The following is a 42,963-nucleotide window of genomic DNA, read 5'->3' as shown; positions in this document are numbered from 1 at the left end:
GAAAGCGCACCTCACGGAAGTCACTGGAGAGCCCGTTGCGGTTAACGTCGCACGACGGGTTCGGGAGGAGGCCGCTGGGAAAAGGACCAGCCCACGGGCTGGCACCTCGCCCGGCGGCCCACCTCACACTTCCCCTTCGTGGCACCGATAAGTAGCCAATCGGCTTACGAGCCGGAGTTCCAAGTCGCTACTTACCTGCGCACACCCTGCTGCACCGTTCCGTCCCCTTGAACCGCCCGAATGAAGTTCCATCGCACAGGCGCCGGTGTCGTCCACCTGCTCCTTGACGTCATCCTCAGCGGTGTTCGGGGTTCTCGAAGTCGAAGCGGCAGCCCGCGTCCCACTCGGAGCGCTGGTTGCCGTACGCCGGGATGCCGCCGGCGTCCTTGAGCATGCGGGCCAGGTGGAGCTGGTTCCAGGTCATGAAGGTGGCGTTGCGGTTGGTGAAGTCGTTCTCCGGCCCGCCCGATCCCGGGTCCAGGTACGACGGCCCCGGGCCCGCCTCCCCCACCCAACCCGCGTCGGCCTGAGGCGGGATGGTGTACCCCAGGTGCTGGAGGCTGTAGAGGACGTTCATCGCGCAATGCTTGGCGCCGTCCTCGTTCCCGGTGATCAGACAGCCGCCGACCCGTCCGTAGTACGCGTACTGGCCCTGGGAGTTGAGGATCGACGAGCAGGCGTACAGCCGCTCGATCACCTTCTTCATCACCGACGAGTTGTCTCCCAGCCACACCGGTCCGGCCAGCGTGAGGATGTCGGCGGCCATGACCTGCGAGTAGATCACCGGCCACTCGTCGGTCTCCCACCCGTGCTCGGTCATGTCCGGCCACACGCCCGTCGCGATGTGGAGGTCCACCGCCCGCAGGACATCGACCGCGACGCCCTGCCGCTCCAGGATGCGGGTGCTGACGTCGATCAGGCCCTGGGTGTGGCTGCGCTCCGGGGAGCGCTTCAGCGTGCAGTTGATCACCAGGGCGCGCAGGTCCGCGTACGAGGTCGTCGGGTCCGGCACGGGTTCCTCCTCCAGGAGCGGTGGAAGACCGGTCCAGCCGCGGGCTCCCAGCACAGCTCACCAGCCCGGCGTGGTGGGCGCCCGCGGGGCTGAGCCGGTTGCCTGACCGCCTCCGCCCGGGTGTGCCGTCTGGTGGTGGTCCCCCGGCCGGGCGAGGATGGCGGCATGGGTGTCGACGGCTCCGCCGGCGGGCTGCTGGTGACGAACGTGCGTGTCTTCGACGGGATCGGCGCGGAGCCGGTGCCGGGGCACGTCCGGATCGAGCGGGACAGGATCGCCGAGGTGGTGCGGGGCGCCCAGCCCCCGCGAAGTACCCCGGGGGCGACGGTGCTCGACGGCGGCGGCCGCACGCTCATCCCGGGGCTCACGGACGCGCACGTCCATCTGTTCGCGATCGGCGGCACCATGGCGGAGCTGCGGCTGGGAGCGACCGGCGCCGTCTACTACCAGGCGCTGGCCTCGGCCCGCGACATGCTGATGCGCGGCTTCACCACCGTCCGGGACATGGCGGGTGACACCGAGCCGCTTCGGCGGGTCCTCGACCGCGGGCTGTTCCCGGGCCCGCGGATCTACCCGAGCCAGGCGGCGGTGTCCCAGACCTCCGGCCACGGTGACTTCGGGGCCGTCCACGACACCCCGACGGCGTTCGGCGGTCCGCAGGCCCGCACCGAACAGCTCGGGTTCACGCGGGTGGCCGACGGGCCGGAGCGGGTGCTCGCCGCGGTGCGCGAGCAGCTGAGGAAGGGCGCGGCGCAGATCAAGCTGATGGCCGGCGGCGGTGTCGTCTCCGAGTTCGACCCGCTGGACGTGCTGCAGTTCACCACCGCGGAACTCGAGGCGGCGGTGGCCGCGGCCGCCGACTGGGGCACCTACGTGGCCGCGCACGTCTACACCTCCGAGGGCGTGCGCCGCGCGGTGGACGCCGGGGTGCGCTGCATCGAGCACGGGCACCTCGTCGACGAGGACACCGTCCGCCACCTCGCGCAGAAGAACGTGTGGCTGAGCACCCAGCCGTTCGAGGTCGACGACCACCACTACGCCTCCCCCGACAGCGACCGCAAGAACCGCGAGGTGTGCGAGGGCGTCGCCCGCACCTTCGGCTGGGCACTGCGCCACGGCGTCCGGCTGGCCTTCGGCACCGACCTGGTGTTCGATCCCGGGAAGGCCCACCGGCAGAACGAGATGCTCGTCCGGCTCGGCAACCACCTCGGCCCCGTCGAGGCCCTGAAGCTGGCCACCTCCGGCAACGCGGAACTGTTCCGCATGGCCGGCCGCCGTGACCCCTACCGGGCGGCGCCGCTCGGAGTCATCGCACCGGGGGCGTGGGCCGACTTCCTGGTCGTCGACGGCGACCCGACCACCGACCTGTCCGTCCTCGCCGCCCCCGAACGCAACCTGCGCCTCATCGTCAAGGGCGGCGTCGTCCACAGGAACGAACTCGGCTGACCTCCCCACCGCACGGCGGAACACCGAGGGCCCGTCACCACGGGTGATGCCCCTGCTCGGCGCACCGGGATTGCCGGGCCCCGCCGGTCCCAGGAGGCTGGGAGCCCGGGGGGAGACGCCCGAGCACCAGGAGCCCCTCGCATGTCCCCGAAGACCATAGCCGTCGCCGTCGCCGCCCTCGCCGGCACCGTCGCCCTCGCGCACCTCGCCTACGCCGGCGCGCCCGTCACCCTGAACATGGCCACCGGCAGCGCCGACTGCACGGTCTCCTGGACGAAGAACGGCGTCACCTTCAAGCCCCTCACCCCCGGCAGCAACGCCTCGGCCTTCCTGGACAAGGACGCGACCGGGACGGTCACCATCGACCTCACCGCCGTCGGCAACCCCGTCACCCTGGCCGACTCCGTCTACATCCGCACGGCGGCCAAGGGCGGCTTCACCCTGACCGACACCGCCGGCCACTACGTGCAGGCCACCAACCTCGAGGGCAGCCTCTCCGGCGACAGCACCTTCGTCGTGCAGACCGACAGCGACCCCGCGGGCACCCGCATCCCCGTGTACAACATCCCCACCCGGCCCCAGATCACCCCCTTCGTCCAGTCCGTGGTCCCGCCCCGGGTCGACCTCGCGCTCTCCGACATCCGGATGAGCGTCCTGCCCGAGTTCGCCACCGTCATGAACCAGACCTTCGGCGACGGCAGCATCCAGCCCGGCGACCGGTTCGGCACCTGCACCGCCCAGACCAGTTCCTGACCCGACTGCCCCGGCCTCAGCGGGCGGAACGCCGGCACAACGGACACGACGGCCGCTCGGGTTCAGCATCCCGGGCAGGAATGTTCCCGAATGGGAAGTTCGCAGGTCAAAGGAGTGCACTGAAGCCGGAGTTGTGAAATGTGCACGCCCTTTCACGGGCTTCTCCCTTGGCGCCGATGCCGCCAATTCACGGAAAGATTCCATTACTTACTCGATCGATGCGAATCCCTTCCGATCGCCGACCGAATCTGACAGCATCGTCCGCTATCCGGCGACCGAAGGCCGGTGATCACTGCGCCTGCATGCCCGTGGGGAGCGGCAGCAGGACGAGGGGGAGATGTGACCACCCAGGCCGGCACCACCGCGCCCAGCCCCGCGCCCACCCCCGACTCCGCCCACGCCCACGCCCGCGACCCCGCCCCCTGGGTGCGCACCAGACTGCGGGCCAACCCGCTGGCCGCGCTGCTCATGGCGGCCCTCGCGTTCGTCACCGTCTTCCTGGCGGCGGCCTTCCCCCGCGTCACGGACCGGGGCGCGGACACGGCCCTCCAGGACTTCGTCCGGCAGAAGGGCCTCCACCCGACCAGCCTGCAGACCACCTCCAGGACGCGGGACGACGACACCGCCGCCACACTCGACCGGGTGCAGCAGCAACTCGTCGAGCAGGTCGGCGGGCAGCTGACGCCGGCCCAACGGAACCAGGCCTACGGCGCCCGCGCCCTCAGCGAGCACTCCATGGCCAATCCGGGGTACGCCCACATCTCCGACAAGGAGCCCTACCCGGCCCTCGGCCTGCTCTACCTGCACGACCTGGCCTCCCGGGCCACCCTCACCGACGGCACCTGGCCGACCCCCGGCACCGTCGGCGGCCCGCTGCCGATCGTGGTCAGCAAGCAGGCCGCGGAGACCATCCACATCAAACTCGGTGACGTCATCGACAACGGCGCCGCGGGCTCGGGCGCCAGGCGGACCACCGTGGTGGTCGGCCTCTACCGGGTCAACGACCCCCAGGACCCGTTCTGGGACGAACTCGGCTGCCCGGCCCGCGCCTGCCTGAACACCAAGGCCGACTACGAACACTGGTCGACCAGCGGGTTCGTCGACGGCGGCAGCCTGCCCGCGATGGTCCGCTGGGGGTCGAACGCCGAGAACTTCTGGCGGCTGCCCGTCGACCCCGCCTCGCTGCGCACCGACCGGATCGACGAAACCCGCGGCGTCGTCACGTCCTTCCTGACCGGGCGCGACGCCACCGCCCTGGTCGACCGGACCAGGCGCGCCGACCTGCACACCGTCTCGGGCCTGCCCGAGATCCTCACCGAGGCGGACCGGCGCTACCGGGCCACGCTGCCGCTCAGCGCGATCGGCCCGGCCGGTGTCGCGGGCGTCGCCACCGTGGTGCTGTTCCTGGCCGCCGCGCTCACCACCGACCGGCGCGCCGCCGAGATCCGGCTGCTCCAGGCCCGCGGCGGCTCCCGCGCCGGGGTGCTGCGACGGCTGGTCGCCGAGGGCGCGGTCACCGTGCTGCCCGCCGCCGTGCTCGGCACGGCCCTCGCCCTGGTGCTGCTGCCCACCCCCCGGTGGGAACGCGCGGTGCTGGCGGCGCTGGTCGCGACCCTGATCGCGCTGCTGGCCTTTCCGGTCCGCGCGGCCCTGCTGTGGTCCCGGCGGAGGCCGGCCGGCGGCCGGCGCCGACTGGTCGGCGAACTCGCCGTCCTGGCGGTCACCGTCGCGGCCGTGGCGGAGGTCCGCCGCCGGGGCGTCGGCCACTCGGGGGCCGCGGTGGACCCGCTGCTGGTCGCCGCGCCGCTCCTGCTCGCCGTCACCGGCGGACTGGTGCTGGCCCGCGTCGAGCCGGTGGCGGTCGGCCGGCTGGCCGCCCTCCTCGGCCGGGGCCGCGGCCTGATCGGCTTCCTCGGCCTCGCCCGGGCCGCCCGCGACGGCTCGGGCCGCCGCAAGCCCTCCGTGCTGCCGCTGCTCGCCCTGCTGATCGCCGTCACCACCACCGGCTTCGGCGCCACCGTGCTCGACACCGTCGACCACGCGCGGACCCGGGCGGCGCGCATCGCCACGGGCGGGGACATCGGCGTCTCCCTCCCGGACTACGCCGCCCTGACCGGGCCGTTCGCCGAGGCCGCCGCCGCCCTGCCGGGCGTCCGGGCCTCGACCGCGGTCCAGATCCAGCCCAAGGTCCGCGTCGTCGACGACGACCGGAGTGCCACCGAGGCCTACCTGGTGATGGTGGCCGATCCGGCGGCGTACGCGGAGATCGCCCGGACCCTCGGGGTCGACGGGTTCGACGCGGCGAAGCTGGCGGGGACGCCCGGCGGCCGGGACACCCCGGTGCCCGCGCTGGTCAGCCGCGACCTGGCCGAGCGCCTGGCCGCAGGGCCGTCCCAGATCCGCACGCCCAACGGCAACGACCTGCGCCTCAGCGTCGCCGGGATCGTCGCCGCCACCCCCGCGCTGCCCGACCCGGGCAAGCCGTTCGCCGTCGTCTCGGCCGGCTCCGCCTGGGAGCGGCTGCCGGACGCCCGGCGGCCGAACCAGTGGTTCGCCGTCGGCGACATCGACCCCGAAGGGGTCAGGACGGCCCTGCGGAACAACGGCGGCGCCCAGCCCGTCGGTCTGGCCAAGCTGATCGCGGACAGCGCCACGGCCGTCGGCAAGGACACCCACGGCCTGCCCGCCGGATTCACGGTGCACAGCAGCCGGGAGACCGCCGCCGCGCTCGGCGACGACCCGCTGCAGCACGCCGCCGAGCGGCTGTTCTGGTACGCGGCGGCGGCCGGCGCCGGGTACGCCCTGCTCGCCGTGCTGCTGACCCTGGTCCGGGCCGCGGCCGACCGCACGGCCCTGCTCGCCCGGCTGCGCACCATGGGCCTGCGGCCCCGCCAGGGGCTGGCGCTGATCGTCACCGAGGCGCTGCCGCGGACGCTGGCCACGGCCGTGGGCGGCGGCCTGGTCGCGGCCGCGGCGGTCGCTCTGCTGGGCGGCGCGTTCGACATCTCGACGCTGGTCGGCGTCAGGGTCGGGGAGGTCGTCACCCCCACGCTGCTGCCGGTGCTGCTGCCCACCGTGGGCCTAGCCCTGCTGGTCGGGCTCGGGGTGGTGGCGGAGGCACTGGTCGCCGGCCGGCGTCAGCTCACCACCGAACTGCGGGCCGGGGAGCAGCCCTGACCGTCCCGCCGGACCGGCCCTACCCCGGCAGGCGCCGCCCCGCCCCCGCACTTCCCGGCACCCCGCTCAGGCCGCGCGGCCGTGCCCGCCGACCGGCACGCCCGCCGGGAGCGGAGCCGGCGGCCCGGCCGGTCGCGCTCCCCGCCCCGGGCACCCCGCGCCAGGCCCGGGCGGCCAGCGCACCGGAGGCGAGGGCGACACCGCCGAGGGCGACGGAGGCCGCGCCGAGGCCCAGGGTGGCGCCGAGCCAGCCGGCCAGCGGGTAGGTGAGCAGCCAGCAGCCGTGGGAGAGCGAGAACTGGGCGGCGAAGACGGCGGGGAGGTCCTCCCCGGCCACCGAGTCGCGCAGGACGCGGCCGGTGGGGGTGAGGATCAGTGAGCCGGCCGCGCCGAAGGCGGCCCAGACGGCGAGCAGGACGGGCCAGCGCCAGGCGCCAGGCCCAGCGGCCGTGAGCGCGGCGAGCAGGGCGAAGAGCCCGACGATGCCGAAGGCCGCCGGGAGCATGACGATCCGGTCCGGCACCCGGTCCAGCACCCGGGGCAGCAGCAGCGCCACGGCCATCGACCCGGCGCCGTAGGCACCGAGCGCGATCGGGACGTCGGCGGCCGGGCGGCCGAGCTGGCCGCGGACGTAGACGACGGTGTTGACGATCACCATCGCACCGGCGGCGGCCGCCGCGAGGTCCAGGGCGAGCATCGCGCGCAGCCGGGGTACGGCGAGGAACAGCCGGGTGCCGCGTCCGGACCTCGCGAGGACGCCCCCGCCGGGCCCGGCCCGCCCCGAGCGACAAGCTTCCGAGTGGACGGCCTCCGGGCGACCCGGCTTGGGCAGGATGGCGGAGAGCACCAGCGCCGCGGAGGCGAGGAACCCGGCCGCGGTGCCCCAGAACAGCCAGTTGTAGCTGATCAGGGCGAGCAGCGCGGCCGCGAGCACCGGGCTGACCAGGCTCTCGGTGTCGTAGGCGAGCCGGGACAGCGACAGGGCGCGGGTGTACTCACGCTCCTCGGGCAGCACCTCGGGGATCACCGACTGGAAGGCCGGGGTGAAGGCCGCCGAGGCGGACTGCAGGACGAAGATCAGGACGTAGACCTGCCACACCTCGGTGACGAACGGCAGGGTGAGGGCCACCGCGGCCCGGGTGAGGTCGGAGGCGGCCATCAGCCGCCGCCGCGGGATGCGGTGGGCCAGCGCGGAGATCACCGGGGCGATGCCGACGTACGCGAGCATCTTGATCGCCAGCGCGGTGCCGAGCACCGATCCGGCGTCCGCTCCGGCGAGGTCGTACGCCAGGAGGCCGAGCGCCACCGTGGCGAGGCCGGTGCCCACCAGGGCGACGATCTGGGCGGCGAACAGGTGCAGATAGGTGCGGTTGCGCAGCACGGACAGCATGGCGGACCCCGCTCGACTGGGCGCGGCAGGACGACACGACCAGGATAGGTCAACATGTGCATGCATGTGCACATGTTGACCGGAAAGCGGCCCGCACCCCGGAGGGCACGGGCCGCGGAGCCGGGTCGAGCGGGGGGGGTCAGTCGTGCGGCGGGAGCCCGCCGATCTGGTGGTCGGCGACGCTCAGCGCCTCGTCGACCAGCCGCCGCAGATGGCCGTGGCGCAGCGCGTACACGACGCGCCGGCCGTCCTTGCGGGTCGTGACCAGCCCCGCCAGCCGGAGCTTGCCGAGGTGCTGGCTGACCGACGTCCGCGGGGCTCCGGTCGCCTCGGTGAGGGTGGTCACGTCCGCCTCACCGGCGCTCAGCCGCTGGAGCAGGGCGAGCCGGGTGCGGTCCGCGAGCAGCGCCAGGATGCCGGCCGCGGCGTCCAGCCGCTCGTCGTCCCGATGCTCCTGCGCATGGTGTGCACCTGATATCCGAAGGCTCCCGCTCATGGCGACATCGTAGGGCCCCGGACGCCACCCGCCGAAGCACCCTGGCACCGGCCCGGCACGACGAGGCCGGAGGAGCCGCTCGCGACTCCTCCGGCCGGTTGGTCACCTCAGGCGTTCTTCGCCCAGAGGAAGCCCGGTACGGGGGTGTACCGCGCGACCGCACGCCAGTCGTCGTCCGGCGGGCAGGGGGTGGGCGGACACGGAGGCGGCGGGCACTCCTTGCTGTCCTTGACCGTGATCTCCACGCACGGGCAGTCCTCGGTCAGCTCGACCGTGGCCACCGCGGGCTGCGGAAGCTCGTAGCCGGGAGGCGCCGCCGTCTCCTGCCAGTAGTACGTGCCCAGCGGCAGGTCGTGGGCGGAGCAGACACCCGACGCGGGGGTCACACACGGAGCGCCCACGGGGGTGTCCGGGTTGGTCCCTTCGGTCTGCAGGCCCGCGAAGCCGTTGGTCTCGCGCCACAGCTGGAAGGTCGCCCCCGCCAGCGGCTTCCCGGTGTCGGCGTCCACCTTCGTGACGGAGGTTGACCCGTTCGGGGCGGACGACTTCACGTCCTTGACGGTGACCGGGACGTCCGGCCTGGCCGCGTCCAGCACGACCGTCGTCACCGCGGGCCGCGGCAACTCGTAGCCGGGAGGAGCGAAGGTCTCCTGCCAGTAGTACGTACCCAGTTCCAGGCCGGTCGACGAGCAGACACCCGACGCGGGCGTCACGCACGGAGCGCCCACGGCCGTGTCCGGGTTCGCCCCGCCGGTCTGCAGACCGGGCACGCCGTTGGTCTCGTGCCACAGCTGGAAGACCGCACCCGCCAGCGGCCGCGACGTGACCGAGTCGACCTTGGTGACGGACGTGGACCCGGTCGCCACGACCGTCTTCACGTCACGGACGGTCACCTGGACATCCGGCCGGGCCGCGTCCAGCACCACCGTCGTCACCGCGGGCTGCGGCAGCTCGTAGCCGGGAGGCGCAACGGTCTCCTGCCAGTAGTACGTACCCAGCGCCAGGTCGTCCGCCGAGCAGACACCCGTGGCCGGGGTGACACACGGGGAGCCGACGGCGGTGTCCGGGTTGGTCCCGTTGGTCTGCAGACCGGGCACGCCGTTGGTCTCGTGCCACAGCTGGAAGACCGCGCCCGCCAGGGGGTGGCCCGTCTCGGCGTCCACCTTGGTGACGGTGGTGGACCCGGTCGGCACGACCGACTTCACGTCCTTCACCGTGACCGGGATGTTCTGCCCGTCGGTGTCCAGCACCACCGTCGTCACCGCGGGCTGCGGCAGGTCGTAGCCGGGAGGCGCCGCCGTCTCCTGCCAGTAGTAGGTGCCCAGCGGCAGGCCGTCCGCGACGCAGACGCCCGACGCGGGCGTCACGCACGCCGAGCCCACGGCCGTGTCCGGGTTCGCCCCGGAGGTCTGGAGGCCGGCCACGCCGTTGCTCTCGCGCCACAGCTGGAAGGAGGCTCCGGCGAGCGGCTGTCCGGTGACGGAGTCGACCTTGGTGACGCTGGTGGCACCGGTCGGAGCGACGGTCTGGGTGTCGGCGACGGTGACCGCCACGTTCTGCCCGTTCGCGTCCAGTTCCACGGTGGTCACGTTGAGATCGGGCAGCTCGTACCCGTCGGGGGCCGAGACCTCCTGCCAGTAGTAGGTGCCCAGCGGCAGGTCGGTCGCCGAGCAGACGCCCGACGCGGGGGTCACGCACGGGGAGCCCACGGCGGTGTCGGGGTTCGTCCCGGTGGTCTGCAGGCCCGCGACACCGTTGGTCTCACGCCACAGCTGGAAGGTCGCCCCCGCCAGCGGCAGCGAGGTCGCCGAGTCCACCTTGGTCACGCTGGTGGACGCCGTCGGGGCGGCCGTCTCGGTGTCGGCGACGGTGACCGGGACGTTCTGCCCGTTGGTGTTCAGCACGACCGTGGTCACGTTGAGCTCGGGCAGGTCGTACCCGGGAGGCGCCGCCGTCTCCTGCCAGTAGTAGGTGCCCAGCGGCAGGTCGGTCGCGGAGCAGACGCCCGACGCCGGGGTCACACACGGAGCGCCCACAGGGGTGTCCGGGGTCGCCCCGGTGGTCTGCAGGCCCGCGACACCGTTGGTCTCACGCCACAGCTGGAAGGTCGCCCCCGCCAGCGGCAGCGAGGTCGCCGAGTCCACCTTGGTCACGCTGGTGGACCCGGTCTCCTCGACCGGGCTCAGGGTGTCGCCGACGGTGACCGGGACGTTCTGCCCGGCCGTGTCGAGGACCACCGTCGTCACCGCGGGCTGCGGCAGGTCGTAGCCCGGAGGCGCCTGGGTCTCCTCCCAGTAGTAGGTGCCCAGCGGCAGGTCGGCGGCGGAGCAGAGGCCGTTGCGCGCGGTGGTGCAGGGGGCGCCCACCTTGGTGTCCGGAGTGGTCCCCGAGGTCTGCAGGCCCGCGACGCCGTTGGTCTCCCGCCACAGCTGGAAGGTGGCGCTCGCCAGGGTCTGGCCCGTGACGGAGTCGACCTTCGTCACGCTGGTCGAGCCGGTCGGGGCCGGCGGGTTGCAGTCCGGGAGGTCGCCGTCGAAGGGGTAGGCGTGGAACTCGGTCCCGGTCATGCGGCCGCCGGAGTTGTGCAGCAGCGTGCCGGTGGTGAAGAACCGTCCGTTCAGACCGGGCAGGCTCATCGAAGCGGTGCTGGCCGGGTTGCCGACGAGCACGCTGCCCTGGAACTGCCCCGAGCCCGTGAGGGTGACCGTCGTCGCGGTGGGGAAGTTCCACAGCAGACGCTCGCGCAGCTGGTTCCAGGGGTCGGTGTCCTCGAGGCTGCCGCTGTACGTGTTGATGGTGCGGGCGGCGCCCACCAGGTTGACCAGCACGGTCGCGTTCGCGGGGATACCGGCGAACGCGATGCCCTGGGTGGCACCGCCGCGCCCGACGAGGTCGAAGTCGACGTTGAAGACCTGGAGTGCGGAGGTGCCGTCACCGGTGAACAGGGTCTGGAACCCCTGGTTGACGGCGGTTCCGGTGGCGGGGCGGGGCGCGCTGACCCCGGCGTAGCACTGGCTCGCGGTCTGCAGCTCCCCGCGCAGCGGCGTGTAGGCGGCCACGGCCTGGGCGTCCTGGATCTTCGTGCCCGTGATGGTGCCGGTGGCCGTGCCCGCGTAGCGGACGACACCGCCCTCGGCCAGCAGCGACTGTCCCGGGGCGATGGTGACGTTGCCCCCGGTGGTGAGGAAGTCGGCCCCGTCCGGCGGGGGGACGCGTGAGCCGACGCCGACGATGCCGATGTTGTAGACGGAGCTGACTCCGGCGGCCTTGTTCACGTCGAAGTCGCCGAGGGTCACCACGTGTCCCTCGGCCTCCGCGGCCGATTCGCTGACGTGGAAGTCGCCGCCGACGAAGATGTTCACGCCGGCGTCGCGGCCCGCGAAGGGCCCGTTGTTGACCGGCGGGAAGGTCGCCGGGCAGTCGGCGCCCAGGCACGGCCCGAGGCCGCCCGGGAGGCCGGCCGCGTGCGCCGCCGTCGGTGAGACGAGGGACATTCCGAAGGGGACGAGTGTCAGGGCCAGGGCGGTGCCCACCGCCCTGCCGAATCGGCGTCTCCAGGTGAGCGTCGTCACCGGATCCTGACTGGGCTTCACCTCGGTCCTTTCATCGTTCGAGCACAATGTGGCCCTCGGAGTGTGATCAGTCGGCGCGCCGGACACGTGCGACGCGCGCGCGGTGTCCGCTGAACGCGGCGCCCGTTGCACCCGATCGGGTGCGCACGATAGCGAGCAGGCCCTCCCGCCGGGCGCGCGCGAGCGCGGCGAGGTGCTGCTCTGCCGCACCTTCCCGTGCGGGCCGCTGACGGCCGTGCTGCCGTACGAGCAGTCCCGCATCCTGTACGGCGGCATCCCGGTCCGCGAGGCCGTCGTCTCGGTGCTGGACCGGGTGACCCAGGACACCGTGCGGCTGGAGCTGCACCTCGACGACCCGGACTGCCAGTTCGACCCGGGCCGGTTCATGGAGCTCCAGGCCCCCGGCGACGAGGCCGGGCGCGCGTACTCGCTCGCCGACACCGGCAACTGGGAGGGCCGGCTGGAGTTCTACGTCCGGCTGCGGGAGGGCGGGCACTTCTCGTCCTACCTCGCGGACCGGGCCCGCCCGGGCGACCGGCTCACCGTGCACGGCCCACAGGGCGCCTTCGGCCTGCACGAGACCGGCCTGCGTCCGCGCTGGTTCGTGGCCGGCGGCACCGGCCTGGCCCCGCTGCTGGCGATGGTCCGCCGGATGGCCGAGTGGCAGGATCCGCAGCCGGCCCGGCTGTTCCTCGGCGTCAACGAGCCGCAGGACGTCTACGGGTTGGACGAACTCGCCGCGGTGGCAGTCGAGTTGCCCGGCTTCCGGTACGAGGTCTGCGTGTGGAAGCCGGGCCCCGGCTGGTTCGGGCCGACCGGCACCCCGGCCGACCTGCTGGCCGCCGCCCTGCCCGAACCCGGCGGCGCCGCACCGGACCTGTACGTCTGCGGGCCGCCGGCCATGGTGGACGCGGTGCTGCGCGCCGCCGCCTCGGCCGGGGTGCCGCCCGAGCAGGTGCACCGGGAGCGCTTCCTGGCGACCTGACCGGCCGCACCGCGCTGCCCCGGCCTCACCGGCCCTGGCCGTCGCCGACCTGCTCGGCGGCGGCCCGGTCCGTCTCCGGGCTCCCGTCCGCGCTGCCGGCGGAGTCGTACTCGGCGAGGGCCTCGCGGGTGAAGCCGAAGAAGTAGGTGGCCAGGAAGCCCACCAGGTAGCCCGTCAGCAGCCCGCCACCGTAGACGGCGGCGGCCGCGAGGAGTCCGTGCGGACCGGCCAGCAGCGGGAAGAGGGCCCAGCCGGACGGGCCGATCGCGGTGGATCCGACGGCGCCGCCGAGCTGGCCGGCCACCCCGACGAAGGCGCCGCCGGCCGCGCCGCCGACGCAGGCGGTGACGAAGGGGCGCCCCAGCGGCAGGGTGACGCCGTAGACCAGGGGCTCGCCGACGCCGAGCAGGCCCGCCGGGAGCGCGGACCTGATGGTGGCCCGCAGCGAGGCGTTGCGGCGCAGCCTCAGGTAGACGGCCACGGCGCAGCCGACCTGCCCGGCGCCGGCCATGGCGAGGATCGGCAGCAGGACGGTGGAGCCCTGCTGCTGGATCAGGGTGGTGTGGATCGGGATCAGCGCCTGGTGCAGGCCGAGCATGACCAGCGGCAGGAAGAGGCCGCCGAGCACGAGTCCGGCGAGCAGCCCGCCGTGGGCGAGCAGCCAGGTGGCGCCGTGACCGATGGCGGTGGAGATCTCCCCGGCGACGAACATCAGGCCGAACAGCGCGGCCAGCCCGCCGAGCAGGACGGTGACGGTGGGGGTGACCAGGACGTCCAGGGCGGCGGGCACCAGCCGACGGGTCCAGCGCTCCAGGTACACCGCGAGCAGCGCGGCGCCGAGCGCGCCGACCACACCGCCCTGCCCGGGGGTGAGGTGGTGGCCGAAGGCCTCCACCTTGGCGACCCCGGCGTAGACGATCACGGCGGCCACGGCTCCGCCGAGCACGGGTGTGCCGCCGAACTCCTTCGCCGTGTTGTAGCCGACGAAGACGGCGATCAGGGACATGAATCCGGCGGAGACCGGTCCCAGGGCGGTGACCAGCGCCGGCGCCCAGCCGAGGTTGGCGAGGGCACCGGAGAGGCCGGCGACGATCCCGCATCCGATCAGGGCGGGGATCAGCGGGACGAAGATGTTCGCGATCCGGCGCAGCGCCAGCTTCACCGGGGTCGCGTTGCGCACCCGGGCCCGGGTCCGGATGCGTTCGCCGCGCGCGGCGAGCTCCTCGGCGGTGGGGGCGGGCCCCGGCTCCTCCCGTCCGCCCGCCCGGGCCGCTCCGGCCGCTCCGCCCGCCGCGGCCGGTGCGTCGGGGGACTCCAGGAACCGGTTCAGCTGGGCGGTGACCCCGGCGACGGCGGCGGGCCCGAGCACGATCTGGTAGGTGTCGTCCTCGACCGTCCCCAGGACCGCCGGCAGCGCCCGGAGCGCCTCGGTGTCGACCAGGGAGCGGTCCGCCAGGCCCAGCCGTAACCGGGTCATGCAGTGGGCGACCGAGCGGATGTTGGCGGCGCCACCGACCAGCGGGAGGATCGTCTCGGCCACGGCGCGGTTCTTCTCGTCCGACATGCCGGGTGACGTACCCGGGTGCTCCCCCGGCTCAACCGCCGTCGTACGCGGCGGCGCCGAGCCGGGCCGCCGGCCGGGGGGCGCCGGCGTCCGCCCGGCCCGGGAGCGGGTCGTCCTCGGTGAGGCCGATGCGCACCCGGTGCACGTACCGGTCGATCAGGTGACGCAGCACGCTGACGGTGGCGGCGACGTCCGGCTCGGGGACCCCGTCCAGCACGTCGCCCAGGGAGGCGAGGTTGGCCTGTTTCAGACGGTCGATCAGTTCCCGTCCGTCGGCCGTGATCGCCACCCGGCGGGCCCGTCGGTCCTGGGTGTCCTGGGTGCGTTCCACCAGCCGCTGCCCCTGGAGGCGGTCGATCTGCCTGGTGACGTGGGAGGACTTGACCATCAGCCGGGCGGCGAGGTCGCTCACCCGGCTGGGCCCGTCGGTCTCGACGAGCGCGCGCAGCAGGTAGACGTCCGAGCGCGCGGCCGTGACACCGGCTCTCGCCATCCGGCGCTCGTGCTCCTGTGAGCGCGTCAGCAGGTAGGCCAGGGTGTCCAGGACGTCCTCCAGTCCGTCCAGGCCTCCCGGTTCGGTGGCGGTGGTCCGATCGTCCTCGGCGGCTTCTTCGTCCGACATGGGGGAACTGTAGCGATCCGGGACGGCCGCGGCAGCAACGGGGAGCCACGGCCGGATTTCGGACAGTTTCGGCCGACGTCCGCGCACCCCTTTCGCCACCACGGAACGCGAGTTAGCGTGACGTTCAGTTAGTTGCTTTGGGCACGTAAATATGGCCCCGACTCAACTCCCGGAAGGGGACTCACCGATGGCCACCGCCGAGAAGACCCCGCGCTTCACCCACCCCGCCGCCCGCGGCACCTGCCCGTTCGCCCCGCCGCCCGCCTACGACCAGGCCCGGCGGGAGGAACCGGTCAGCCGCGTCTCCCTGTGGGACGGCTCCACCAGCTGGCTGATCACGCGCCACGAGGACATCAAGGCGGTCCTCTCCGACCCCCGGTTCAGCGCCGACTCCACCCGCCCCGGCTACCCGTTCGTCAGCGAGGGCGCCCGCCAGCTGAACAGCGGCCGGCCCACCATCATCCGGATGGACGACCCCGAGCACGCCCACTTCCGCCGGATGCTGACCGGCGAGTTCATGGTCAAGAAGGTCGAGGCGCTGCGCCCCGAGGTCCAGCGGATCGCCGACGAGCTGCTGGACCGGATGACCGACGGACGCACCAGCGCCGACCTGGTCCGCGAGTTCGCGCTGCCGCTGCCGTCGCTGGTCATCTGCCTGCTGCTCGGCGTCCCCTACCAGGACCACGACTTCTTCCAGGGCTGCAGCCGCGTCCTGCTGCGCCGCGCCTCCACCGCCGAGGAGGTCTCCGCCGCCCAGACCAAGCTGGCCGACTACCTCGTCGAGCTCACCGAGGCCAAGCGCGCCCGGCCCGACGACAGCATCCTCAGCCGCCTGGTGGAGCGCGGCGAGCTGAGCACCGAGGAGATCGCCGGCATGGGCCGGCTGCTGCTGGTCGCCGGACACGAGACCACCGCGAACATGACCTCGCTCTCCGTGCTCGCCCTGCTGCGCAACCCCGACCAGCTCGACCACCTGCGCAAGCACCCCGAGTCCGTGCCCGGCGCGGTCGAGGAGCTGCTGCGCTACCTGAGCATCGTGCACTCCGGCCTGACCCGGATCGCCACCGAGGACGTCGGCCTGGACGGTGTGCGGATCAAGGCGGGCGAGGGCGTCATCTGCATGGTCAACACCGCCAACCGGGACGAGCGGGAGTTCCCGGGCGCAGACGAGCTCGACCTCACCCGCGACGCGCGCCGCCACCTGGCCTTCGGCTTCGGCGTCCACCAGTGCCTGGGACAGCCGCTGGCCCGGCTGGAGCTGCAGATCGCGCTGACCAGCGTCCTGCGGCGGCTGCCCGAACTGCGCCTGGCCGTACCGTTCGAGGAGGTCCCCTTCCGCGGCGAGATGCTCGTCTACGGCCTCCACGAACTGCCGGTCTCCTGGTGACCGGGCTCCCCCGGGGAGCCACCACGACCGCACCGACCCACCTGCCCCGCCTCGGAGTCCACCGCCGGGGCACCCGTTCCGAAGGGAAGACCATGCTCGTCCGGATCGACCAGGAAAAGTGCTGCGGCGCCGGGAGCTGCGTGCTCGCCGCCCCCGACGTCTTCGACCAGCGCGACGAGGACGGCATCGTCGTCCTGCTCGACGCCCGGCCGCCCGCCGGGCTCCACCAGGCCGTCCGGGACGCCGCCGCGGTCTGCCCGGCCTCGGCGATCCGGCTGGAGCAGGTGTGACCGCACCGCGGGAGGTGGCCGTGGTCGGCGCGGGCGCGGCCGGGCTGCACGCCGCCGAGGCGCTGCGCTGGTCCGGTTACGACGGCCGCCTCACCCTGATCGGGGCCGAGCCCGAACCGCCGTACGACCGGCCGCCGTTGTCCAAGCACGTGCTCGGCGGCGAGTGGCAGCCCGAGCGCCTGGCCCTGCGCGGCCCCGAGGCGCTGGACGAGCTGAGGCTCGACCTGCGCCTCGGGGTCGGGGCCGAGCGGCTGGACCGCCGGGAACGGACCGTACGGCTCTCCGACGGCCGGGCGGTGCGCTGCGACGCCGTCATCCTGGCCACCGGGGTCCGCCCGCGCCGGCTGCCCGGCGCCGACGCGCCGCGGCCCGGGGCGCACGTGCTGCGCACCCTCGCCGACGCCCTCGCCCTGCGCGAGGAACTGCGCCCGGGCGTACGGCTGTTGGTGGTCGGCGGCGGACTGCTCGGCGCCGAGGCGGCGGCCACCGCCGTCGGTCTCGGCGCCGAGGTCACCTGGCTGACCTCCACCGCCACGCCGCTGGCCGCCGTCCTGGGCACCGAGACGGCCGCGCTGCTGGCCGGCCTGCACCGCGAGCACGGGGTGCGGCTCCACCGGGGCGTGGCCACCGCGCTGCTCGAACGGCGAGGCCGGGCCGCGGGCGTCCGGCTCGCCGACGGCTCCGAACTGGCCGCCGACGCCGTGCTGATGGCCGTCGGGTCCGAACCCGCCACCGAGTGGCTGGCCGGCAGCGGCGTCCCGCTGGACGACGGCGTGGTCTGCGACGCCTACTGCGCCGCCGGCCCCGGAGTCTGGGCGGCCGGGGACGCCGCCTCCTGGCCCGACCCGCGCACCGGCCGGCACCGGCGCGTCGAACAGCGCACCAACGCCACCGAGCAGGCCGTGCACGCGGTCCGGAACCTGCTGGCCGGCCCGGACGGCGCCCGCCAGGCCTACCGGCCGGTCCCGTACCTGTGGACCGACCAGTACGGGCTGCGGGTCCAGGTGTTCGGCCGGCCCGGCGGCGCCGAGCACTTCGAGGTGGTCGACGGCAGCCTGGAGGAACACCGCTTCGCCGCCGTCTGCGTCCGGGACGGCCAGGTCAGCGGCGCGGTGGGGATCGCCTCCGCCCGGGCGCTGCGCGGGCTGCGCGCCCGGGTGGCGGCGCACGGCCCGTGGCCGCCCGAACCGGTCCGGACGCCCGAGCCGGTCGGAGCGCCCGAGCCTGTCTGAGGGCCCGAGGGCCCGGGCCGGGATGGTGCGCCCGCCAACCGGGCGAGGCGGCGGGCGGACCGGCATGGTGCGAGGGCCCCGGCCGCCCTGGCCCGGAGACTGGTGGCCCGCCGCCGGGACTGGTGGCCCGCCGCCGGCCAGGGGAGAACGCATGGAAGACCGCGACCGCAGCCGCCGAGCCGCCCGGGAGCCCGCTCCGGTCCCCGGAGTGAGCCCCCGGGCCGGGGTCCTGGGCACCGCCCTGGCCGCCGTGCTCGCCTTCTCGCTCTCCTCCGGCTCCTGGCAGTGGTTCTCCAGCTACATCGGGCTGACCCTCCTCGCGGTGGTGCTCTCCTCCACCCGCCCGCCGAGCCGCGCCACGGACGCCGGGGCCGGCTACGCCCGGAACCTGGCCGCCTACACGCTGGTCATCGGCCTGACCGTGGCCCTCACGCTCGCCCCCGCGATGCAACGCTGGCCCTGGCTCTTCCCGATGCCGGGCACCCGAGGTGACTGCCCCCACCTGGGCGACTACGCGCGGCTGCAGGCCCAGGCCGCCCTCGGCGACCTGGCCGCCCGGGACGACGCCGCGCTCGCCGCCGCCCAGGAGCAGCAGGCCGGTCACGCCGTCGCCGACTGCCTGGCCGCCACCACCACGCTCTGGCTGCCGGTCTACGCGCTGGGCGCGGCGCTGCTGGCCGCGGCCGCCGTCCTGCTGCTGGACCGGGCCCGCACCCGTCGGCAGCCGTCCGGATCCGCGGCGGGATGACGGGCCGCACCCGCTCGCCCACCGTCGACGGCCTACCGGTCGAACGGCCTTCGGACCATCGCCAGTCGGCGGAAGCCATCGAAATCCCCACTCCGACCGGGCGGCCGCCGGGCATCCGCTTCCGAGCGCGGTACCGCCCCCTGCCCGGCGGGTGGCAGGCTGACGGCATGACTCACGACCCCACCGCCGTCCCCGAAGACTGGCACACCCCGGCCGAACTGACGCTATTTCAGGGCGGCGAGGCCTTCCTGGGTACGGACGCCGGGACGGTGCTGGAGTTCTGGCGCTACGCGATGCCCGACCTCCGGACGAACACCACCCGGGGCCTGCTGGCCGAGTTCCTGGTCCACCGGGCGGTGGGCGCGGTCCGGCGCAACGCGGAGTGGGAGAGCTTCGACGTCCTGGCGCCGAACGGGCTCAGGATCGAGGTGAAGACGAGCGCCTACCTCCAGGCCTGGGGCCAGCGCCGGCTGTCGGATATCCGCTTCTCCCGGCTGCGCGGACGCACCTGGACACCCGCCGCCGGAGACGCCCCGGAGCCGTCCTACAACGCCGACGTCTACGTCTTCGCCCTCCACACCGCGCGCACCCATGCCGACTACGACCCGCTGGACATCAGCCAGTGGGACTTCTACGTCGCTTCCCGCGCGCTGGTGGAGGCCACCGGACGGGCCAGCCTGGGACTGGCCTCCGTCCGGCGGCTGTGCGGCGAACCCGTCGCCTACGAGCAGCTCCCGGACCACATCAGGGCTGCCGTGAACGAACCTTCGCGTCACGCGGGCCAGGGCACCGAGGTCTCGACCGCGGCGGTGTAGTCGACGCCGGGGACGTCCCAGCCGTAGAGCTGCCGGAACTGGTTGTAGAACCAGGCCGATCCGGTCGGGTCGGCGGCCAGCGCGGTCGCCGGGTCGGCCCACAGCTCCCGCACCCGTTCCTGCACGGCGGCGTCGAGCTCCCAGCCGTCCAGGCGGATGCGGTCCTGCTCGTCCAGGGTGAGATCCTTCGCGCCGGTCAGCTGCTCCCACAGGTCCACGGCCTGGTCGTCGGTGGTGCGCCAGCCGTCCTCGCCGAGGACGTTGCGCAGCAGCGAGGTGTAGAGGGCGATGGAGGGGATGGCGGTGGACGCCTGGGTGACGGCCGCGCCGGCGACGACGGTGAAGGCCCGGCCGCGGTCGGCGAGCAGCCCGGTCCGCAGCTGCCCGGCGGTGGCCTCCAGGTGCTCCTTGGCGGCGCCGATCGTGCCCTGCCGGTAGACCGGCGCGGTGAGCTCGGAGCCGACGTAGGACAGTGCCACGGTGGTGAAGCCGGGGGCGAGCAGGTCCGCCTCGGCCAGGGCCCGCACCCACAGCCGCCAGTCCTCGCCGCCCATCACCTTGACGGTCGCCGCCCGCTCGGCCTCGTCGGCCGGGTCGAGGTCGACGGTGCCGATCTGCGGGGCTCCGTCCTCGAAGAGCAGGGACGGCGAGGTGTACGGGGCGCCGATCGCCTTGAGCACCGAGTGGTGGACCTCTCCGGTGGCCGGGTCGGTGCGCCGGGGCGAGGCGAGCGAGTAGACGAGGTAGTCGACCGGGCCGTAGCGCTCGGTGAGGAGCTTGAGCACCTCGGCGCGGGTGGCGTCGGCGTAGGCGTCGGCGTTGACGAAGGTGAAGTCGCCGCCGTCGCGTTCGACCAGGGCGGAGGTCGCGGCGGTGCGGTACCAGCCGGCGGTGGCGGTGCGCCGCTCGGTGGCGGCGGCCTCGTAGGCGACGCCGATGCCGCGGATGCCCTGGCGGCGCAGCCCGGCGAGCAGGATCGCCTGGCCGTAGCCGGCGCTGGCGCCGAGGACCAGGGCGACCGGGGCCCGGCCGGCCGGCGCCGCGGGCTCGATGCGCCGCCACTGGCGGTCGACGGTGGCTTCGCTGCCGGCCGGGTGGGAGTTGACGATCAGGTAGCCCCGCTGCTTGGGGGTGATCTGCTGGTTGCTCACGCGGTGGCGCCCTCTCCGATCCGGAGATCGTGATCATGGTGTCGGTCGTCCGGAGCCTATCCGCGCCGGCGGGCGCCACCGCTGCCCTGCCGTCACGAAGATGCCGCCCGCAGTTGTCGGAGGTCGTCATTGCGGTGGGCGTCCGCGTCGGCTACTCCGTCCCGGCTCCCCGTCTCCCCGGCGGTTCGCGGGGCAGGTCGGCGGGCCGCGCGCGCCGGGCGGTCCAGCCGCCAGACCAGGGCGGTCCCGCTGCCGGCCGGGGCGACGGGCGGTGCCGCCGGCTCCTGGCGGAGTTCGGTGAAGCCCAGGCGGCGCGGGACGGCGGCGCTGGCGGTGTTGGCCCGGTCGTGCACGACTTCCAGGTAGGCCACCTCCGGCAGGGTGAACATCTCCTCGGCCAGCGCGGCCACCGCCCGGGTGGCGAGGCCCCGGCCGGTGGCGGCCGGGTGCAGCCAGTAGCCGACGCGCCGGACGCCGGGCCGGTCCACGCGGACGGTCTGGCACATGCCGACCGGGGTGCCGTCCTCGGCGATGGCGTAGGTGTACACCTCGCCGCTCGCCCACCAGGTGTCGCACCTGGCGAGCAGGGCCCGGGTGTGCTCCTCGTCGTGCCCGGCCACCCACGGCTCCCAGGGCCGCAGGTGGTCCAGGGACTCCTCGATCAGCGTGAAGGCCGCCGTGAAGTCCCGTTGCCCCTGCCAGCGCCGCAGCGCGAAGGCCCCGCAGTCGATGACGTCCCTCGGTCGCACCATGCCAGCCCCTGTCCCCTCCGGCCCGGATCGACTCCGCGGCCAGTCGTCAACTTCAGTTCAGGGTAAGGGCGGTGGGTGTCAGTGGCCGCCCCGCGGTTCGTCGCAGCCGCGGTGGTCCGGGTAGCCGTCGAAGGCCTCCACCTGGGTGGAGTCGGGGATCATCGTCCCGGTCAGGCACATCCCGGGGGCCTCGACGAGGAAGCGGACCGCGGTGCGCGAGACGGCGTACACGTTCGTCCTCTCCGCCGGGTAGCCGAGGCCGGCGAGCCGGCCGCGGGTGCTCTCCGGGGTGTAGTCGTTGCCCATGCGCAGCGGTTCGAGCGCCTCCTTGAGGCGCTGGGCGGCCGCCAGTCCGTCGCAGCGGCTCCGGCCGCGCAGCGGGAGGGGCACCTTGAAGCCGTGGTTCTCGGCGTAGTGGTCGGGCGGCAGGGTGGGCGCGGCCGTGGGGTCCGCCGTACGGGTGGGGGTCGGCGTCGGGGTCTCGCCGGGGCAGGGGAAGTCGACCGGCTTGCCCTGGGCCAGGGTCGCGGCCGTCGTCGGCGTGCCGGCGCCGGCGTCCTGGGCGGTGGTGCCCACATGTCTCGTCCCGCACCCCGCCGCCAGCACGGCGAGCGCCACCAGTGCCGGAATGCCGAGGCGCCCCCGCCGGGTCCTGATCGTCGTCATCCCGCGATGATGCCCCGGCGGGCCGGCCCGCGTCACCCGTTCGCGCCGTGGCCGTACCGGCCGGGCGGCCGAGTGGCACGGGCGGGTTGTGGAGGTTCGGTGCCCGTCGACTGCGCCGCGGTGCACCGGGTAGGCGCCGGACGGGGTCGCCGGTCCACCCGGGGCCGGCCTCACGGCCACAGGAGGGTCGTTCGATGCAGATGCCCGTCCACCCGATGCCCGTCACCTTCCCCGACAGCCCGCTGCCCGACGTCCCGGTCGTCGCGGAGCTGCGGTTCGACCCGAGCCTGCCGTACGCGGCCTGCCTGGCGTTCCCGCTGACGCCCTGCGCGTGCGTGCCGGTCGAGGCCCAGGTGTGCTGGTACTTCAGCCGCGAGCTGTTGAACGAGGGCCGGCACGCCCCGGCCGGGAGCGGCGACGTCCGGGTGAGCCCGGGGCACGAGGGCGAGGTGCTGATCACCCTGCGGGGGCCCGACGGCGCGCAGGCCGTGCTCAGCGCGCCGGAGGGGGAGGTCACCGCGTTCCTCTCGGACTCCTTCCTGCTGGTGCCGGCCGGCGCGGAGTCCGAGCACCTCGACGTGGACGCCGCGCTCGCCCGGCTGCTCGCGGAGGACTGACCGCCCGGACGACCACGCCCGGACGAACGGCCCGCACCGCCCGCACCACGCGGCCGACCGCGCCCGTTCCCCCGTTGGAGTGCTCTGCCGACGCCCGCCGCGGCAACCGCAGCACTCGACCGCCCCGTGCGCCGCGCGGCCCACTAGGTTCCTGCCGTGGACGAAACCAGGGCTTCGAAGGGGCGCGAGCCGTCCGCCGGCGAGCGCCTCACGGCCCGCCTGGACGGGCGGCTGCCGGTCACGGAGGCGGGCCGGGAGCTGCTGCGCAAGGTCTTCCCGGACCACTGGTCCTTCCTGCTCGGCGAGCTCGCGCTGTACAGCTTCGTGGTGCTGCTGCTGACCGGCGTCTACCTGACGCTCTTCTTCCGGCCGAGCATGAACGAGGTGGTCTACCAGGGCGCCTACCTGCCGCTCAGCGGCGTACGGGTGTCCGAGGCGTACGCGTCCACCCTGCGGATCAGCTTCGAGGTGCGGGGTGGACTGCTGATCCGCCAGGTCCACCACTGGTCGGCGCTGCTGTTCGTCTCGGCGATCGGGGTGCACCTGCTGCGGGTGTTCTTCACCGGGGCGTTCCGCCGCCCCCGCGAGCTCAACTGGGTGATCGGGGTGACGCTGTTCAACCTCGCGCTGCTGGAGGGGTTCTCCGGCTACTCGCTGCCCGACGACACCCTCTCCGGCACCGGACTGCGGATCGCCGAGGGCGTGCTGCTCTCGGTGCCGCTGGTCGGCACCTACCTCACCCTGTTCGCCTTCGGCGGCCAGTTCCCCGGGACGGACGTCATCCCCCGGCTGTTCACCGTGCACGTCCTGCTGGTCCCCGGTCTGCTGCTGGCCCTGGTCGGGGCGCACCTGACGCTGGTGGTGGTGCTGAAGCACACCCACTGGGCGGCCCCCGGCCGCACCAATCGCAACGTGGTGGGGATGCCGTTCTTCCCCCAGTTCCTCACCCGTACGGTGGGTCTGATGTTCGCGGTGGGCGGCGTGATGGCGCTGTCGTCCTTCCTCGCCGAGGTCAACCCGATCTGGCGGTACGGCTCCTACCGCCCCGACGTGGTCGGGACGGGCGCGCAGCCGGACTGGTACATCGGCTTCATCGAGGGGGCGCTGCGGCTGATGCCGGCCGCGGAGACCAGGGTGTTCGGGCACACCGTGTCCTGGAACGTCTTCCTGCCCGCCCTGGTGGTGCCCGGCCTGCTGTTCGCGGCGCTGTACGCCTACCCCTTCGTCGAGCGGTGGCTCGACGCCGACACCGGCGAGCACCACCTGTGCGACCGTCCGCGCAACCGGCCCACCCGCACCGCGCTGGGCACCGCCGGGATCACCGTCTACGCGGTGCTGCTGGTCGCCGGCGGCAACGACGTGATCGCGTACACCTTCGAGGTCTCCGTCAACGCGCTCACCGTGGCGCTGCGCACGGCGCTGATCGTGCTGCCGCCGGTGGTCTTCCTGCTCACCCGGCGCCTCTGCCTGGCCCTGCAGGCCAGGGACCGCGCCCGGCTGCTGGACGGCGACGAGACCGGCCGGATCGACCAGTCGCCCGACGGCGGCTTCTCCGGCCACCACCGCCCGGTGCCCGCGGCCGAGCGGTACGTGCTGCTGGCGCGCGCCGCGGAGGAGCCGGTCACCGCCGCCGAGGGGGCGCCGCGGCACGAGCGGGTCCGGGCCGCGGCGAGCTCCTGGTTCTTCCGCGACCGGGTCGAACTCCCCTCCACCGAGCGGGAGTCGGAGCGGATGACGGCCGTCCTCACCGCCCCGGCCCACCCCGCTCCCCCGGCCGTCCGGGCGCCCGAGCCCGCCCCGGGAGGCCCGCTCCGACGGCTGCTGCGCCGGCTCAGCCCGCGCCGTCGTCGCGGTACTGGAAGACGAAGCCGGCGACGGCGAGCGCGAGCACCAGGGCGCCGACGACGATCAGCCACCGGGCGAAGACCAGTCCCAGGGCGAAGACCGTCACGCCGACCGCCGCGAGCACGGGGTAGCCGCTGCGGGCCGGGAAGAACCCCAGCGGTCCGGCGGTCTCCGCGATCTCGGCCTCCTTGCGGTCCTGGGCCCGGCCGCCGCCCAGCCGCTGGTGCTGGACGAACCAGAACAGCGCGACCAGGCCGGACATCAGGAACGCCACCGTCAGGATCGCCTTGCCGGCCGGCTCCCGGGCCCAGAAGCCGTAGACGAGTCCGGTCACCGCGAAGAACGCCGTCATGACGGCGAACAGCCATCCCTCCGCCTTCACCGCCCGCTCCCCCGCTCGCCGGTGCGGCCCCGCGGCACGCCGGAGCCGCCGCCCGAGGCCCCCTCCGACGGCACCTCCGGATGGTGCAGGTCGAAGGCCGGCGACTCGGAGCGGATCCGGGGCAGCGCGTGGAAGTTGTGCGACGGCGGCGGGCAGGAGGTGACCCACTCCAGCGACCGGCCCCAGCCCCACGGGTCGTCCTCGGCGACCATCGCCCCGTACCTGGTGGTCCGCCAGACGTTGTAGAAGAACGGCAGGTTGGAGACCCCGAGCAGGAACGAGCCGATCGAGGCGCACACGTTCAGGGCGGTGAAGTCGTCGACCGGCAGATAGCTCGCGTAGCGGCGCGGCATCCCCTGGGCGCCGAGCCAGTGCATCACCAGGAAGGTGGTCTGGAACCCCGTGAACAGCATCCAGAAGTGGATCTTGCCCAGCTTCTCGTCGAGCAGCTTCCCGGTGAGCTTCGGCCACCAGAAGTAGAAGCCCCCGAAGGTGGCGAAGGCGACCGTGCCGAACAGCACGTAGTGCAGGTGGGCCACCACGAAGTAGCTGTCGGTGACGTGGAAGTCGATCGGGGGTGCGGCCAGCAGCACCCCGCTCAGCCCGCCGAACAGGAAGGTCACCAGGAAACCGATCGACCAGAGCATCGGGGTCTCGAAGGACAGCGAGCCGTCCCACATCGTCCCGATCCAGTTGAAGAACTTCACCCCGGTGGGCACCGCGATCAGGAAGGACATCAGCGAGAAGAACGGCAGCAGCACCTGGCCGGTGGCGAACATGTGGTGCGCCCACACCGACATGGACAGCGCGGTGATGGCGATGGTCGCGCCGATCATCCCGTAGTAGCCGAACAGCGGTTTGCGACTGAACACCGGGATGATCTCGCTGATGATGCCGAAGAACGGCACCGCGACGATGTACACCTCCGGGTGGCCGAAGAACCAGAACAGGTGCTGCCACAGCAGCGCCCCGCCGTTCGCCGCGTCGAAGGCGTGGGCGCCGAACTTGCGGTCCGCCTCCAGGCAGAGCAGCGCGGCGGTCAGCACCGGGAAGGCCAGCAGCACCATGACGGAGGTGAACAGCACGTTCCAGGTGAAGATCGGCATCCGGAACAGCGTCATGCCCGGTGCCCGCAGGCAGGTGATGGTGGTGATGAAGTTGACCGAGCCCAGGATGGTGCCGAGCCCGGCCACCACCAGTCCGAACACCCACAGGTCCCCGCCCGCCCCGGGCGAGAACAGCGGACCGTTCAGCGGCGCGTACGCGAACCAGCCGAACGAGGGCGCGCCCTGGGTGGTGAGGAAGCCGCTCAGCACCATCAGCCCGCCCAGCAGGAAGGCCCAGTAGGTGAAGGCGTTCAGCCGGGGGAAGGCGACGTCCGGCGAGCCGATCTGCAGGGGCATGATCGCGTTGGCGAACCCGGCGAAGGTCGGGGTGGCGAACAGCAGCAGCATGATCGTGCCGTGCATGGTGAACAGCTGGTTGTACCGCTCGTTCGACAGCAGCCCGGTGTCCGGCCCCATCAGCTGGGCCCGCATCAGCAGCGCGAGCACGCCCCCGACCAGGAAGAAGCCGAAGGCCGTCGCCAGGTAGAGGTTCCCGATGACCTTGTGGTCCGTGGTGAACAGCCAGCGCAGCAGCGTGCTGCCCTGCCTGACCCGTGCCCGGGTGCGGTCCTGCGCACGGGGCGGCGCGGTGGACGAAGCGCTCATGGAACCTCCGCTACGGAGCCGGTGACGCCCCCGGTCGCGGCGCCGACCCCCTCCCCGGAACGGCGGAGGGCCCGCCCTCGCACGCCATCGCCGACCCTAGCGGCGGCAGCCCCGGCCGCCGGGGCGCCACGCGGTACCTTCGACCGGGTGGCGCCGCCGTCCCCGGGGGCGCGTCGGGCTCAGCGCTCCCGCAGGTCGGGGACCACCTCGCGCAGGCGCTCGGCACCGATCGCGCCCGCCCGCAGCAGGACCGGCACCTCGCCGGTGATGTCCACGATCGAGGAGGGCACGGCGGCCGCGGTCGGGCCCCCGTCGAGGTAGACGGCCACCGAGTCGCCGAGCATGCCCTGGGCGGCGTCGCAGTCCTGCGGCGAGTCCTGCCCGGTCAGGTTCGCGCTGGAGACGGCCAACGGCCCGGTGGCTTCGAGCAGTTCGATGGCGACCGGGTGCGCGGGCATCCGCACCGCGACCGTCCCGCCGGTCTCGCCGAGGTCCAGCTCGACCGACGCCAGGTGGCGGGCGACCACCGTCAGCCCGCCCGGCCAGAACTCCTTGACCAGGTCCCGCGCGCGCTCCGTCACCTCGACCAGCCCGTCCAGCGCCTCCGGGGAGCCGACCAGCACCGGCGAGGGCATGTTCCGCCCCCGGCCCTTGGCCCGCAGCAGGCGGTCGACCGCCTCCGGCACGAAGGCGTCCGCGCCCACCCCGTACACGGTGTCCGTGGGCAGCACCACGAGCTCACCGCGGCGCACCGCGGCCACGGCCTCGCGCAGCCCGGCTGCGCGCTCGGACGGGTTCGAGCAGTCAAAACGACGAGTCATCAGGGGTCTCCACCGGCGGGCCGCCAGCCCGCACCGTTCCTCCGCCCGGCCACCTCTCCGGCCGGACACGACCTGGTCAGCCTACCCTTCCCGGGTCCACGGCCCGGCGGCGGTGGCCGCCTGGCCCTCGGCCGCTCGGGTGGCGCGGGACGGCGGCGCCGCACCCGGCCGTCCTCCCCGGGGGCGGGTACCGGCGGCCGGACGTAGGTTGCCGACATGACCAGTGACGAGACGGTCCCGGCGGTGGGAGTGCGCCCGGTGGACGAGGTGTTCGCCGCCATCGACAAGGTCAACCGGCGGCCCCGGCCCTGGAGCGGCTTCGAGCACGGTGTGCTCGGCGCCTACCGGTGGGCCGCCGGCGCCCAGGTCGCGGCGCCGGTCACCGCCGCCGCCACGGCCGCCGCCACCGACGGCGCCACCGGCCCGTGCCACGCCCAGCTGCTGGCCGAGTGCCAGGCCGCCGCCGTCCACCTCCACCGGGTCCGCACCCAGGGCTCGGACCACAGCTACGTGCTGGGGGTCCACCGGGCACTGGCCTGGCTCTGCGGACTGCACGAGGACCGCCCCTGAGCGGGGCGGGCCCGGGCCTCCCGGCACTGAACGGCCGGCTCACGGCGCTGTACAGGGGTCAGATCCGGTCAGTAGTAGTGGCGGCGGCCGCCGACGGCGTGCCCGAGCGCCCCGGCGACCCACAGGACCAGACCGATGGCGACCAGCACGATGCCGATGGTCCAGAGGATCGAGATGCTGGTGACGAAGCCGATGATGAGCAGGATGACGCCGAGGATAATCACGAGGGTCTCCCGGGTTGACGGGTGGCTGGCGACGGGGGCGGCCCTCGTCGGCTCGAACCGGCCGGGACGTCCCCGGGAAGCGGGCCGGTCTCGCCCGGCCCGTCTCCACACCCCACGCGTGTACCGCGGTACGGCCGGGGCAAACCGGACGGGCACTCCCGTCGGCGCCGGTGACGGCTCAGCGCCGGTGACGGCTCAGCGCCGGTGGCGGCCGCGCCGGCGGCGGGGCGGGGCGGCCACCCGGGGTGCGGGCAGGAAGAGCCGGGCCAGCTCGCGGCCCAGGTTGACGCCGATGGCGAGGGCCATCGCCATCGCGCCGGCCCGGCCGATGAGGCTCAGCCCGGCCTCGGGCTCACCCCGGACGAAGGCGAGCATCCCGAAGTACAGCACCGAGCCGGGCAGCAGCGGGCCGAGCGCGGCGGTGATGTGTGGCAGCGCCGAGCTGCCCCGGCAGCGCGCCATGAGCTGGCCGGAGAGGCCCACCAGCCCGGCGGCCAGGCCGGTGGCCAGGATCGGCTCGCCGCCCGCGTTCACCAGCACCCCGTACGTGGTCCAGCCGGCCGCGCTGTTCAGCAGGACCGCCGGCAGCGTGGCCGGCTCGGTGTTCAGCAGCACCGCGAACGCCAGGGTGAGCAGCACCGCGGCGGCGAGCTGCAGCGGCGGGTTCACCGCCCCGGGCGGGACGTCCTGGGCGGCGAGGTCGGCGCCGTTGTTGACGCCGACGTAGAGCACCGTCATCACCCCGATGACCACGCCGGCCATCAGGTACAACGCCTCGAGCAGCCGGGCGGCGGCGGTGAGGTAGAAGCCCGCCAGGCCGTCCTGGGCCGCGGCCACCATGGGCCACCCGGGCAGCAGCGCGTACAGCCCTCCGGTGATCACCACCGAGCCGCGCAGGTGCAGTCCGTTGAACGAGAGCAGGATGCCGATCAGGGCGGCGGGCACCGCCGCCACCACGAACTGGTAGAACGCCGGGAGGTCGTGGCGTGCCACCAGTGCCGAGCACCGCTCGCCCGCCAGCGCGGCGACGACGGCGCTGGCGAACACCAGCCAGGCCCGGGCGTCGGCCCGGCCGCCGATCAGCAGGGTGGCGGCCCCGGCCATCCCCCCGCAGGAGAGCACGAACAGCCGCCCGGAGTAGCGGCGGCTGTGCCGGCGGGCCGCCAGCAGGTGTCCGTGCGCCTCGGGGACGGTCATCCCGCCCACGGCGATCCCGGTGACCAGCCGGAACACGGCGGCCAGCCGCGCGTAGTCGACGGACGGGCGGCGGACGGAGCACTCGGCCGTCAGCGAGGGCTCCGACGGCCCGGGCTGGTACGAGATCGCCACCCGGGTGAAGGTGACCTGCGGGTCGCACGGGTGGAGCCGGTAGGCGTGGGCGACGGCCAGCATGGCGGCCTCGACGTCCTCCGCCGCCTCGCCGCTGGCCAGCAGCAGCTCGCCGACCAGCAGCGCGAGGTCCAGCACCTGAGCCGGCTCGACGCCCGCCGGCGGATCCGCGCCGGCGCCCTCCGGCGCGGGCCTGCGGTCGGCCGTCGGGGTGCGCAGCAGCGGCAGCATCATGTCGGGCCAGGGGGCCGCGGCGGCGTCTCCCTCGGGGCCGGGACGGGCGCCTGGCTCGCGCCGTCCGGGCGCGGGGGCCTGGGGCGGCACCCGTTCGGGCCGGGTGGGGTGTCCTTCCGGGCCGGCGGGCGCGCCGAACTGCTCGTGTTCCGTCATCGCGACTCCCTGACCCCACCCCCTCCGTCACCATCGTGCAGCCCTTCCACTACCCGGAGTGACGCTGTGGCGAACGCGCCACACCCGGCACACCCGTCCGAACCGGAGCACGACCGGCCGTACACGCCCCGTCACCCCGCGCGTGCCGACCTCGGGGGCGGCGGGGCCGGTCGGCCGGCGGTCTCCGGGCGGGCCACCGGACGGCCTCGCGGCCGGATTCGGGACGGCTGCGGTGGGTACACGCGGCTGCGCAGCGACCCGAGCCGGAAGGAGGCGTCGGCGATGCCCCGAGGATCCGGTCCCAAGCGGGAGCGCCAGTACGAGCACATCAAGGAGAGCGCGCTCGACCGGGGCGAGAGCGAGAAGCGGGCGAAGGAGATCGCCGCCCGTATGGTGAACAAGGAGCGTGCCCGGCACGGCGAGTCGAAGACCGCCAGCCGGAGTTCGACCCACGACATGTCCTCCGGCCGGCGCGGCGGACAGCGCTCGCACCGGGACGCCCAGGGCCCGACCTACGACCAGCTGTACAACGAGGCCAGGCAGCGCGGCATCGAGGGCCGTTCCAGGATGAACAAGCGCCAGCTGGCCCACGCGCTCGGCCGCTGAGCGGCGCGCGCCACCCGAGGAGGTGCCCCGATGACCGTCCCGATGCCCCCTGATCCGGACACCCGGCCGACACCCCGACCCGACCCGACGCCGGGGCCCGGCGAGCCCGACCCCGCGCCGCCGCCGATCCCGCCCTTCCCACCGCCGGAGCCGATTCCGGACCCCGATCCGGCGCCGCTTCCGCAGCCGCACCCCGGACAGGCCTGACGGCGCCGCCCGGCCCGCACAGTGCCGGCGAGCGGCCCGGACGGGCGGCCCGGCGGTCGCGACCGGGCTGCGGATCGACGGCGTGCACGTGTGGGACTTCTCCGAGGTGCCCGGCGGCGTCCTGGTGCGCACCGAGGAGACCCACACCGGCCCCCAGGTCGACGCGAACGTCCCCGCCGCCACCGGCATCCTCCGCCAGGGTCTCGAGGGCTGGCTGCACGACCTGAAGGCCGCCGCCGAGTCCCGCGCCCGGTAGGGCCACCCCGCCGGACCGGGCAACCGCCGCACCCGGCAGGCCCGGTGGCCGCCCTGTCCGCCCCCGTCCCTGTCCCTGTCCGCCCCGTCGGGTGCCCGCTCAGCGGGCGAGCAGCCCCTGCCGGCCCGCGTAGGCCGCGAGGCCGTCCGCCGTCGAGCCGGCCCAGCCGACGTACCCGTCCGGCCGGACCAGGAACACGCCGGTGCCGTACACCTCGTAGGCCGGGATGCGGACCACCGGGGCGGCGAGGGCGGGCAGCGGGGCGTCCGTACCGACGGTGAGCAGCGTCCAGTGCGGCCCGCGGAAGGCGTCGAACAGCCGGGTTCCGCCCCGGCGGCCGTCCGGCGCGCGGTCGCCGGCCCGCAGCGCGTCCGCCGGGAGGTCCGGCCGGGTCTCCACGGAGAGCGCGGACTCCCGGTAGCCGACGCCGAGTTGCTGGGTCGCCCGGCCGCGGCGCTGCTCGCCGCGGTGCACCCGGGTGGACAGCGCCAGCATCCGCGCCGCGTTGGCGCGGCGCTCCTCCTCGTAGCTGTCCAGCAGTTCCCCGCCCGCTCGGCCGGCCAGCACCGAGGCCAGCTTCCAGCCCAGGTTGTAGGCGTCCTGGACGCTGGTGTTCAGCCCCTGCCCGCCGGCCGGCGAGTGGACGTGCGCGGCGTCGCCCGCGAGGAACACCCGGCCCGCGCGGAATCGGTCGGCGAGCGCCGCGCGCGGGCGGAACTCGGAGATCCAGCGCAGTTCGGTGACCTGCTCGGCGGTCAGGTGGGAGCGGGCCGCGACCACCTCGCGCAGCCCGTCGAGGGTCTGGTCGACGACCGTCCCCTCGGGGAACCCGGCGACCAGCTGGAAGTCCTCGGTGCCGCCGAGCGGGCAGATCGCCAGCACGCCCTCCTCGGCCGGGAACACGTGCCAGTGGTCGCGGCCCAGCCCGTCGACCCGGACGTCCGCGACCAGCATCGGGGCGGGGTCGACGGTCTCGCCGGTCATCCCGATGCCGAGCAGTCGCCGCACCGTCGAGCGCCCGCCGTCCGCCGCGACGAGGTACCGCGCCCGGACCGGGCCGCCGGTGGCGAACTCGGCGGTCACCCCCGCCTCGTCCTGCGCCAGGCCGACCAGCTCGCGCCCGAACGCGACCTCGCCGCCCAGCTCGCGCAGCCGCCCGTACAGCACCTGCTGGGTGCGCCACTGGGGCAGCATCAGCGTCTCGGTGTACGGCTCGGCCTCGGAGGGCTCGGTCGGGTCGTACACCGAGCGCTCGCCCTGCGGCTCGCCGTCCCGCCAGAACAGGTTGGGCGGGTAGGGGCCGGCCAGCGCGCGGACCCGGTCGAGCACGCCGAGGTCGTCGAACACCTCCAGCGTGCGCGGCTGCAGGCCCTTGCCGCGCGAGCCGGGGAAGAGTTCCGTGCCGCGCTCGACCAGGAGGGCGGTGACGCCGTGCCGGGCGAGGTCCGCCGCCAGGGCGAGTCCGGTGGGGCCGGCGCCGATGACCAGGACGTCCGTGTGCATGCCGCGAGAAGCCACGGCAACCTCCTTAACGTTGTTAAGTAGCCGTTGCCGACAGCCTGCACTTAACGGCGTTAAACTGTCAACCGTGACCTCGCAGAGAACGCAGAGAACCCCCAAGCTCGACCGCGGCCAGGTCGTCGACGCCGCCCTGGAGCTGCTGAACGAGGCCGGCCTGGACGGCCTGACGCTGCGCGCCATCGCCGCCCGGCTCGACGTCAAGGCGCCCGCGCTGTACTGGCACGTCAAGGACAAGCAGGCGCTGCTGGACGAGATGGCGACGGAGATGATGCGCCGGATGACCGCCCGGGCGGGGGAAGGCCCGCGGGGCGACTGGCGGGACGTCTACCTGAGGACCATGCGCACCCTGCGCGCCGAGCTGCTGCGCTACCGCGACGGCGCGAAGGTCTACAGCGGCGCCCGGTTCACCGACACCGGCTACGCGGCGGGCCTGGACGCCTCGCTGCGCGTACTGGTCGAGGCCGGCTTCACCCCGGCCGCCGCCGCCCGGGCCTGGCAGACCGCCTACAGCTACACCATCGGCTACGTCATCGAGGAGCAGGCGATGGGCCCCAACCCCTTCGACGGCGAGGAGGGCTACGACGTGGACGCCCGCGCCGAGCGCCTGGCTGCCCACCCGCTGGCCGCCGAGTCGGGCCGGGTGATGTTCCAGGACTTCGACGAGGGCTTCGAACAGGGCCTGGCGGCGGTGCTCGCCGGGGTCGAGGCCACCCTGCTCGGCTGAGAAACGGCACCGCCGGGCCCGTACGGGGCCCGGCGGTGTCCGCACCGCACGGGAGCGGTCAGGCGGTCATGAACTCGCCCACCCGCAGCGCCCGCCGCACGATCCGGACGTCCCCGACGTACCCGTGGAAGACCTTGTCCAGCGCCCCCGCGTACGCGTAACCGCCCAGCATCCACGGCCGCCCCAGCGTGGCCAGCCCGACCGCGGGCGTCGCCGGGTTGCGCGCCACCTCGCAGCCCTCGACGTACATCCGGCTGAGCTTCCCGTCGTTGACCACCGCGACGTGCCACCACCGGTCCAGCGGCAGCTGGTGCCCCCAACAGGTGGACGCCCCGGTCTGGTTGAGCGGGTAGACGCACCACTGGAGGGCCGGCGCCTCGGAGAGGCTGAGCGTCACGACCGGCTCGTCGGCGTCCGTCCCCGGCCCACTCCGGCCCGCCTCACCGCTCGTCCCCCACCGGCTGAGCAGGGCGGACCAGCGGCTCTGCGCGGAGTCCCAGTCGGCGGGCAGCTTGAAGAACGCCTCGACGGTGAACCCGCGCTCGAAGGTCTCCCGGTTCAGCGGCGCGGTGGGCACGGTCTGGAGGTAGCTGCCGCGCACCGGCGAGCGGGTGCCCCGGAACAGCAGGCTGCCGTGGCCAGGCTGGTCCGGGTGGTGCTCGGCGGACCAGCCGAGCGCGCCGTCGGGCGTGCCGGGGGCGCTCTGCCAGAGCAGGTCGTTGCCCTGCCCGGTCAGGTCCTTGACGACCTGCTGCGGGGCGACGGCCGTACCGTCCCCACCGCCGTTGTCGAACCGCCAGTACGCCGCCGTGTCCCGCACCAGCAGCTCGCTCGCCCGGCGCGCCGGGCGCGGCGGGACCGGTGCGAAGCCGGCGAAGCGCCGCTCGAAGTCGATCGCCAGCGAGAAGCGGTCCACGTCCGAGGTCAGCTCGGCGTGCTCGGCGGCGAGCGCGTTGCGCTCCTCGGCCGCGATCTGCTGGATCCACGGCGAGAACGTCGACACGTCGACGGTGCCGCGGTCGAGGTCGAAGCGGTACGTCCGGACCATCGCCGCGCCGCCGTAGTAGCGGTCCTGGTAGTTGGTGATGTGGACGTGCACGTCGTGGCCGGCCCGGTTCTTCAGCACGGTGCGCCCGGGCGGCCAGTAGTGCCCGTTGACGGTGAGGAAGATCTGGTCGTTGCCGTCGATCAGCCGCTCCCAGAGCCGCTTCCCGTTGTCGGACAGCTCGGCGCGGCCGCTGTCGTCGGCGTACGCCAGGTCGTGGGTGGTCAGGATCACCGGGACCTTCGGGTTGGCCGCGATCATCGAGTTCGCCCAGGCGAAGCCCGCGTCGGAGAGCCGCCAGTCCAGCGAGAGCACCATCCAGTCGCGGCCGGCCGCCCGGAACACGTGGCAGGTGTTGTAGCCGTCCGGGCTGGAACCGCGGTACCCGGCGGTGCGGGCGGCCCTGGCCTTGCCGAAGGTCTCCAGGTACGGGGTGCTGCCGCGCTGGTCGTCGGTCGAGGAGCGGACGTCGTGGTTGCCGGCGAGCACCCCGTAGGCCGCACCCGCGTCGTCCAGCAGGCCGAACACCTTGGTGACGGCGGCGTACTCGACGGCCAGCCCGTTCTCGGTGACGTCGCCGAGGTGGGACAGGAAGACGATGTTGTCGTCCGTTCCGTCCTCCCGGTTGACCCCGCCGTCCAGCACGTAGCGGATCGAGGCCTCCAGCGGCGCCGGGTGGATCCGGTCCTGGTCGAACAGGTACTGGGTGTCCGGCAGGACCACGACGGTGAACTGCCGGGCGTCCGGGTCGGGCTGCCAGCGCCCGTTCCCCTTGCCCTTCTTGGGCTTCCTGGCGGCCGTACCGGCCCCGCCCGTCGGCTCGGACCCGGCCGCCCGCGCGGGCGCCGCACCGAGCAGGCCGAGCCCGGCGGTGCCGACCCCGGCGCCCACCAGACCGGCCCCGCGCAGGAACCGGCGCCGGCCGGCCGCGGCCGGCCCCTCCCCGTCGAGGTCGGCGGTCTGCGGGCAGCCGCACTCGTGCTCGGTCGCCTGGATGTCGTGCATGTTTCGCTCCCGGAAGTGGTGTGGGCCCTGACGGTAGGTACCGGAATCGGTCGTGGATCATCGGCCGGGCCACGGCCCGCTGAACAGCGGCCGAATCCGACGGACGGCACCGGGGCGGCGGCCCCCCGGCCGGCCGGTGCGCCAGGAGTGCGTTGCGTCCCCGGCCGGCCCGTGCACCCGGAGTGCGTTGCGTCCCCCGGCGGCCGGTGCGCCAGGAACGCGTTGCGGCCCCCGGCCGTCCGGTGCGCCCGGGGTGCGTGCCCGCACGGACCGGCCGTAGAACGGGAGGGGAGGGCACCCGCCGGCGAGTGCCGCCGGGACGGAGGAGGTGGCTGCGATGGGACTGCCCCTGGCGGCCGGACACGTGCTGGTACGGCTCGGCGAGGGCCCGCAGGACGCGGCCGAGGCGGTGCTCGACGCGCTGGAGGCCGCCTTCCCGACCCACACCGGGCGCGGCCGGACCCTGATCGGCAACGCCTGGGAGGATCCCGCCACCGTGACCTCGGAGGGCGTCCGGGTGGTCGCCGCACCCCGGATCCACCGCGCCCCCTCCGCCCCCGCGCCGAGCCCGTCGGCGAGGCTCTCCCAGTCCTTCGACGCCCACTGGGCGGGCTCGCCAGGGCCGCCGGTCACGCTGTCCGGCGGGCTGGCCGCAGACCTGCTCGGCGGCCCGGAGGACGTCGAGCGGGTGCTGCGCGCACTCGCCGCCCTCTGCCGGACGCGGGAGGAGGGCCGCGAGCGGCAGGGGCCCCAGCTGGCGGTCCGGCTGCGGCTCGCCCGGCGCGACCGGCCGGACGGGCCCGACCAGCCCGACCAGCCCGACCAGCCCGACTGAGCGCCCACCGGCGTGTGCCGGCGCCGGACCCGGGTAGGCGCGCCGACGGAACACAACCGGCTGACTCCGTTCGGGGGCCGTCATGGCCGTACAGCGCAGACCAGGCATGCAGCGCGGGGGCGGGGCGCGCCGCCCGAGCGGCGAGCGCCACGACTTCCCCCACGCCCCCCAGGGCTCCGGCCGGACGACGCCGCAGCTCCGGCCCCAGAAGACGGTGCGCCGGGGCACCGAGCCGGTGACCGCCCGCTCCGACCTGGAGCTGCGGCGGCTGCTGTCCCGGATCTTCCTGGTCCTGTTCCTCGCCGGGACGGTGGCCTTCGCCGTACTGGCCGCACTGGCCGCCCCTGGCCCCGCGCCCGACCAGGGGACCTACTCCTTCTTCGCCGCCCTGTGCGGCGGGTTCGCCGGCCTCGCCGGGCTCGACCTGCTGGTGATCAGGCGCCGCCTGACCGCCGGCCAGGGCCGCGACCGGGCCGACGCCCCGGGCACGAGGCCGGGGCACGGCACCGCGGCGCGGCCGGGTGCCGACCGGCGGACGTGAGCGGGTGTGGCGGTTCCCTGGGCTCGGGGTTCCCTGGGCTCGGGGTTTCCGAAGTTCGGGGGTTCCGGAGTTCGGGCTTTCCCGGACGCGACGCTTCCCCGGCGCGGGGTTTCCCGGGCCCGGGTTTCCGAGCCGGCGCGACGGGCAGGCGTGGCCTCGCAGGAGACCCCGTCCCAGTGCCGAGGAGGGCACCATGACCCGGAAGATCAAGGAGATCATGACCCCCGCCCCGGTCACCGTCCCCCGGCTCGCCTCGGTGCGCGACACGGCCCGCTGGATGCGCGACGCCGCCATCGGCGACGTCCTGGTGGCCGGCGACGACGACGAGGTGTGCGGGCTGGTGACCGACCGCGACCTGGTGGTACGGGTCCTGGCCGCGGGCAAGGACCCGGACAGCACCCGGGCCGGTGACGTGTGCAGCTCCGAGCTGGTCGGCGTCGGCCCGGACGACGACGTCGAGCACGCCGTGGACCTCATGCGACGCCACGCCCTGCGCCGGCTCCCGGTGCTCGAGGACGGCCGGGCGGTGGGCGTCGTCTCGCTCGGCGACCTCGCGACGGACCGGGAGGTGGGGGCGGCGAGCCTGGGCTCCGCGCTCGCCGACATCAGCGCCGCCGCGCCGGACACCTGACCACACCGGACCGCCCTGACCACGCCGGACCGCGGAGCCCGCACCGCCCGGCCCCTCGGTCGCCCGAACTCCCGGGCGGACCTGGTGACCGCGCATCCCAACCACTTCCGGCCCACAACCATCCCACCGGGTCTGGCCCGGTGGCCGTTCGGCAGACCCCGGGTTTGCATGGACTCACCGAGCCCCCAGCGATCCGGAGGTAGCGCCGTGTACGAGATGTGGGCCGAACACGACCCGGCGGTGACCCCGCCCGCCGTGGTGTGGCACGTGGTGGCGAAGGACGACGCGACGTCCTCGCTCTGCGGACGGTTCCTGGAGCCCTCCCAACGCGTCGTCCCGGCAGCCGACGGCACCGGTTCGGCCGGCGGGCCGGACCGGTACTGCGACCCCTGCCTGGTCACCGTGCGCGAGGCCCTGGCCGCCAGCGCGCGGTGACCGTCAGTCGCGACGCCCGCCTCGTCGCCTGCTCTCCTTGGCCGCCTTCGCCGCGTTCACCGCCTTCGCCGCGGCATTCCCACCGCCTTCGGTGCGGCATCCGTCGCCTTCTGTACGGCATCCGTCGCCTTCGCCGGGCACGCGTCACCGCCCCGTGCTCAGGGCAGCGGCACCGCCATCAGGCACGGGTGCCGGCTGCCGGTTCCGGAGGCGGCCAGCACGGTGGCCACCTCGCCGGTGATCTCCACCCGAAGGCCGCCGTCCGCGCTCTCCCAGACCGGGCCCCCGTCGGGCCCCACGATCTGCGTCTCGTGCACGACGACCACGCTCAGGGGGGCGTGCCCGCCGATCGGGCCGGGGAGCGTCACCGCGTAACGGCGCGTGAGGCTTCTCATCTCGGCCTCCTTCTCTCCCCACCCTGCGTCATCGATTCTCCCCACGTCCAACCGCTTGTACACGGAGGACCTTGGTCCGCCCGGGGAGACCGATGCCACTCGGCGCGCCTACCCCGGCCCGGCGCGCTCACACACCGGGACGCCGGGACGACCGGATCGGGCCGGCGCCGCAGAGCGAACCGTCGCGGCATGGGTCATCGTGACCTGAGAGGACACCCGGCCGAGCCCGAGGAGACCGCCCGTGGGAGACAACGGCGCCGGACCCGACCGGCGGCCCGCGCCGCTGGGCAGCCGCCGTCCCCGGGTGCCCGCGCGCCGGAGCCGACCGGGAGCCGCGGGCCCCGGCCCGTCCGGGGACCGCGTCCCCTCCGGGCTGCGGACGACGGCCGGGTACACCTGGCGGCTGGCGCTGCTCGGACTCGCCGCCTATCTGGTCGTCTACGTCCTCGCCCGCCTCCAACTGCCGGTCATCGCCGTGTTCGTGGCACTGGTGATCACCTCCGTGCTGCGGCCGCCGGTCGACCTGCTGGCCCGGGTGACGCCGCGCCCACTGGCCGTCCTGCTCTCCTTCCTCTGCGCCCTCGCACTCGTCGGCGGGGTGCTGACGCTGGTCGGCACGACGGTCGCCGACGAATGGGCCCGGCTGGGCAACGAGCTCCGCGGCGGCCTCTCCCGGATCGACCACTGGCTCACCGGCACCCCCTTCCACCTGCGGCCCGGCACCGTCACCGACCTGCGGTCCAAGATCGGCGACTTCATCTCGGCCCACCGCTCCACCCTGCTCAACACCGCGCTCAGCGGTGCCGGCCGGGTCGTCGAGCTGGTCACCGGGCTGGCTCTCGCGGTGTTCTGCTCGGTGTTCTTCGTGCACTCCGGCGACCGGATGTGGTCCTGGGCGCAGGAGCAGCTGCCGGCCCGTAGCCGGTCGGCGTGGGACCGCGCCGGCCGCGCCGCCTGGCGCACCTTCGCGGGCTACACCCGGGGGGTGCTGATCGTGGCGGCCTCCAACGCCGTGCTGGTGGGCATCGCGCTGGCGATCCTGGGCGTTCCGCTGGTCCTGCCGCTGATGGTGCTGGAGTTCGCGGCGACCCTCGTTCCGCTGATCGGTTCCCCGATCGCCCTGGCGATCGCCGCCGTGGTCGCGCTCGCCGCCCGCGGCCCGCTGATCGCGCTGCTGGTGCTCGCGCTGATCGTGGTCATCGGCCAGATCGAGGGCCACCTGCTGCATCCGCTGGTGCTCAGCTGGTCCGTCCGCATCCACCCGGTGGTCATCGCCGTCTCGGTGGCCGGCGGCGCGGTGCTGGCCGGGGTCCTGGGCGCGGTGGTGGCGGTGCCGGTGGTGGCGGTCGGCTGGGCGGTGCTCACCGAGCTGCGCTCCCGGGGCGGGCCCGGCCGTTCACCGGCGCAGCCCCCTGCGGCGGGCGACCTGTCGGGCCACCGCGAGGACGAGGGTCGGCGTCCAGACCAGGGCGAAGCCGACCAGCACGGCGGGTGAGTGCGCGTCGGCGCTGACCAGCAGCAGGCCGGCCGACAGCGCCAGCAGTACCGCCAGCACGGCGGGCGGCACCCGCGCGGCGACACCCAGGGCCCGGTCCGGCAGCGGGCCGGGCCGGCACCGCATGGTGCGCATCGCGCGGTCGAGCCGTTCGTCCGCCCGCAGGCCGTCCTCGATCTCCAGCAGGAGCCTCAGCTCCTCGCGGGAGAGCCCGGGCCCGTCCACGGCCGTCACCTCCGGTCCCCCGGCACGTAGGCGGCTACCCGGCCGGGGCGCTCCGTAACACCGGCCGGGCGGCCTCGGGCCGGGATGGCCCACGGACCGGTGACCTGGCAGGATTCCCGCTGAACGGTGCCGAAGGAGCCACTCGCCGCTCCTGCGGCACGCCCCGCGACCGAAAGGCCACCCCGTGTCCACTCCCAGCACCGTCGCCGTCGAACGGGCGGACGCCCGGAACCGGTACGAGATCTCCGTCGACGGCGAGCTCGCCGGCTTCACCGAGTACCGGGACCACGAGCAGCAGCGCGTCTTCTACCACACGGAGATCGACGAGGCCTTCGCCGGCCGGGGCCTCGCCTCGCACCTGGTCCAGGAGGCGCTGACGGACGTGCGCGCGGCCGGGAAGCGGGTCGTGCCGATCTGCCCGTACGTCGCCAAGTTCCTGCTGAAGCACGAGGAGTTCGCCGACATCACCGACCCCGTCACCCCGGAGGTCAAGGGCTGGCTGCGCACCCGGCTGTACTGATCCGGCTGTACTGACCGCCCCCGCGCGGCCGGCAGTGGTCGACCCAACGGACCCCCCGAGGTGGGGCCGTTGGGCCCTGGCCGCGTGGTCGGGTGGCCCGGGATCCTGGTCGCCGGTATGCGCCGGGAGTGGAAGGGCCTGGGATGGGCGAGTTGGTCACGGTGAGGGCGTTCGAGGGGCTGACCGGCGAGGTCCTGGCCGAGGCGCGGGCCCGGGTGGCCGCCGCGGCGGCGGCTCCAGGGGTGGGGACGCTGGTCGAGGCCCTGCGGGTCCGGTTCGCGGCCGTGGCCGGGGGCGTGCTGGCGCAGGTGAACGCCGAGGTCGACGGCCGGCGGATCCGCGTCCAGGAGGCCGCCTCCGGGCTGGGTGACTCGCTGGACCGGGTGAGCGAGGCGCTGCGCGGCAGGATCCGGGCCGTCACCGGGGCCTGGGCGCCGCGCCCCTGGTCGGGCCTCCGTACAGCCGCGTCCACCGGCTCGGGCGGCGTGGGCGTCCCCGAGCTCCGGGTGGTCCGGCGCAAGGAGCCCTCGCTGGTCTGGTGCTCGCCGGAGGCCGCCGCCCGGACCATGGACGCGATGGACTACGACATCCACCTGTTCACCGATCCGGCGACCGAGACGGACGCCGTGGTCTACCGGGTCGGGCCGACCGGCTACCGCCTCGCCCGTACCGTCCCCGCCGGGCCGGCGGGCCGCCGCACCTCGCCGATCACCCTCAGTCCGTACGGCGCGCCCCGGCTGACGGAGGCGCAGGCCGTCGACCGGTTGGCGGGCGCGGAGCTGCCGTTCCTGTTCTTCGCCCACCCGGACAGCGGCCGGGGCCGGGTGCTCTACCGCCGCTTCGACGGACGGCTCGGCCTGATCACCGGGCGCGCCTGACGGTCGCCGGAGCCGCGCGCCGCGCCCCCGCCCAGCGACTGGGACGGGGGCGCGGCGCATCTGCCCCGGACGGCCTTGTCACATGTTGATCATGTGCCCGGCGAGGCCGTGGACGGCCTCCTTGACCGCCTCGCCCAGGGTCGGGTGGGCGTGCACGTTGCGGGCGACCTCGTGGACGGTCAGGTCCCACTGCTGGGCCAGCGTCAGCTCCGGGAGCAGCTCGGTGACCTCGGGGCCGATCAGGTGGGCGCCGAGCAGCTCGCCGTGCTTGTTGTCGCTGATGACCTTGACGAAGCCGATCGGGTGACCGAGGCCGTGCGCCTTGCCGTTGGCGGTGAACGGGAACTTGGCGACCTTGACGTCGTGACCCAGCTCGCGCGCCTGGGCCTCGGTGTAGCCGAAGGAGGCGATCTGCGGCTGGCAGTAGGTGGCGCGCGGGATCATGACGAAGTCGACCTCCATCGTCTCCGCCCCGCCGATGGTCTCGGCGGCGATCACGCCCATCGTCTCGGCGGCGTGCGCGAGCATCAGCTTGGCGGTCACGTCGCCGATCGCGAAGATGTGCTCGACGCTGGTGCGGCCCCGGCCGTCCACCGCGATGGCGTTGCGGTCGGTGAGCTTGACCCCGGTGTTCTCCAGGCCGTAGCCGTTGACCCGCGGCGCGAAGCCGATCGCCTGGAGCACCTTGTCGGCCTCCAGCACCTGCTGCTGCCCGTCCTTGGTGACGGTGACCCGGACCTTGGCGTTCGGGTCGCTGTCGTCGATCGACTCGACCCGGGTGGAGGTCAGCACCTCGATGCCCAGCTTGCGGTACTGCTTGGCGAGTTCGGTGGAGACCTCGACGTCCTCCAGCGGCACCACGCGGTCCAGGAACTCGACGATGGTGACCTTCACGCCGTAGTTGTGCAGCACGTAGGCGAACTCGACGCCGATCGCGCCGGCGCCCGCGATGATGATGCTCTCCGGCAGCTGCTCGGTGAGGATCTGCTCCTCGTAGGTGACCACCCGGTCGCTCAGGCTGGTGCCGGGCAGCAGACGGGTGGTGGCTCCGGCGGCGATGATGCAGTGGCCGAAGGTGACGACCTCGAAGCCGCCGCCGCTCAGCGCGACCTGGAGGGTGTGGTCGTCGACGAAGGTGCCCCAGCCGTCGTACTCGGTGATGCCGTTCTTCTTCATCAGGTAGTGGACGCCCTTGACCCGGCCGTCGGCCACCGAGCGGCTGCGCCGGAAGGCCTCGCCGAAGTCGAAGGTCACCTGGCCCTCGACCTTGATGCCGAAGGTCTTGGCCTCCTTGGTGAAGATGTGGGCGAGCTCGGCGTTGCGCAGCAGGGCCTTGGAGGGGATGCAGCCGACGTTGAGGCAGACGCCGCCCCAGTACTTGGCCTCGATGACCGCGACCTTCAGGCCCAGCTGGGCCGAGCGGACGGCGGCGGTGTAGCCGCCGGGGCCCGCGCCGAGGACGACGACGTCGTAGTGCGTGCTCATGTTGCTGACTCCTCCGAGGATGTCGTGATCTCGGTCCCATGGTGTCAGGACCGGGCTCTGCGCACCCACCGGGTCTCGGCGGATGCGCTCCGCGCGGCACCGTACCGGCCCGCGGCCGGATTGATGCTCCTATGGGCTGTCAAGCGGCGGTGAGCCAGTCGCGGTAGGCATTGGCGAGGTCGTCGTCTCGGCGGATTCCGCGTTCGAGGGT

39 protein-coding genes and 2 pseudogenes are annotated in these 42,963 nt (G+C 74.2%); 22 read left to right on the top strand and 19 right to left on the bottom strand.

Annotated elements, in window-relative coordinates:
• Positions 1 to 295 precede the first annotated feature (295 nt).
• Positions 296 to 1,012: a flavodoxin family protein gene (locus ACIQ87_RS38225; protein WP_402416488.1), complete on the bottom strand. Its 717-nt coding sequence runs from the start codon at positions 1,010 to 1,012 to the stop codon at positions 296 to 298.
• A gap of 165 nt (positions 1,013 to 1,177) precedes the next feature.
• Here ACIQ87_RS38225 and ACIQ87_RS38220 point away from each other — a divergent pair, with 165 nt between their 5' ends.
• The 3 genes from ACIQ87_RS38220 (at position 1,178) to ACIQ87_RS38210 (ending at position 6,388) form a co-directional block, all read left to right on the top strand.
• Complete coding sequence (locus tag ACIQ87_RS38220; RefSeq protein ID WP_402416485.1) at positions 1,178 to 2,458, top strand: amidohydrolase family protein; 1,281 nt, start codon at positions 1,178 to 1,180, stop codon at positions 2,456 to 2,458.
• Between the two features lie 141 nt (positions 2,459 to 2,599).
• Entirely contained in the window at positions 2,600 to 3,211 is a 612-nt protein-coding gene (locus tag ACIQ87_RS38215) for a hypothetical protein (RefSeq protein ID WP_402416482.1), read from the top strand.
• Positions 3,212 to 3,550: 339 nt separating this feature from the next.
• Positions 3,551 to 6,388: a hypothetical protein gene (locus tag ACIQ87_RS38210; RefSeq protein ID WP_402416480.1), complete on the top strand. Its 2,838-nt coding sequence runs from the start codon at positions 3,551 to 3,553 to the stop codon at positions 6,386 to 6,388.
• Positions 6,389 to 6,407: 19 nt separating this feature from the next.
• Here the strand turns inward: ACIQ87_RS38210 and ACIQ87_RS38205 are convergent, their stop codons facing one another.
• The 3 genes from ACIQ87_RS38205 to ACIQ87_RS38195 form a co-directional block, all read right to left on the bottom strand.
• Positions 6,408 to 7,778, bottom strand: a complete 1,371-nt coding sequence (locus ACIQ87_RS38205; RefSeq protein ID WP_402416477.1) for an MFS transporter — start codon at positions 7,776 to 7,778, stop codon at positions 6,408 to 6,410.
• 139 nt (positions 7,779 to 7,917) lie between these two features.
• On the bottom strand, positions 7,918 to 8,274 hold the full coding sequence (locus ACIQ87_RS38200; protein ID WP_392880600.1) for an ArsR/SmtB family transcription factor: 357 nt from the start codon (positions 8,272 to 8,274) through the stop codon (positions 7,918 to 7,920).
• A 107-nt stretch (positions 8,275 to 8,381) separates the two neighbouring features.
• On the bottom strand, positions 8,382 to 11,768 hold the full coding sequence (locus tag ACIQ87_RS38195; RefSeq protein WP_402416473.1) for a SpaA isopeptide-forming pilin-related protein: 3,387 nt from the start codon (positions 11,766 to 11,768) through the stop codon (positions 8,382 to 8,384).
• A 181-nt stretch (positions 11,769 to 11,949) separates the two neighbouring features.
• Here ACIQ87_RS38195 and ACIQ87_RS38190 point away from each other — a divergent pair, with 181 nt between their 5' ends.
• Positions 11,950 to 12,831: an FAD-binding oxidoreductase gene (locus ACIQ87_RS38190; RefSeq protein ID WP_402416471.1), complete on the top strand. Its 882-nt coding sequence runs from the start codon at positions 11,950 to 11,952 to the stop codon at positions 12,829 to 12,831.
• 25 nt (positions 12,832 to 12,856) lie between these two features.
• On the opposite strand, the gene ACIQ87_RS38185 is transcribed toward ACIQ87_RS38190, so the two are convergent.
• Together ACIQ87_RS38185 and ACIQ87_RS38180 are read right to left on the bottom strand one after the other, a co-directional pair.
• Complete coding sequence (locus ACIQ87_RS38185; protein WP_402416468.1) at positions 12,857 to 14,395, bottom strand: PTS transporter subunit EIIC; 1,539 nt, start codon at positions 14,393 to 14,395, stop codon at positions 12,857 to 12,859.
• Positions 14,396 to 14,426: 31 nt separating this feature from the next.
• Positions 14,427 to 15,017: a MarR family winged helix-turn-helix transcriptional regulator gene (locus ACIQ87_RS38180; protein ID WP_402416466.1), complete on the bottom strand. Its 591-nt coding sequence runs from the start codon at positions 15,015 to 15,017 to the stop codon at positions 14,427 to 14,429.
• A gap of 187 nt (positions 15,018 to 15,204) precedes the next feature.
• Here ACIQ87_RS38180 and ACIQ87_RS38175 point away from each other — a divergent pair, with 187 nt between their 5' ends.
• The 5 genes from ACIQ87_RS38175 to ACIQ87_RS38155 all read left to right on the top strand — a co-directional run bounded on the left by ACIQ87_RS38175 (position 15,205) and on the right by ACIQ87_RS38155 (position 19,489).
• A complete protein-coding gene (locus ACIQ87_RS38175; protein WP_402416463.1) occupies positions 15,205 to 16,404 on the top strand; it encodes a cytochrome P450 in 1,200 nt (399 codons plus the stop codon).
• A 92-nt stretch (positions 16,405 to 16,496) separates the two neighbouring features.
• The gene (locus ACIQ87_RS38170; protein WP_402416460.1) at positions 16,497 to 16,694 is read left to right on the top strand and encodes a ferredoxin; all 198 of its coding nucleotides are present in this window, start codon (positions 16,497 to 16,499) and stop codon (positions 16,692 to 16,694) included.
• Positions 16,691 to 17,926, top strand: coding sequence for an NAD(P)/FAD-dependent oxidoreductase (locus ACIQ87_RS38165; protein ID WP_402416457.1), 1,236 nt, complete (start codon positions 16,691 to 16,693; stop codon positions 17,924 to 17,926). The genes ACIQ87_RS38170 and ACIQ87_RS38165 overlap by 4 nt, the downstream gene beginning before the upstream one ends.
• 151 nt (positions 17,927 to 18,077) lie before the next feature.
• Positions 18,078 to 18,674 carry a hypothetical protein gene (locus tag ACIQ87_RS38160; protein WP_402416455.1) on the top strand — a complete coding sequence of 199 codons (597 nt, stop codon included), beginning with the start codon at positions 18,078 to 18,080 and terminating at the stop codon, positions 18,672 to 18,674.
• 167 nt (positions 18,675 to 18,841) lie between these two features.
• Positions 18,842 to 19,489, top strand: a complete 648-nt coding sequence (locus ACIQ87_RS38155; RefSeq protein WP_402416452.1) for a hypothetical protein — start codon at positions 18,842 to 18,844, stop codon at positions 19,487 to 19,489.
• Here the strand turns inward: ACIQ87_RS38155 and ACIQ87_RS38150 are convergent.
• The 3 genes from ACIQ87_RS38150 to ACIQ87_RS38140 all read right to left on the bottom strand — a co-directional run bounded on the left by ACIQ87_RS38150 (position 19,447) and on the right by ACIQ87_RS38140 (position 22,058).
• Entirely contained in the window at positions 19,447 to 20,640 is a 1,194-nt protein-coding gene (locus ACIQ87_RS38150; protein ID WP_402416450.1) for an enoyl-[acyl-carrier-protein] reductase FabV, read from the bottom strand. The two genes, ACIQ87_RS38155 and ACIQ87_RS38150, sit on opposite strands and share 43 nt — an antisense overlap.
• Before the next feature lie 92 nt (positions 20,641 to 20,732).
• The gene (locus ACIQ87_RS38145) at positions 20,733 to 21,392 is read right to left on the bottom strand and encodes a GNAT family N-acetyltransferase (RefSeq protein WP_402416447.1); all 660 of its coding nucleotides are present in this window, start codon (positions 21,390 to 21,392) and stop codon (positions 20,733 to 20,735) included.
• Positions 21,393 to 21,470: 78 nt separating this feature from the next.
• A complete protein-coding gene (locus ACIQ87_RS38140) occupies positions 21,471 to 22,058 on the bottom strand; it encodes a hypothetical protein (protein WP_402416446.1) in 588 nt (195 codons plus the stop codon).
• Positions 22,059 to 22,252: 194 nt separating this feature from the next.
• Here ACIQ87_RS38140 and ACIQ87_RS38135 point away from each other — a divergent pair, with 194 nt between their 5' ends.
• Together ACIQ87_RS38135 and ACIQ87_RS38130 are read left to right on the top strand one after the other, a co-directional pair.
• Complete coding sequence (locus ACIQ87_RS38135; RefSeq protein ID WP_402416443.1) at positions 22,253 to 22,675, top strand: SsgA family sporulation/cell division regulator; 423 nt, start codon at positions 22,253 to 22,255, stop codon at positions 22,673 to 22,675.
• Positions 22,676 to 22,831: 156 nt separating this feature from the next.
• Positions 22,832 to 24,442, top strand: a pseudogene (locus tag ACIQ87_RS38130) (cytochrome bc complex cytochrome b subunit); the annotation flags it as partial.
• 64 nt (positions 24,443 to 24,506) lie between these two features.
• Here ACIQ87_RS38130 and ACIQ87_RS38125 read toward each other — a convergent pair.
• The 3 genes from ACIQ87_RS38125 to ACIQ87_RS38115 all read right to left on the bottom strand — a co-directional run bounded on the left by ACIQ87_RS38125 (position 24,507) and on the right by ACIQ87_RS38115 (position 27,435).
• Positions 24,507 to 24,872: a cytochrome c oxidase subunit 4 gene (locus ACIQ87_RS38125; protein WP_402416493.1), complete on the bottom strand. Its 366-nt coding sequence runs from the start codon at positions 24,870 to 24,872 to the stop codon at positions 24,507 to 24,509.
• A gap of 26 nt (positions 24,873 to 24,898) precedes the next feature.
• Entirely contained in the window at positions 24,899 to 26,614 is a 1,716-nt protein-coding gene (ctaD, locus tag ACIQ87_RS38120) for a cytochrome c oxidase subunit I (protein WP_402416440.1), read from the bottom strand.
• A gap of 179 nt (positions 26,615 to 26,793) precedes the next feature.
• The gene (locus tag ACIQ87_RS38115) at positions 26,794 to 27,435 is read right to left on the bottom strand and encodes an L-threonylcarbamoyladenylate synthase (protein ID WP_402416438.1); all 642 of its coding nucleotides are present in this window, start codon (positions 27,433 to 27,435) and stop codon (positions 26,794 to 26,796) included.
• Between the two features lie 216 nt (positions 27,436 to 27,651).
• Here ACIQ87_RS38115 and ACIQ87_RS38110 point away from each other — a divergent pair, with 216 nt between their 5' ends.
• Positions 27,652 to 28,005 carry a hypothetical protein gene (locus ACIQ87_RS38110; protein WP_402416435.1) on the top strand — a complete coding sequence of 118 codons (354 nt, stop codon included), beginning with the start codon at positions 27,652 to 27,654 and terminating at the stop codon, positions 28,003 to 28,005.
• 68 nt (positions 28,006 to 28,073) lie between these two features.
• On the opposite strand, the gene ACIQ87_RS38105 is transcribed toward ACIQ87_RS38110, so the two are convergent.
• Both ACIQ87_RS38105 and ACIQ87_RS38100 read right to left on the bottom strand, forming a co-directional pair.
• Positions 28,074 to 28,229 (bottom strand): DUF6131 family protein, encoded by a 156-nt coding sequence (locus ACIQ87_RS38105; protein WP_402416433.1) that lies wholly within the window; start codon positions 28,227 to 28,229, stop codon positions 28,074 to 28,076.
• Positions 28,230 to 28,424: 195 nt separating this feature from the next.
• The gene (locus tag ACIQ87_RS38100) at positions 28,425 to 29,948 is read right to left on the bottom strand and encodes a threonine/serine exporter family protein (RefSeq protein ID WP_402416431.1); all 1,524 of its coding nucleotides are present in this window, start codon (positions 29,946 to 29,948) and stop codon (positions 28,425 to 28,427) included.
• 282 nt (positions 29,949 to 30,230) lie between these two features.
• Between ACIQ87_RS38100 and ACIQ87_RS38095 the strand changes: the two genes are divergently transcribed.
• Positions 30,231 to 30,554: a plasmid stabilization protein gene (locus ACIQ87_RS38095; protein ID WP_402416428.1), complete on the top strand. Its 324-nt coding sequence runs from the start codon at positions 30,231 to 30,233 to the stop codon at positions 30,552 to 30,554.
• Positions 30,555 to 30,798: 244 nt separating this feature from the next.
• Positions 30,799 to 31,017: pseudogene (locus ACIQ87_RS38090) on the top strand (polyketide cyclase /reductase); the annotation flags it as partial.
• Between the two features lie 99 nt (positions 31,018 to 31,116).
• On the opposite strand, the gene ACIQ87_RS38085 reads toward ACIQ87_RS38090, so the two are convergent.
• The gene (locus ACIQ87_RS38085; RefSeq protein WP_402416490.1) at positions 31,117 to 32,520 is read right to left on the bottom strand and encodes an FAD-dependent monooxygenase; all 1,404 of its coding nucleotides are present in this window, start codon (positions 32,518 to 32,520) and stop codon (positions 31,117 to 31,119) included.
• An 85-nt stretch (positions 32,521 to 32,605) separates the two neighbouring features.
• On the opposite strand from ACIQ87_RS38085, the gene ACIQ87_RS38080 reads away from it, so the two are divergent.
• Positions 32,606 to 33,262: a TetR/AcrR family transcriptional regulator C-terminal domain-containing protein gene (locus tag ACIQ87_RS38080; RefSeq protein ID WP_402416425.1), complete on the top strand. Its 657-nt coding sequence runs from the start codon at positions 32,606 to 32,608 to the stop codon at positions 33,260 to 33,262.
• 58 nt (positions 33,263 to 33,320) lie between these two features.
• Here the strand turns inward: ACIQ87_RS38080 and ACIQ87_RS38075 are convergent, their stop codons facing one another.
• The gene (locus ACIQ87_RS38075) at positions 33,321 to 35,312 is read right to left on the bottom strand and encodes a LamG-like jellyroll fold domain-containing protein (protein WP_402416423.1); all 1,992 of its coding nucleotides are present in this window, start codon (positions 35,310 to 35,312) and stop codon (positions 33,321 to 33,323) included.
• A gap of 337 nt (positions 35,313 to 35,649) precedes the next feature.
• Here ACIQ87_RS38075 and ACIQ87_RS38070 point away from each other — a divergent pair, with 337 nt between their 5' ends.
• The 4 genes from ACIQ87_RS38070 (at position 35,650) to ACIQ87_RS38055 (ending at position 37,754) form a co-directional block, all read left to right on the top strand.
• On the top strand, positions 35,650 to 36,147 hold the full coding sequence (locus ACIQ87_RS38070; protein WP_402416420.1) for a hypothetical protein: 498 nt from the start codon (positions 35,650 to 35,652) through the stop codon (positions 36,145 to 36,147).
• Between the two features lie 82 nt (positions 36,148 to 36,229).
• Complete coding sequence (locus ACIQ87_RS38065) at positions 36,230 to 36,688, top strand: DUF6343 family protein (RefSeq protein WP_402416417.1); 459 nt, start codon at positions 36,230 to 36,232, stop codon at positions 36,686 to 36,688.
• A 193-nt stretch (positions 36,689 to 36,881) separates the two neighbouring features.
• Positions 36,882 to 37,319, top strand: a complete 438-nt coding sequence (locus ACIQ87_RS38060; protein WP_402416414.1) for a CBS domain-containing protein — start codon at positions 36,882 to 36,884, stop codon at positions 37,317 to 37,319.
• A 207-nt stretch (positions 37,320 to 37,526) separates the two neighbouring features.
• A complete protein-coding gene (locus tag ACIQ87_RS38055; RefSeq protein WP_402416412.1) occupies positions 37,527 to 37,754 on the top strand; it encodes a hypothetical protein in 228 nt (75 codons plus the stop codon).
• A 158-nt stretch (positions 37,755 to 37,912) separates the two neighbouring features.
• Here ACIQ87_RS38055 and ACIQ87_RS38050 read toward each other — a convergent pair whose 3' ends face one another.
• Positions 37,913 to 38,149, bottom strand: coding sequence for a DUF6296 family protein (locus ACIQ87_RS38050; protein ID WP_402416409.1), 237 nt, complete (start codon positions 38,147 to 38,149; stop codon positions 37,913 to 37,915).
• 241 nt (positions 38,150 to 38,390) lie between these two features.
• Here ACIQ87_RS38050 and ACIQ87_RS38045 point away from each other — a divergent pair, with 241 nt between their 5' ends.
• Positions 38,391 to 39,644, top strand: a complete 1,254-nt coding sequence (locus ACIQ87_RS38045; RefSeq protein WP_402416407.1) for an AI-2E family transporter — start codon at positions 38,391 to 38,393, stop codon at positions 39,642 to 39,644.
• On the opposite strand, the gene ACIQ87_RS38040 is transcribed toward ACIQ87_RS38045, so the two are convergent.
• The gene (locus ACIQ87_RS38040; protein ID WP_402416404.1) at positions 39,546 to 39,869 is read right to left on the bottom strand and encodes a hypothetical protein; all 324 of its coding nucleotides are present in this window, start codon (positions 39,867 to 39,869) and stop codon (positions 39,546 to 39,548) included. The genes ACIQ87_RS38045 and ACIQ87_RS38040 overlap by 99 nt on opposite strands.
• Before the next feature lie 184 nt (positions 39,870 to 40,053).
• Here ACIQ87_RS38040 and ACIQ87_RS38035 point away from each other — a divergent pair, with 184 nt between their 5' ends.
• Both ACIQ87_RS38035 and ACIQ87_RS38030 read left to right on the top strand, forming a co-directional pair.
• Positions 40,054 to 40,389 (top strand): GNAT family N-acetyltransferase, encoded by a 336-nt coding sequence (locus ACIQ87_RS38035; RefSeq protein WP_402416401.1) that lies wholly within the window; start codon positions 40,054 to 40,056, stop codon positions 40,387 to 40,389.
• A gap of 143 nt (positions 40,390 to 40,532) precedes the next feature.
• Positions 40,533 to 41,267 (top strand): sigma 54 modulation/S30EA ribosomal C-terminal domain-containing protein, encoded by a 735-nt coding sequence (locus ACIQ87_RS38030; protein ID WP_402416398.1) that lies wholly within the window; start codon positions 40,533 to 40,535, stop codon positions 41,265 to 41,267.
• Positions 41,268 to 41,345: 78 nt separating this feature from the next.
• Here ACIQ87_RS38030 and lpdA read toward each other — a convergent pair whose 3' ends face one another.
• Complete coding sequence (lpdA, locus tag ACIQ87_RS38025) at positions 41,346 to 42,752, bottom strand: dihydrolipoyl dehydrogenase (protein WP_402416396.1); 1,407 nt, start codon at positions 42,750 to 42,752, stop codon at positions 41,346 to 41,348.
• Positions 42,753 to 42,963 lie beyond the last annotated feature (211 nt).

It is taken from the genome of Kitasatospora sp. NPDC096204 (genome assembly GCF_044763205.1).
Classification (GTDB): Bacteria; Actinomycetota; Actinomycetes; order Streptomycetales; family Streptomycetaceae; genus Kitasatospora.
This window is presented reverse-complemented; position numbering and strand designations above follow the sequence as displayed.

Coding starts and splice junctions, on each gene's coding strand:
- ACIQ87_RS38060 (WP_402416414.1), top strand. CDS start 36,882: ATGACCCGGAAGATCAAGGAGATCATGACCCCCGCCCCGGTCACCGTC.
- ACIQ87_RS38100 (WP_402416431.1), bottom strand. CDS start 29,948: ATGACGGAACACGAGCAGTTCGGCGCGCCCGCCGGCCCGGAAGGACAC.
- ACIQ87_RS38075 (WP_402416423.1), bottom strand. CDS start 35,312: ATGCACGACATCCAGGCGACCGAGCACGAGTGCGGCTGCCCGCAGACC.
- ACIQ87_RS38110 (WP_402416435.1), top strand. CDS start 27,652: ATGACCAGTGACGAGACGGTCCCGGCGGTGGGAGTGCGCCCGGTGGAC.
- ctaD (WP_402416440.1), bottom strand. CDS start 26,614: ATGAGCGCTTCGTCCACCGCGCCGCCCCGTGCGCAGGACCGCACCCGG.
- ACIQ87_RS38115 (WP_402416438.1), bottom strand. CDS start 27,435: ATGACTCGTCGTTTTGACTGCTCGAACCCGTCCGAGCGCGCAGCCGGG.
- ACIQ87_RS38085 (WP_402416490.1), bottom strand. CDS start 32,520: ATGCACACGGACGTCCTGGTCATCGGCGCCGGCCCCACCGGACTCGCC.
- ACIQ87_RS38195 (WP_402416473.1), bottom strand. CDS start 11,768: ATGTCCCTCGTCTCACCGACGGCGGCGCACGCGGCCGGCCTCCCGGGC.
- ACIQ87_RS38170 (WP_402416460.1), top strand. CDS start 16,497: ATGCTCGTCCGGATCGACCAGGAAAAGTGCTGCGGCGCCGGGAGCTGC.
- ACIQ87_RS38030 (WP_402416398.1), top strand. CDS start 40,533: ATGGGCGAGTTGGTCACGGTGAGGGCGTTCGAGGGGCTGACCGGCGAG.
- ACIQ87_RS38135 (WP_402416443.1), top strand. CDS start 22,253: ATGCAGATGCCCGTCCACCCGATGCCCGTCACCTTCCCCGACAGCCCG.
- ACIQ87_RS38160 (WP_402416455.1), top strand. CDS start 18,078: ATGGAAGACCGCGACCGCAGCCGCCGAGCCGCCCGGGAGCCCGCTCCG.
- ACIQ87_RS38185 (WP_402416468.1), bottom strand. CDS start 14,395: ATGTCGGACGAGAAGAACCGCGCCGTGGCCGAGACGATCCTCCCGCTG.
- ACIQ87_RS38145 (WP_402416447.1), bottom strand. CDS start 21,392: ATGGTGCGACCGAGGGACGTCATCGACTGCGGGGCCTTCGCGCTGCGG.
- ACIQ87_RS38065 (WP_402416417.1), top strand. CDS start 36,230: ATGGCCGTACAGCGCAGACCAGGCATGCAGCGCGGGGGCGGGGCGCGC.
- ACIQ87_RS38180 (WP_402416466.1), bottom strand. CDS start 15,017: ATGTCGGACGAAGAAGCCGCCGAGGACGATCGGACCACCGCCACCGAA.
- ACIQ87_RS38050 (WP_402416409.1), bottom strand. CDS start 38,149: ATGAGAAGCCTCACGCGCCGTTACGCGGTGACGCTCCCCGGCCCGATC.
- ACIQ87_RS38155 (WP_402416452.1), top strand. CDS start 18,842: ATGACTCACGACCCCACCGCCGTCCCCGAAGACTGGCACACCCCGGCC.
- lpdA (WP_402416396.1), bottom strand. CDS start 42,752: ATGAGCACGCACTACGACGTCGTCGTCCTCGGCGCGGGCCCCGGCGGC.
- ACIQ87_RS38095 (WP_402416428.1), top strand. CDS start 30,231: ATGCCCCGAGGATCCGGTCCCAAGCGGGAGCGCCAGTACGAGCACATC.
- ACIQ87_RS38140 (WP_402416446.1), bottom strand. CDS start 22,058: ATGACGACGATCAGGACCCGGCGGGGGCGCCTCGGCATTCCGGCACTG.
- ACIQ87_RS38175 (WP_402416463.1), top strand. CDS start 15,205: ATGGCCACCGCCGAGAAGACCCCGCGCTTCACCCACCCCGCCGCCCGC.
- ACIQ87_RS38220 (WP_402416485.1), top strand. CDS start 1,178: ATGGGTGTCGACGGCTCCGCCGGCGGGCTGCTGGTGACGAACGTGCGT.
- ACIQ87_RS38125 (WP_402416493.1), bottom strand. CDS start 24,872: ATGACGGCGTTCTTCGCGGTGACCGGACTCGTCTACGGCTTCTGGGCC.
- ACIQ87_RS38200 (WP_392880600.1), bottom strand. CDS start 8,274: ATGAGCGGGAGCCTTCGGATATCAGGTGCACACCATGCGCAGGAGCAT.
- ACIQ87_RS38070 (WP_402416420.1), top strand. CDS start 35,650: ATGGGACTGCCCCTGGCGGCCGGACACGTGCTGGTACGGCTCGGCGAG.
- ACIQ87_RS38205 (WP_402416477.1), bottom strand. CDS start 7,778: ATGCTGTCCGTGCTGCGCAACCGCACCTATCTGCACCTGTTCGCCGCC.
- ACIQ87_RS38215 (WP_402416482.1), top strand. CDS start 2,600: ATGTCCCCGAAGACCATAGCCGTCGCCGTCGCCGCCCTCGCCGGCACC.